The sequence below is a fragment of the Pseudomonas carassii genome (genome assembly GCF_036324045.1).
Classification (GTDB): domain Bacteria; phylum Pseudomonadota; class Gammaproteobacteria; order Pseudomonadales; family Pseudomonadaceae; genus Aquipseudomonas; species Aquipseudomonas peradeniyensis.
The window spans coordinates 1-48,203 of sequence record NZ_JAZDCT010000043.1 but is presented as its reverse complement, the minus strand read 5'-3'; the positions used below and the strand labels follow the sequence as shown (position 1 = coordinate 48,203).

Annotated in this window: 30 protein-coding genes; 20 read left to right on the top strand and 10 right to left on the bottom strand. The window is 67.3% G+C overall.

What is annotated here, in order from left to right; genetic code table 11:
- Positions 1-130 precede the first annotated feature (130 nt).
- The 4 genes from V0R62_RS23865 to V0R62_RS23850 all read right to left on the bottom strand — a co-directional run bounded on the left by V0R62_RS23865 (position 131) and on the right by V0R62_RS23850 (position 5,463).
- A complete protein-coding gene (locus tag V0R62_RS23865) occupies positions 131-1,102 on the bottom strand; it encodes a PDR/VanB family oxidoreductase (protein ID WP_330105477.1) in 972 nt (323 codons plus the stop codon).
- A gap of 57 nt (positions 1,103-1,159) precedes the next feature.
- Entirely contained in the window at positions 1,160-2,281 is a 1,122-nt protein-coding gene (locus V0R62_RS23860; protein WP_186715392.1) for an aromatic ring-hydroxylating oxygenase subunit alpha, read from the bottom strand.
- Between the two features lie 209 nt (positions 2,282-2,490).
- Positions 2,491-4,089: a BCCT family transporter gene (locus V0R62_RS23855; RefSeq protein ID WP_330105476.1), complete on the bottom strand. Its 1,599-nt coding sequence runs from the start codon at positions 4,087-4,089 to the stop codon at positions 2,491-2,493.
- Positions 4,090-4,371: 282 nt separating this feature from the next.
- Complete coding sequence (locus tag V0R62_RS23850; RefSeq protein WP_330105475.1) at positions 4,372-5,463, bottom strand: tartrate dehydrogenase; 1,092 nt, start codon at positions 5,461-5,463, stop codon at positions 4,372-4,374.
- A gap of 94 nt (positions 5,464-5,557) precedes the next feature.
- Here V0R62_RS23850 and V0R62_RS23845 point away from each other — a divergent pair, with 94 nt between their 5' ends.
- On the top strand, positions 5,558-6,469 hold the full coding sequence (locus V0R62_RS23845; protein WP_330105474.1) for a LysR substrate-binding domain-containing protein: 912 nt from the start codon (positions 5,558-5,560) through the stop codon (positions 6,467-6,469).
- On the opposite strand, the gene V0R62_RS23840 is transcribed toward V0R62_RS23845, so the two are convergent.
- Positions 6,466-7,839: an MFS transporter gene (locus V0R62_RS23840; RefSeq protein WP_330105473.1), complete on the bottom strand. Its 1,374-nt coding sequence runs from the start codon at positions 7,837-7,839 to the stop codon at positions 6,466-6,468. The genes V0R62_RS23845 and V0R62_RS23840 overlap by 4 nt on opposite strands.
- Before the next feature lie 505 nt (positions 7,840-8,344).
- Here V0R62_RS23840 and quiC point away from each other — a divergent pair.
- Together quiC and V0R62_RS23830 are read left to right on the top strand one after the other, a co-directional pair.
- On the top strand, positions 8,345-10,252 hold the full coding sequence (gene quiC / locus V0R62_RS23835; RefSeq protein WP_330105472.1) for a 3-dehydroshikimate dehydratase QuiC: 1,908 nt from the start codon (positions 8,345-8,347) through the stop codon (positions 10,250-10,252).
- A 236-nt stretch (positions 10,253-10,488) separates the two neighbouring features.
- Positions 10,489-11,151: a TetR/AcrR family transcriptional regulator gene (locus V0R62_RS23830; protein WP_330105471.1), complete on the top strand. Its 663-nt coding sequence runs from the start codon at positions 10,489-10,491 to the stop codon at positions 11,149-11,151.
- 6 nt (positions 11,152-11,157) lie between these two features.
- Here V0R62_RS23830 and V0R62_RS23825 read toward each other — a convergent pair whose 3' ends face one another.
- Positions 11,158-11,856 carry a FadR/GntR family transcriptional regulator gene (locus V0R62_RS23825; protein ID WP_330105470.1) on the bottom strand — a complete coding sequence of 233 codons (699 nt, stop codon included), beginning with the start codon at positions 11,854-11,856 and terminating at the stop codon, positions 11,158-11,160.
- A 261-nt stretch (positions 11,857-12,117) separates the two neighbouring features.
- Here V0R62_RS23825 and V0R62_RS23820 point away from each other — a divergent pair, with 261 nt between their 5' ends.
- The 4 genes from V0R62_RS23820 to V0R62_RS23805 are packed head-to-tail and all read left to right on the top strand — an operon-like array spanning position 12,118 to position 14,949.
- A complete protein-coding gene (locus V0R62_RS23820; RefSeq protein ID WP_028688746.1) occupies positions 12,118-12,903 on the top strand; it encodes a transporter substrate-binding domain-containing protein in 786 nt (261 codons plus the stop codon).
- An 11-nt stretch (positions 12,904-12,914) separates the two neighbouring features.
- A complete protein-coding gene (locus V0R62_RS23815; RefSeq protein WP_330105469.1) occupies positions 12,915-13,580 on the top strand; it encodes an amino acid ABC transporter permease in 666 nt (221 codons plus the stop codon).
- Positions 13,581-14,228, top strand: a complete 648-nt coding sequence (locus tag V0R62_RS23810; RefSeq protein ID WP_330105468.1) for an amino acid ABC transporter permease — start codon at positions 13,581-13,583, stop codon at positions 14,226-14,228. It abuts the gene before it with no gap.
- A complete protein-coding gene (locus V0R62_RS23805; RefSeq protein ID WP_186734811.1) occupies positions 14,215-14,949 on the top strand; it encodes an amino acid ABC transporter ATP-binding protein in 735 nt (244 codons plus the stop codon). The genes V0R62_RS23810 and V0R62_RS23805 overlap by 14 nt, the downstream gene beginning before the upstream one ends.
- Positions 14,950-15,001: 52 nt before the next feature.
- Here V0R62_RS23805 and V0R62_RS23800 read toward each other — a convergent pair whose 3' ends face one another.
- Both V0R62_RS23800 and aroQ read right to left on the bottom strand, forming a co-directional pair.
- Positions 15,002-15,847, bottom strand: a complete 846-nt coding sequence (locus tag V0R62_RS23800; protein WP_330105467.1) for a shikimate dehydrogenase — start codon at positions 15,845-15,847, stop codon at positions 15,002-15,004.
- On the bottom strand, positions 15,844-16,293 hold the full coding sequence (aroQ, locus tag V0R62_RS23795) for a type II 3-dehydroquinate dehydratase (protein ID WP_330105466.1): 450 nt from the start codon (positions 16,291-16,293) through the stop codon (positions 15,844-15,846). The genes V0R62_RS23800 and aroQ overlap by 4 nt, the downstream gene beginning before the upstream one ends.
- 344 nt (positions 16,294-16,637) lie before the next feature.
- Between aroQ and mqo the strand changes: the two genes are divergently transcribed.
- The 3 genes from mqo (at position 16,638) to V0R62_RS23780 (ending at position 32,407) form a co-directional block, all read left to right on the top strand.
- Positions 16,638-18,212, top strand: coding sequence for a malate dehydrogenase (quinone) (gene mqo / locus V0R62_RS23790; protein ID WP_330105465.1), 1,575 nt, complete (start codon positions 16,638-16,640; stop codon positions 18,210-18,212).
- Positions 18,213-18,562: 350 nt separating this feature from the next.
- On the top strand, positions 18,563-19,711 hold the full coding sequence (locus tag V0R62_RS23785) for a substrate-binding domain-containing protein (protein WP_330105464.1): 1,149 nt from the start codon (positions 18,563-18,565) through the stop codon (positions 19,709-19,711).
- Positions 19,712-19,918: 207 nt separating this feature from the next.
- Positions 19,919-32,407 carry a filamentous hemagglutinin family protein gene (locus V0R62_RS23780; RefSeq protein WP_330105463.1) on the top strand — a complete coding sequence of 4,163 codons (12,489 nt, stop codon included), beginning with the start codon at positions 19,919-19,921 and terminating at the stop codon, positions 32,405-32,407.
- 61 nt (positions 32,408-32,468) lie between these two features.
- Here the strand turns inward: V0R62_RS23780 and V0R62_RS23775 are convergent, their stop codons facing one another.
- Positions 32,469-33,479 (bottom strand): TerC family protein, encoded by a 1,011-nt coding sequence (locus tag V0R62_RS23775; RefSeq protein WP_330105462.1) that lies wholly within the window; start codon positions 33,477-33,479, stop codon positions 32,469-32,471.
- 304 nt (positions 33,480-33,783) lie between these two features.
- Between V0R62_RS23775 and V0R62_RS23770 the strand changes: the two genes are divergently transcribed.
- Positions 33,784-36,018: a TonB-dependent siderophore receptor gene (locus V0R62_RS23770; protein WP_330105461.1), complete on the top strand. Its 2,235-nt coding sequence runs from the start codon at positions 33,784-33,786 to the stop codon at positions 36,016-36,018.
- Positions 36,019-36,185: 167 nt separating this feature from the next.
- On the opposite strand, the gene V0R62_RS23765 is transcribed toward V0R62_RS23770, so the two are convergent.
- A complete protein-coding gene (locus tag V0R62_RS23765; RefSeq protein ID WP_330105460.1) occupies positions 36,186-37,502 on the bottom strand; it encodes a hypothetical protein in 1,317 nt (438 codons plus the stop codon).
- Between the two features lie 208 nt (positions 37,503-37,710).
- Between V0R62_RS23765 and V0R62_RS23760 the strand changes: the two genes are divergently transcribed.
- The 9 genes from V0R62_RS23760 (at position 37,711) to V0R62_RS23720 (ending at position 48,033) form a co-directional block, all read left to right on the top strand.
- The gene (locus V0R62_RS23760) at positions 37,711-38,925 is read left to right on the top strand and encodes a sugar transporter (RefSeq protein WP_330105459.1); all 1,215 of its coding nucleotides are present in this window, start codon (positions 37,711-37,713) and stop codon (positions 38,923-38,925) included.
- Positions 38,922-39,704: an AraC family transcriptional regulator gene (locus V0R62_RS23755; protein ID WP_330105458.1), complete on the top strand. Its 783-nt coding sequence runs from the start codon at positions 38,922-38,924 to the stop codon at positions 39,702-39,704. The genes V0R62_RS23760 and V0R62_RS23755 overlap by 4 nt, the downstream gene beginning before the upstream one ends.
- A gap of 73 nt (positions 39,705-39,777) precedes the next feature.
- Positions 39,778-40,674 (top strand): alpha/beta hydrolase, encoded by an 897-nt coding sequence (locus tag V0R62_RS23750; protein WP_330105457.1) that lies wholly within the window; start codon positions 39,778-39,780, stop codon positions 40,672-40,674.
- A 180-nt stretch (positions 40,675-40,854) separates the two neighbouring features.
- Positions 40,855-41,340, top strand: a complete 486-nt coding sequence (locus tag V0R62_RS23745) for a DUF2165 family protein (protein WP_198743355.1) — start codon at positions 40,855-40,857, stop codon at positions 41,338-41,340.
- Between the two features lie 14 nt (positions 41,341-41,354).
- Positions 41,355-42,449, top strand: coding sequence for an efflux RND transporter periplasmic adaptor subunit (locus V0R62_RS23740; protein WP_330105456.1), 1,095 nt, complete (start codon positions 41,355-41,357; stop codon positions 42,447-42,449).
- 18 nt (positions 42,450-42,467) lie between these two features.
- Positions 42,468-45,551: a MexW/MexI family multidrug efflux RND transporter permease subunit gene (locus tag V0R62_RS23735; protein WP_186732266.1), complete on the top strand. Its 3,084-nt coding sequence runs from the start codon at positions 42,468-42,470 to the stop codon at positions 45,549-45,551.
- The gene (locus V0R62_RS23730) at positions 45,548-46,942 is read left to right on the top strand and encodes an efflux transporter outer membrane subunit (RefSeq protein ID WP_330105455.1); all 1,395 of its coding nucleotides are present in this window, start codon (positions 45,548-45,550) and stop codon (positions 46,940-46,942) included. The genes V0R62_RS23735 and V0R62_RS23730 overlap by 4 nt, the downstream gene beginning before the upstream one ends.
- A 145-nt stretch (positions 46,943-47,087) precedes the next feature.
- On the top strand, positions 47,088-47,309 hold the full coding sequence (locus V0R62_RS23725) for an MbtH family protein (protein ID WP_003256222.1): 222 nt from the start codon (positions 47,088-47,090) through the stop codon (positions 47,307-47,309).
- A 4-nt stretch (positions 47,310-47,313) separates the two neighbouring features.
- Positions 47,314-48,033 (top strand): thioesterase II family protein, encoded by a 720-nt coding sequence (locus V0R62_RS23720; protein ID WP_330105454.1) that lies wholly within the window; start codon positions 47,314-47,316, stop codon positions 48,031-48,033.
- Positions 48,034-48,203: the final 170 nt, after the last annotated feature.

Genomic DNA, 48,203 nt, shown 5'->3' with positions numbered 1-48,203 from the left:
CTGGGTGGTCGACAGGGCTTCCTAAATCCGCGTAGGACGTTTCTCTGATTTTCCTTTTCAGCGCTTATTGGCAGTATTCAGTTACCTTTCACCGGCGAATCCGCGCGGGCAGGTGATCCGCCGCCGAGGCTCAGAGATCCAGCACCAGGCGCGCCGAGCGCGCCCGCGAGACGCACAGCATCATGGTCTGTTGCGAGGCTTTCTCCTCGTCGCTCAGGTACTGGTCGAAATGCTCGGCCTCGCCTTCGAGGATCGCCGTCTCGCAGGTGCCACACACGCCTTCGCGGCACAGGCACTCGACCTTGGCGGCCTTGGATTTCTCGATGGCCTGGAGAATGGTCATGCCTTCCTCGACGGCCAGTTCGGTGCCGGAGCGCGCCAATACCACGGTGAACGCCGAGCCTGCAGCCGGCGCGGCGGCGAACTGTTCCCAATGCACGCGGGACTCGGCGATGCCGGCGGCGGCGGCGCTGGCGATCACCGCGTCGATCAGCGGCTTGGGTCCGCACACATAGAGATGGGCGTCATCGGTGAGCCCCGCGCACAGCGCGGCGAGGTCGAGCTTGCGCCCCAGACTGTCGATATAGAAGCGGGTGTTGCCGGCATGCGGGCCTTGCGCCAGGTCGCCCTGGAAGGCGCCGTGCTCGGGGGCGCGGAAGGCGTAGTGCAGCTCGTAGGGGGTGCTGCCGCCTTCGAGCTCGTGCAGCTGCGCCAGGAACGGGGTGATGCCGATGCCGCCGGCGATCAGCACATGGCGCCCGGCGCTTGGGTCGAGGGCGAACAGGTTGTTGGGGGTGGAAATGGTCAGCTCGCTGCCCACCTCGACCTGCTGGTGCATGAACGCCGAACCGCCCTTGGACTGCTCCTCCAGGCGCACGCCGATCTGGTAGCTGTGCAACTGGCGCGGGTCGCTCATCAGCGAGTAGGCATTGCTGAACTGGCTGCCGCAGGCCGACTGCATCTGCACGATGACGTGGCTGCCGCCGCTGAAGGCGGGCAGGGCGGCGCCGTCGGCGCGGGCCAGGGTGAAGCGCTTGATCTGCGGCGTGGATTGTTCCACGCCGGTCACGCGCACCTTGAACATTTCGTATTGCTTGGCCATGGCGTACCTCGACAACGAAGCCCCGCGCCAGGCCCTGGCGCGGGGTGGGGAGCGTGTTCAGTCGTCCAGGTGGGCGACGGCGATCAGGTTGTGGAAGTGGGCGATGCCGTGCTCGCTCACGCCGCTGCGCTGCGAATCGACCATGATCCGGCCCTGGCCACGGTAGCCGCGGGACTTCAGGCCCTTCTGCACGCTTTCGACCAGGCGCAGGTCCTCGGGGCGGAACACCTCGCGGTACCAGTCGATCAGCTTGTGCTGCTCCTCGCTGAGGTCCTTGTTGAGGAAGTAGATGTCGTAGTGCTGCAGGGTGGTTTCGGCATCGACCGGGAACTCGTAGATCACGGTCATGAAGTTGGCCCCTGGCGGTACGTTGAACATGGTGCACGGCCAGGCCCAGAAGCCGGCAAAGGACGGATCCTTGACCGTTTCATCGAACTTGAACGACTGCTCCGACGGCTTGGCCAGGCCGTACTGCAAGGTCCAGTTGCCGTGCAGGCTGTGGCTGTACTGGCCGACGTCCACCGAGTCGGAGAAGCCGGGGTGGGCCGGGGCGCAGTGGTAGCACTCGAGGTAGTTGTCGACGATCGACTTCCAGTTGGCCGGGGTGTCGCTGACGAAGCGTGCGGCCAGGTGCAGGTCGTCGATCACCGCGCAGGCCTCGCGCATGCGTTTTTGCATGCCGGGCAGCTGGTCTTCGACGGAACCGGCGTCGTTGTCCATGTTGATGAAGATGAAGCCGGCGTACTCTTCGACGCGCAACTGCACCAGGGTGGAGTTGTCCTTGTCGAAGTTGGCCACGTTCTCGCAGTTGCGCGCGTGGGCCAGTTCGCCGTCGAGCTTGAAGGTCCAGGCGTGGTACGGGCAGGTGATGACGTTCTTGGCCTTGCCGCTGCCTTCGAGCAGTTGGTGGCCGCGGTGCGGGCAGACGTTGTAGAACGCACGCAGCACGTCGTCGCGGCCACGCACGACGATGATGCTCTCACCGATCACCTGGCGGGTGATGTAGGCGTTCTTCTCGGCGACTTCGCTGCGGTGGCCGACGCAGATCCAGCTGCGGGCGAAGATCGCTTCCTTTTCGTGTTCGAACACCGCGGCCTGGGTGTAGAACGTGGCCGGAAGGGTGAAGGCCTCTTCGGGGTTGGCGCAGAAGTCGGCGGGCAGGCGTTTGAAATCGTTCATGGCTCTATCTCGGTTCTTATTGGTTAACGCGTATCTGATGGTTAACAAGCTGGACAAAATTTTTTGTACTGCTGCGTGACGCTGATTCCTGTAGGAGCGGCCTTGTGCCGCGAAAGGGCTGCGCAGCAGCCCCGGCAATATTGGCGGGATCGCTGAAGCACAGGGGCCGCGCTGCGGCCCTTTCGCGGCACAAGGCCGCTCCTACATGGTCAATGCACCACTGCCGCGCTGCGAGGCGCTTGCTCTTGGGGTTCCTCACCCGCCAGGCGGGTAGCCTCTTCCTCGATACGGTACGCCGGCACCTGGCCGTAGTCGGCCGCCAGCCACTTGAAGAAGCCGTAGATCTTCACCAGCAGGATCACCATGAACGGGATCGCGGTGAGCACCACGGCGGTCTTCATGGTCGACAGCGAAGCCTTGGCGAACAGCATGGCCAGTGGCACCAGGGTCAGCACCACGCACCAGAACAGGCGCAGGGTCGGGCTCGGGTCCTCGCCCTCGCGCAGGTTGCGGGTGCTGGTGGCGGCCACGGCGTAGGCGGCGGCGTCCATGTGCGAGGCGCAGAACACCGCCATGATGAACAGGTACGCGGCGAGGAACAGCGTGCCCCACGGCAGGGCCAGCAAGAGGTCGGTCACCGCCGCTTCGCCACCGAGGGTGCCGAGTAGCTTGGGCACGTCGATCTGGCCGTTGATGAACTGGTGCATGCTGTAGCTTTCCAGCGCGCCGAAGAAGAACCAGCAACCGAAGCTGCCGCCCAGCAACAGGGCGAACACCACTTCCTTGATCAGCCGGCCACGCGAGACGCGGGCGACGAACATGGCCACGCCCGGCGCGTAGGACACCCACCACAGCCAGTAGAACACCGTCCAGTTACGGGTGAAGGCGCCGTCGCCGGCCGGGTCGGTGAACAGGCTCATCTGCACGTAGTGCTGCAGCATCAGGCCGATGGAGTTGGCGGTGTTGTTCAGGGTGAACTGGGTCGGGCCGACCAGCAGGACGATGGCGGCAAACACCAGAGCGCCGATGCAGACCATCTTCGACAGGCGCTGCAGGCCGCCGTCGATGCCGATGTACGAACTCAGCGAGAACAGCAGCGCCACCGCACCGATCACCAGCAGTTGCACGGTGAAGGTGTTGGGGGTGCCGGCCAGGTCGGCAAGGCCACGGGTCAGGGTCGAGGCGGTGAGCGCCAGCGACACGGTCAGTGCGCCCATCATGGTCAGCAGGAAGATCAGGTCGACGGCGCGTCCGACGGGGCCGGTGGCCTTGAAGCCGGTGACCGCCTCGATGATCGAGGCCAGGTTCAGGCCGCTCTTCTTGCGCACGTGGAAGTGATAGGCCATGGCCAGGGAGGCCAGGGCGTAGATCGACCAGGCGCTGATGCCCCAGTGGAAGAACGAGTAGCTGACGCTGTACTCCAGGGCCTTGGCCGACATCGGCGCGATGTTCAGGCCCGGGGTCTGGTAGTAGTAGGCCCATTCCATCACGCCCCAGTACAGGGTCGAGGAACCCATGCCGGCGCAGATGAACATGAACACCCAGGTGGTGGTGGAATACTCCGGCTTGCCGGCGCCCAGGCGGATGTTGCCGTATTTGCTGAAGGCCAGGTACAGCACGGCCAGGGAACTGCCGAACACCAGTACCTGGACGCTGGTGCCGAAGGTGCGGGTGGCCACCTCGAACAGCTGGTTGGCCAGGCTTTCGGCCTGGGCGGGGAAGGCAGCAAGGCCGATCACGGTGAGCAGCACGGCCAACAGGCTCACGGCGATCAGGAACACGTCGATCTTTTTGTTATTGGGGGACATCAATTGTCTCCTGGAGCATTTTTTTTGTAGTAGGCGTCAGGCGTTGGGGAAGTCCGTATCGAGGCTGGGTTTTCCTTTTTGTTAACCATTAGGTAACAAGTATCTTTTGGTTTACAGATTCTGCATTGAATCGAAGTGGGTGGCAATAGGATCGTCGGACAATCCGGATGGTTGGGTGTTGTCTGGGCTGGCGCTATCGCGGGGCAAGTCCGCTCCCACGCACAGAAAGACGCATCGCTTCTTTGTGGGAGCGGGCTTGCCCCGCGATGACCTGACGCCGACTCAGGCCCCGAGCAGCTCGGCGATGGCCTTGCCCACTTCCTGGGTCGAGCGGCTGCCACCCATGTCGCGGGTGGTGTCGCCGTTGGCGATCACTGTCTCGATGGCCTTGAGGATGTCGTCATGGGCCGCCTGGTAGCGGGCGTCGTTGTCAGCCTGGCCGAGGAACTCGAGCATCAGCGCGCCGGACCAGATCATCGCGATCGGGTTGGCAATGTTCTTGCCGTAGATGTCCGGCGCCGAACCGTGCACCGGCTCGAACAGCGACGGGAACTTGCGCTCGGGGTTGAGGTTGGCCGACGGCGCGATGCCGATGGTACCGGCGCAGGCCGGGCCGAGGTCCGAGAGGATGTCGCCGAACAGGTTGGAGGCCACCACCACGTCGAAGCGTTCCGGCTGCAGCACGAAACGGGCGCAGAGGATGTCGATGTGCTGCTTGTCCCAGCTGATCTCGGGGTAGTGGGCGGCCATGGCGGCGGTGCGCTCGTCCCAGTAGGGCATGCTCACGGCCATGCCGTTGGACTTGGTTGCCGAGGTGACGTGCTTGCGCTCGCGGGTCTGCGCCACGTCGAAGGCGTACTTGAGGATGCGGTCCACGCCACGGCGGGTGAACACCGACTCCTGCAGCACGAACTCGTTGTCGGTGCCTTCGAACATGCGCCCGCCCAGGGACGAATATTCACCCTCGGTGTTCTCGCGGATCACCACGAAGTCGATGTCGCCGGGCTGCTTGTTTGCCAGCGGGCAGGGCACGCCGGGGAACAGGCGCACCGGGCGGATGTTCACGTACTGGTCGAAATCGCGGCGGAACTTGAGCAAGGATCCCCACAGCGAGATATGGTCCGGGACCTTGTCCGGCCAGCCGACGGCGCCGAAGTACAGGGCGTCGAAGGCCTTGAGCTGGTCGAACCAGTCGTCGGGCATCATCTTGCTGTGAGCCAGGTAGTAGTCGCAGCTGGCCCACTCGAAGAACTCGAACTCAAGGTTCAGGCCGTGCTTGCGGGCGGCGGCCTCGACCACGCGCAGGCCTTCGGGGAGGACTTCGTTGCCAATGCCGTCACCGGGGATGGCGGCGATCTTGAAGGTCTTGGTCATGGTGCGCCTCTCGTGTTCAGGGAAGATGCGGCCATGCTATAAGGCTGTGCTTCGGAGATAATCCGGCAATCCATCAATTCTTGGTGCACGAATCGTGAATAATCTGCCGAACCTGGACGACCTCGACATCTTCCTGCAGGTGGCCCGCCGCGCCAGCTTTGCCGCGGTGGCAGACGAGCGCGGTATGTCGGCGGCGTTCGTCAGCAAGCGCATCCGTCTGCTGGAGGACAGCCTTGGCGTGCGTCTGCTGCACCGCACCACCCGGCGGGTGACGGTGAGCGAGGAGGGCGAGCGGGTGTATCAATGGGCGCAGCAGATCTTCGAGACCCTGCAGCGCATGGACGACGACCTCAACGCCGGCCAGCGCGAGCCGGTCGGGCAGTTGCGCATCGCCAGCAGCCTGGGCCTGGGACGACGCTTCGTGGCGCCGGCGCTGTCGGAACTGGCGGCGCGCTACCCGCGCCTGGACATCCGCCTGGATGTGCACGATCGCCTGGTGGACCTGATCGCCGAAGGCGTCGACCTGGACATCCGCGTGGGCAACGTGATCGCCCCGCACCTGATCGCCAAGCCCCTGGCGCGCAACCGCCGGGTGTTGTGCGCGGCGCCTGCGTACCTGGCCGAGCATGGCACGCCGCGGGTGCTGGCGGACCTGGCCAGCCATGACTGCCTGGTGATCAAGGAGCGCGACCACCCGTTTGGGCTATGGCACCTGGAAGGACCGCAGGGCGAGGAAAGCGTGCGGGTGACCGGCGGGCTGTCGAGCAACCATGGCGAGGTGGCGCACCAGTGGTGCCTGGACGGGCGCGGCATCCTGCTGCGCTCGTGGTGGGACGTGCACGACAGCATCGCCGAGGGGCGGCTGGTGCAGGTGCTGCCGGACTACCAGCAGGCGGCGGACATCTGGGCGGTGTACACCGCGCCCTTGGCCGGCTCGGCCAAGGTGCGGGTGGCGGTGGAGTTCTTCCGGCAGTACTTCGCCGAGCGCTATAAATTGCCGTTTTAGTGACTGAAGGCTTTCGGGCTGTTCTTGCGGCTGGCCTCATACGCTTCACGCGCCATCGGCCGTGCCTGCGGGTTGCCCAGGTCTTCCATGGCCAGTCGATGGGTCTCCGGCGCCAGGTACGCGGCGAACGCACACACACAGGTGACCAGGAACGCCAGCCCGCCGACCACCAGCCAGATATGCTCCGAGCCCGGTGGCGCCACGGCGGCGAACAGCGCCGGCAGCATGGCGGTGATCATGGTGCCGATGTTCTGCGCGATGGCCATGGCCGAGACGCGATAGCGGGTGTGGAACAGCTCGGGGTAGAAGCTTGGGAACACCGCGTTGTAGCCCTGGTAGACCATGCCCCACATGAGGATCGAGGCGGCGAAGGCCAGCGGCACGTTCTGGATGCTGATCGCGTACAGGTAGGCGAAGGCCAGCAGGCCCGAGCCCAGGCAGCCGGCGATCATGGTCGGGCGGCGGCCGATCCGGTCGGACAGGTTGCCGACGAAGGGGATCACCAGCACCGCGACGATGTTGCCCACCACCGGGATCCACAGGTACACGCTCTTGTCGAAGCCGATGCCGTAGGCCGGCTGCACCGCGTAGGCCGCGCCGAAGATGGTGGCGACCACCGGGATCACGTTCATCAACGCCATGAACATCACCAGCACCATGTGCTTCCAGCTGTGGCGGAAGGCTTCGCCGATCGGCGACTTGGCGACCTTGTCCTGTTTCTCCTCCTGGACGAAGGCCGGGGTCTCGTGCACCTCCTTGCGGATGATGAAGCCGGCGATCAGCACCACCGCGCTCATCAGGAACGGGATGCGCCAGCCCCACTCGTTGAAGGCCTCGCTGGGCATGAAGTAGGCCAGCGGCAGGAACACCGCCGCCGCCATCACCTGGCCGGCCTGCACACCCTGAAGGGTGTAGCTGGCGTAGTAGCCGCGGCGGCCGAACGGTGCGTGCTCCATGATCATTGAACTGGCTCCGGAGATCTCGCCGGCCACGGCGAAGCCCTGGACCAGGCGCAGCACCACCAGCAGCGCCGGGGCCAGCAGGCCGATGTCGTGGTAGGTGGGCAGCAGGCCCACGGCCATGGTCGACAGGCCCATCAGGAACATGCACAGCAGCAGCACGTTCTTGCGACCGCGGGTGTCGCCCCAGTGGCCGAGCACGCAGGCGCCGATCGGGCGCGCCAGGTAACCCACGCCGTAGGTGGCCAGCGAGGCGATGATGGCCATCTTCGGATCGGTGGACGGGAAGAAGATCTGCGGGAAGATCAGCGCCGCAGCCTGGGCGTAGATGAAGAAGTCGTAGTACTCGAGGGCAGAGCCGATCCATCCGCTGGCGGTGGCTTTCTTGGCTTGGGAGCTTGAGCGGGCCATGTTGTCTCCGTTGTTCTTGTCAGGGGCCGGATGGTCAGCGCGCGCAGGGCGCGGCAACGGGGCTGTAGGGAGAAGACGAACGCGGCGGTGCGGATCGCAGGGCGAGCAAGGTGTGCATAGGTCGGTACCCGTTTTCTTGAACTTATTATGTGGTGACGTTGGGCGTTGCAGCACAGGGCCCGCCGAATGACCGGCGTGGCAGCGAGAAGGGCCGGCGGGGCCTGTGACTGGTGTTCATGGTTGTTCACGGGGGTGGGTGAATCAATTCGCCGGAACGGGTTTTGTTCGGTAATCGAACAAAAACTAACTGTTTCGTACAAAGTGCATTGCCGGGGCGACTTTACCTGCGAATAATCGATCGTGCCAGACAGATGCTGTCGGGGCTGGCCCTTTCGCGGGGCAAGCCCGCTCCTACAAGGGACAACGCAACACCTGTGGGAGCGGGCTTGCCCCGCGATAGGGCCGGACCTGCCTCGGTCTCCTTCAATAACAAGGAATACCCGCCATGCACCGTTCGATCGCCACCGTTTCCTTGAGCGGCACCCTGCCGGAAAAACTCGAAGCCATCGCCGCCGCGGGTTTCGACGGCGTCGAGATCTTCGAGAACGACCTGCTGTACTACGCCGGCAGCCCCCGCGAGATCCGCCAGTTGTGCGCGGACCTGGGATTGGCGATCACCCTGTTCCAGCCGTTTCGCGATTTCGAGGGCTGCCGCCGTGACCGGCTGCACAAGAACCTCGACCGCGCCGAGCGCAAGTTTGACCTGATGCAGGAGCTGGGCACCGACCTGGTGCTGGTGTGCAGCAACGTCCAGCCCGATGCCTTGGGCGATGAGCAACTGCTGGTGGACGACCTGCGTCTGCTCGCCGAGCACGCCGGTGACCGTGGCCTGCGCATTGGATATGAGGCCCTGGCCTGGGGTCGTCACGTCAACACCTGGCAGCAGGTATGGAACCTGGTGCGCCAGGCCGACCACCCGGCGCTGGGGGTGATTCTCGACAGCTTCCACACCTTGTCGATCAAGGGCGACCCCAGCGGTATCCGCGATATTCCCGGCGAGAAGATCTTCTTCGTGCAGATGGCCGACGCACCGATCCTGGCCATGGACGTGCTGGAGTGGAGCCGGCATTTCCGCTGCTTCCCGGGGCAGGGCGAGATGGACCTGGCGGGTTTCCTCGCGCCGATCCTGGCCACCGGTTATCGCGGTCCGCTGTCGCTGGAGATCTTCAACGACGGCTTCCGTGCGGCACCGCCCCGGCAGAATGCCGCCGACGGCTTGCGTTCACTGCTGTACCTGGAGGAGAAGACGCGCCTTCAGTTGGAGCGTGAGGCGCGGGCCGCCGAGCCTGGCGTGCTGTTCGCGCCGCCGCCCGCGAGCGGCTACGACGGCGTGGAGTTTCTCGAGTTCGCCGTCGACGAGTCGGTCGGTGCGCGCCTGGGCGTGTGGCTCAAGCGCCTGGGCTTCGCCGAGGCCGGCGAACACCGCAGCAAGGCGGTGCGCCTGCTGCGCCAGGGCGATATCAGCATCGTGCTCAACGCCGAGCCTTACTCGTTCGCCCACAACTTCTTCGAGGCTCATGGCCCGTCCTTGTGCGCCACGGCGCTGCGGGTGAATGACGGCCAGGCCGCGTTGCGGCGCGCCACCGCCTACCGTGGCCAGCCGTTCCGTGGCCTGGTCGGCCCCAACGAACGCGAGATCCCGGCGGTGCGCGCCCCCGACGGCAGCCTGCTGTACCTGGTGGAGCCGGACGCCGACGGCCCGAGCCTCTACGACACCGACTTCCACCTGGACCAGAACGCCCGGGCCAGCGGCGGGCTCAAGCGCATCGACCACATGGCCCTGGCGCTGCCGGCCGAGGCGCTGGACAGCTGGGTGCTGTTCTACAAGAGCCTGTTCGATTTCACCGCCGACGACGAGGTGGTGCTGCCCGACCCCTATGGCCTGGTCAAGAGCCGTGCCCTGCGCAGCCAGTGCGGCAGCCTGCGTCTGCCGTTGAACATCTCGGAGAACCGCAACACCGCCATCGCCCATGCCCTGGACAGCTATCGCGGCTCGGGCGTGCACCATGTCGCCTTCGACTGCGACGATATCTTCCGCGAGGTGGCCCGGGCCAAGGAGGCCGGCGTGCCGTTGCTGGAGATCCCGCTGAACTACTACGACGACCTGGCGGCGCGGTTCGACTTCGATGACGAGTTCCTCAGCGAGCTGGCGTACTACAACGTGCTGTATGACCGCGATGGCCAGGGTGGCGAGCTGTTCCATGTGTACACCGAGTCGTTCGAGGGGCGCTTCTTCTTCGAGATCCTGCAGCGCAAGGGCGGTTACGCCGGCTATGGCGCGGCCAACGTGGCGGTGCGCCTGGCGGCGATGGCCAAGGCGCGCAGCGGGGCGGGGCGCACGGCGGTGTTGTAGGAGCGGCCTTGCCGAGGCGTCGGACCGGCCGGAAAGGGCTGCGTAGCAGCCCCAGGATTTTAGTTTGGAGCACATATCGCCGGGGCCGCTTTGCGGCCCTTTCGCGGCACAAGGCCGCTCCTACAGGGATCGTGCACGGCCTCTGGATCCTGACCTTTCGACCAACACCGCGCTTCCCTGCACCGCCCGGCTCACGGATAATCGCCCGGATTCCTATAACGAGCCTGTGAGTCGGTATGAGTGATTCGGTAGCCAAGCCTGAAGTCGAAGGGCTGCGCAGATCGCGCAAGAACAACCCGGAAAAGACCCGCGAGAACATTCTCCAGGCCGCCATCACCGAGTTCGTCCAGCAGGGCCTGGCCGGCGCCCGGGTCGACGCCATCGCCGAGCGCACCGCCACCTCCAAGCGCATGATCTACTACTATTTCGGCAGCAAGGAGCAGCTCTACGTCGAATGCCTGGTCAAGCTCTACGGCGACATCCGCAAGACCGAGCACAGCCTTGACCTCGACTCGCTGCCGCCCGAGCAGGCGATCCAGCGCCTGGTGGAGTTCACCTTCGACCACCACGCCAACAACGTCGACTTCGTGCGCATCGTCTGCACCGAGAACATCCACTACGGTGAATACGTCAAGCAGTCGCCGGTGATCCGCGAGATGAGCAGCATGGTGCTCGACGCGCTGGGCAAGATTCTCGCCCGAGGCGTGGAGCAGGGCGTGTTTCGCCCGGGGATCGAGGTGATCGACCTGCACATGCTGATGAGCTCGTTCTGCTTCTACCGGGTGTCGAACCGCCACACTTTCGGCGACATCTTCCAGATCGACCTGGCCGACGAGCAGGTCAAGCAGCGTCACAAACAGGTGATCTGCGAGGCGGTGATGCGCTACATCAAGGCCTGACCCCGCTCAACCGGCGAACACCACCCCGGTGCGCGCCGCGGCGTTGCGGATATGCTCCTGCATCGCCCGTTGTGCGCCGGCCTGGGAGCGGCGGGCGAGGGCGCGGAGGATCTTGCGGTGCTCCTGCCAGGTTTCCATGGCCCGCTCGGGGCGAATGAACGGCAGCTTCTGGCTCTCCAGGAAAATGTCCTGGCTGGCGGTGATCACCTGAAGCATCGCGCGGTTGCCACTGGCCTGCAGCAGCCGCTGGTGGAAGGCGAAGTCCAGGCGTGCGGCGGCCTCGAAGCGCCCGGCGCGCAACTCCACGGCCATTGCCTCGACATTGGCCTGCAACGCGTCCAGGTCATCGGCGGTCAACGCCAGGGCCGCCTGGCCGGCGGCGAAGCCTTCCAGGGCGTAGCGCAGCTGGAAGGTGTCGGCGGCTGAAACCTGTTCGGCATAGGGCCAGGCGAAGCCGCCGGGCGATGGCTTGCCGGTGGCCGGAGCCTGGACGAACACCCCCTTGCCCGGTTGCACGCTGACCAGTCCCAGGGCGCTGAGCGACGACAACGCCTCGCGCAGCGACGCCCGGCTCACGCCCAGGCGTTCGGCCAGGTCGCGCTGCGAAGGCAGGGCATCGCCGGGCTGGTAGCCGTCCTGTTCGATCAGTTGGCGGATGGCCTGCAGGGCGATTTCCGGGACGGGGCGCGTGGCGGTGGCGAGCATGCTGTTCAGACCGGTCTGAGGGCGATGGCCTCCCTTTTACGGGCAATCGGCACGGCGTGGCAAGCCTTGCCTCGTCCTGGCGCAGGCCCTGCAGTCGTTGCGCGAAAGCGGGGCACGGGATATTTCGAAGACACAACTGTTCAGACCAGTAAGACCTGATCGGCGCCTTGCGGCACGCCGCTCGCAGGTGTTTTGCCCAAGGCTGGCATGGCCCGTGCACTGGCATCGCAGCCCTTTTCCGGACTCCTGCGAGGCCTTTCGATGAAGACGTTCCGCTCCCTGTTCCTGGCCACCCTGTTCTGCGCCACCCCCCTGGCAATGCCCCTGGCCCAGGCCGACGCGCTGGCCGACATCACCGCCCGCGGCGTGCTCAAGGTCGCGGTGCCCCAGGACTTCCCGCCGTTCGGCTCGGTCGGCCCGGACCTCAAGCCCCGCGGCCTGGACATCGACACCGCGCAACTGCTGGCCGACAAGCTCGGCGTCAAGCTGGCCCTGACCCCGGTCAACAGCACCAACCGCATCCCGTTCCTCACCACCGGCAAGGTCGACCTGGTGATCTCGAGCTTGGGCAAGAACCCCGAGCGCGCCGCAGTGATCGACTTCTCGCGCCCCTATGCGCCGTTCTACCTGGCGGTGTTCGGCCCGGCCGAGGCCCCGGTCGACGCTATCGAAGCCCTTGCCGGCAAGACCATCAGCGTCACCCGCGGCGCCATCGAGGACATGGAACTCAGCGCCGTGGCGCCCAAGGGCGCGATCATCAAGCGCTTCGAGGACAACAACTCGACCATTGCCGCCTACCTGTCCGGCCAGGTCGAGCTGATCGCCAGCGGCAGCGTGGTGATGGCCGCCATCGCCGCGAAGAATCCGGCCAAGGTGCCGGTGCTCAAGGTCAAGCTCAAGGACTCGCCGGTGTACGTGGGCCTGGCCAAGAACGAGCCGGCGCTTTTGCAGAAGGTCAACGCCACCCTCGACGCCGCCAGGACCGACGGCAGCCTGAACCGCAACGCCGAGAAGTGGCTCAAGCAGCCGCTGCCGGCCGACCTCTGAGCACTTGAGCGATGGCCTATCAATTCGACTTCGCCCCGGTGCTGGCGCAGGGCGACCTGTTGCTGCGGGGCATGCTGTTCACCCTGGAGCTGACCCTGGTAGGCACCGTGCTCGGGGTCGCCATCGGCGTGCTCGGTGCTGTGACCCGGGCCTGGCGCCTGCGGCCGTTCGACGCGCTGTTCGGGCTGTACGTCGAACTGATCCGCAACACGCCGTTCATCGTCCAGCTGTTCTTCATCTTCTTCGGCCTGCCGGCGCTGGGCGTGCGCCTGAGCGAATGGCAGGCGGCGGTGCTGGCAATGGTGATCAACCTGGGCGCCTATTCGACCGAGATCATCCGCGCCGGTATCCAGGCGATCCCCAAGGGTCAGCTCGAAGCCGCGGCCGCGCTGGCGTTGAGCCGCTTCGAGGCGTTTCGCCACGTGGTAGTGCAACCGGCCCTGGCCAAGGTGTGGCCGGCGCTGTCGAGCCAGATCGTGATTGTCATGCTCGGCTCGGCGGTGTGTTCACAGATCGCCACCGAAGAGCTGTCGTTCGCCGCCAACTTCATCCAGTCGCGCAATTTTCGCGCCTTCGAGACCTACCTGTTGACCACGCTGCTGTACCTGCTGATGGCCATCGTCGTGCGCCAGCTGCTGGCCTGGATCGGCCAGCGCCTGCTGATGGGGAGACGCTGAATGGACTTCACCTTATGGGATATCGTGCGCAACCTCATGACCGGGTTGCAGTGGACCTTGCTGCTGTCGCTGGTGGCGTTCGCCTGCGGCAGCGTCGGCGGGCTGATGCTGCTGGTGGCGCGGATCAGTGACCGGCCACTGCTGCGCGGCGCGGCGCGAGCGTTCATCGAGCTGTTCCAGGGCACGCCGCTGCTGATGCAGCTGTTCATGGTGTTCTTCGGCATCGCCCTGTTCGGCATCGATGTGTCGGCGTGGATGGCCGCGGCCATCGCCCTGACCTTGTTCACCAGCGCCTTTCTCGCCGAGATCTGGCGTGGCTGCGTGGAGGCGATCCCACGGGGCCAGTGGGAGGCCGCCGGCAGCTTGGCCATGAGCCGCCTGGAGCAGTTGCGCCATGTGATCCTGCCCCAGGCCCTGCGCATTGCCATCGCCCCGACCGTGGGCTTCTCGGTGCAGGTGGTCAAAGGCACCGCGGTCACCTCGATCATCGGTTTCACCGAGCTGACCAAGACCGGCGGCATGCTGGCCAACGCCACCTTCGAGCCATTCCTGATCTACGGCCTGGTGGCCGTGGGCTACTTCATCCTCTGCTACCCGCTCTCGCTGAGCGCCCGTTACCTGGAAAGGAGGCTGCATGCCCCTGCTTAGAGTGTCCGCGCTGCACAAGTACTACGGCGACAACCACGTGCTCAAGGGGGTCGACCTGAGCATCGAGGAGGGCGAGGTGGTGGCCATCATCGGCCGCAGCGGCTCGGGCAAGAGCACCTTCCTGCGCACCCTCAACGGCCTGGAGTCGATCAGCGACGGGGTGATCGAGGTGGATGGCGAGTACCTCGACGCCGGCCGTGCCGACCTGCGCGCGCTGCGCCAGAAGGTCGGCATGGTGTTCCAGCAGTTCAACCTGTTCCCGCACCTGACCGTGGGCGAGAACGTGATGCTCGCGCCCCAGGTGGTGAAGAAGGCCGGCAGGGCCGAGGCACGTCAGCTGGCTGAGCGGATGCTGGAGCGGGTAGGGCTGGGCGACAAGATCGACGCCTACCCCGACCGCCTTTCCGGCGGGCAGCAGCAGCGGGTGGCCATCGCCCGGGCGCTGGCCATGTCACCCAAGGTGCTGCTGTGCGACGAGATCACCTCGGCGCTGGACCCGGAGCTGGTCAACGAGGTGCTGGGCGTGGTGCGCCAGCTGGCGAAGGAGGGCATGACCCTGGTCATGGTCACCCACGAGATGCGCTTCGCCCGCGAGGTGGGCGACAAGCTGGTGTTCATGCACCAGGGCAAGGTACACGAGACCGGCCACCCGCGCGAAGTGTTCGCCGCGCCGCGCACGGCGGAACTGGCCAACTTCATCGGTGCGGTGGCGGGGACCTGAGGGCTGCATCGCTTCATCGCGGAGCAGCCCAGATTGCGCAAGCACGGCCTTGCTAGAAACTGGCGAAGTGCGCCTGCATGCGCTCGGCATCGGCCGGACGCCCGCTGAACAGCTCGAAGGCCTTGACCGCCTGGAACACCGCCATGGTGCCGCCATCCAGGGTGCGGCAGCCCAGTGCCCGGGCATGACGCAGCAGCTCGGTCTCCAGGGGGAAGTAGATGATCTCCGCCACCCACAGCCGCGGGTGCAGCAGCGCGGGTGGCAAGGGCGTGCCGGGCAGCTTGGCCATGCCCACGGGCGTGGTGTTGACCAGGCCATCGGCGTCGGCCACCGCGCCGGCCAGGTCCTCGCCGAGCACGGCGCGACCGACGCCGAAACGCTGGGTGAGATTGTCCACCAGTGCCTGGGCGCGGGTCTGGTCCACTTCGAACAACTGCAAGCGCTCGACGCCCTCGGCCAGCAGCGCATGGGCCACCGCCGCGCCAGCACCACCCGCGCCCAACTGCACCACCTGACGCCTGGCGACCCCGGGTAGGCCCCGTCGCAAGCCTTCGGCGAAGCCCAGGCAGTCGGTGTTGTGGCCCACCCGCCGGCCCTCGCGCAGCACCACGGTGTTCACCGCGCCAATGCCACGGGCTTCGTCCGACAGCTCGTCGAGCAGCGGCAGGATCGCCTGCTTGAACGGGAAGGTGATGTTGAGCCCGGTGAACCCGGTGTGCTCGGCGGCATCGAGCAGGGCGGGCAGGGCGCTGTCGTCCAGGCCCAGCTGGTCGGCGTCGATCAGCCGGTACAGGTAGCGCAGCGCTTGGGCGTCGCCTTCATGCTCGTGCAGCGCCGGGGTGCGCGAGGCCTGGATGCCACGGCCGATGAGGCCGGCGAGGATGCCCGGGCCGTTCATGCCGCGTGCTCGCGCAGGTGTTCGCTGAAGTAGCTCAGGGCCATGCGGTAGCCCTGGCTGCCGAGGCCGCAGATCACCCCCACGGCGATGCTTGAGACAAACGACAGGTGGCGGAACGGCTCGCGCCTGTGCACGTTGGACAGGTGTACCTCGATCACCGGCAGCTCGCTGGCCACCAGGGCGTCGCGGATGGCCACCGAGGTGTGGGTCCAGGCGGCGGGGTTGATCAGGATGCCGTGGCAGCGGCCACGGGCAGCATGGATCCAGTCGAGCAGCTCGCCTTCGTGGTTGGTCTGGCGGAACTCCAGTTCCAGGCCCAGCTCGGCGGCGCTGGCGGCGCACAGGCGGGCCAGGTCGGCAAGGGTTTCATGGCCGTATTGGGCGGGTTCGCGGGTGCCCAGCAGGTTGAGGTTGGGGCCGTTGAGCACGAGGATTCGGGGTGTCATGACGGGGTATCGCTTTGTTGTTTTTGGATATCTCGATAATTGTACTATCTGGTTAGTTTGGTCAAATGATGGGCTGTATAAAGCGGGCGATTATCGGCTGCCTGTACCGGCCCTATCGCGGCACAAGGCCGCTCCTACAGGCGACCGCGCCCCCTTGTAGGAGCGGCCTTGTGCCGCGAAAGGGTCGCAAAGCGACCCCAGCAGGTCCAAGCCGGACGCCAATTATCATCACCTTGAAAGTGTTGGGTTTAAAGGCGTTAACAAGCATCCCGACCATGCCCGAGCAAATCAGTCGGCTAAGCTTGATCCCGCAGGCGCACGCAATGACCAATACGGGAGAGCACATGAACATCAGCAAAACGCCCAGGTGGGCAGTCGCGGCACTGGTCCTGGCCCTGGGCCTTAACGCCCACGCCGCCGAGAGCAAGCGGGTCGATGTGCTGCTGGTGGGCGGCGGCATCATGAGTTCAACGCTGGCGGTCTGGCTCAACGAGCTGGAGCCGGGCTGGTCGATGGAGATGGTCGAGCGCCTGGACAAGGTCGCCGAGGAAAGCTCCAACGGCTGGAACAACGCCGGCACCGGCCACTCGGCGCTGGCCGAGCTTAACTACACCCCGGAGAAGGACGGCAAGATCGACATCAGCAAGGCGGTGGAGATCAACGAGTCGTTCCAGATCACCCGTCAGTTCCTCGCCTGGCAGGTCAAGCAGGGCGTGCTGAAGAACCCGCGCTCGTTCATCAATACCACGCCGCACATGAGCTTCGTCTGGGGGGACGACAACATCCGCTTCCTCAGGAAGCGCTACGAGGCGCTGCAGGCCAGTCCGTTGTTCAAGCCCATGCAGTACTCAGAGGACCACGCGCAGATCGCCAAGTGGGTGCCGCTGATGATGGAAGGGCGCGACCCCAACCAGAAGCTCGCCGTCACCTGGACGCCGATTGGCACCGACGTCAACTTCGGCGAGATCACCCGCCAGTACGTGGGCTACCTGCAGACCCGGCCCAACTTCGACCTCAAGCTGTCCAGCGAGGTGGAGAACATCACCCGCAACGACGACGGCAGCTGGCACGTCGAGTACAAGAACCTCAAGGACGGCAGCACTTCGACCACCGACGCCAAGTTCCTGTTCATCGGCGCCGGCGGCGCGGCGTTGCCGTTGCTGCAGAAGTCCGGCATCGACGAGGCCAAGGACTATGCCGGCTTCCCGGTGGGCGGCTCGTTCCTGGTCACCGACAACCCGGCCATCGCCCAGCGCCACATGGCCAAGGCCTACGGCATCGCCGCCACCGGCGCGCCGCCGATGTCGGTGCCGCACCTGGATACCCGGGTGCTCGACGGCAAGCGCATGATCCTGTTCGGACCGTTCGCGACCTTCTCCACCAAGTTCCTCAAGGAAGGTTCGCTGCTCGACCTGTTCGCCAGCATGTCGTTGCACAACACCTGGCCGATGGTGCGGGTCGGGGTGCGCGAGTTCGACCTGGTGCAGTACCTGATCGGCCAGCTGATGCAGTCCGACGATGACCGTTTCGCCGCGCTGCAGACCTACTTCCCCGAGGCCAAGAAGGAAGATTGGCGCCTGTGGCAGGCCGGCCAGCGGGTGCAGATCATCAAGAAGGACGAAAACCAGGGCGGGGTGCTGAAGCTGGGCACCGAAGTGGTGACGTCCAAGGATGGCAGCATCGCCGGGCTGCTCGGCGCCTCGCCGGGCGCTTCGACCGCGCCGCCGATCATGCTCGACCTGCTGAACAAGGTGTTCAAGGACAAGGTGGCCACGCCCGAGTGGCAGGCGAAGATCAAGCAGATCATTCCGTCCTATGGCATCCGCCTGAACGAGCACCCGGACAAGGTCCAGGAAGAGTGGGCCTACACCAGCGAAGTCCTGCAACTGGCGACGCCCAGCGAGGTCGCTGCACCCTGAAGACCCGCCCATGACCAACCGGCCACTGTGAAGTGGCCGGCACTGGCGCAATGTTTTTTTCTCCCCAGGCCAAGCTCCCGAGTGCCTGATCCGCCATCCTCCGGATCGAACCCTCCCGTACTGCCTGCCCCGGCCCCTGGCCAGCCCGCCGCAAGCCCGCAAACCGCCCTCCGACACCCGAGCTTTTCCCCGCCGAACTCCCGATGTTTTTTCCTTTGCCTGTCACCACAAGCTGCGAATGTTGCCTCCGTGGACAGGCCGCCAGCCCCTCTGGATCAGGGTATGCAGCCTGTGCTCAAAGCAATGCGCGACCCACTCAACGTACGAACACGACGATAGGAGATTGCTTCATGTTTAAGCGTACTGTGATCGCCGCCTCCCTGGTGGCTGCTACCCTGGCTTCGGCCCAATCCATGGCTGCTGTTGTCGGTGGCGGCGCCACCCTGCCGGAAAACCTCTACAACGGCACTTCGACCCTGCCACGTCTGCTGCCGGCCGATTTCAGCTACACCGGCGTGGGCAGCGGCGGTGGCAAGACGGCGTTCCTGACCAACGCACCGGCCTCGATCAACCAGCCGGCCGGCACCAACGTCGACTTCGCCGGCAGCGACTCGGTGCTGAGCGCTTCCGAGCTGTCGACCTATAACAGCAGCAAGGCCGCCACCTGGGGCAAACTGGTACAGGTCCCGTCCGTGGGCACTTCTGTCGCCATCCCTTACAAGAAGTCGGGTGTGACCAACCTGCAACTGACCGGCGCCCAGCTGTGCGCCGTGTTCTCCGGCACCACCACCACCTGGGGCCAGCTGCTGGGCAGCGCCGACACCACCCCGATCAAGGTGATCTACCGTTCCGGCAGCAGCGGCACCACCGAGTTGCTGTCGCGCTTCCTGGCTGATTCCTGCCCATCGTCCTTCGTGGTCAGCAGCACCTTCACCACCGCCAACGTCGGCAGCGAGCCGGCCACCTGGCAAGCCGTCGCCGGCAGCGCCGATGTCGTCAACGCGGTCAACGCCACCGATGGCACCATCGGCTACGTCAGCCCTGACTATGTCGCCACCAACAACAACGCCGTGGTCGCCCGTGTCAGCAAGAACGCCATGGCCGCCGGCACCGCGCCGCTGCCGACCGCCGCCAACGCCCGTACCGCTCTCGGCACCGCCGTCGCCCCGAGCACCGCGGCCGACCGCGCCAACCCAAGCAAGTGGGTGCCGATCTTCAACGCTGGCGGCATCGTTCCGACCTCGGGCTACCCGATCGTCGGCTACACCAACCTGCTGGTCGGCCAGTGCTACCAGACCGCTGCTGACGCCACTGCCGTGCGCAGCTTCCTGAACGACCTGTACTCCGGCACCAAGGCCGCCACCATCGCCCAGCACTCCTTCGTCAGCCTGCCGGCCGCCTACGCCGCCGAGATCAAGAAGGTGTTCCTGGACAACGGCTATAACGAAGGCACCGACATCGCCAACGCTTCGGTCTGCAACGGCATCGGCCGTCTGTAAGCGACACGCGAAAGCCCAAGCCCGCAACGGGCGGACAACCGACGGTGGCCGGCACGGCACCGTCGGTTTTCGCGTGTGCGCGTAACCCAGGCAGATGAACTTTGCATGACAAAACTTCGGTCCGGGCTCGGGCCGACTGCCTTATGGCAAAGCGGCATCACGGCCGCACAGACCTGCCTTCCATGACCCAGCACAAGGAACCCTGCGATGTCGCGCGGCCAGCACCAGCCAGACCTTCCAGCCACCGTCGTCCAGCGCCGCCGCCAGACTGCGGGCCATGAGCCGATGCTGCTCAAGCCCCTGGCCCAGGCTATCGCGCTGCTGATGCTGGCGGGCACGGCCCAGGCCGCGCAGCCGTTTAGCTCGGCCTGGTTCGCGGCCAAGGGCGCCGCGCCCGCGGCGGGGGGCGGCGCGGGCGGCGGCAGCGTGCAACTGCCCGGCGCGCCACCGCCGCTGGCACAGCAGCAGCGTCTGAACCAGCAGTTTCAGCGTTCGGTGGGCAACCTCAACAATACCGTGGCCGCCATCGCCGCGCAGCAGGCCGCCCAGGCCGCCGGGCGCACCCTGGCCAGGGTGCAGCCGCAGACGGTGCCCAACGGCCTGGGCGAGGGCGGCCTGAAGGTCGACGAGAACCCGCTGACCAAGGGTTGGCAGAACGCCAAGGCACCGCAGCAGAGCCAGGTCGGCGGCAGGACGCAGGTGCTGATCGAGCAGACCGCCGACAAGGCGATCCTCAACTGGGAGACCTTCAACGTTGGCCGCGACACCACGGTCAAGTTTGACCAGCAGGCGCAGTGGGCGGTGCTCAACCGGGTCAACGATCCCAATGCCCGGCCGAGCCAGATCCAGGGCCAGATCGAGGCCCAGGGCACGGTGATGCTGGTCAACCGCAACGGTGTGGTATTCAACGGCAGCAGCCAGGTCAACGTGCGCAACCTGGTGGCGGCGGCGGCGCAGGTCAGCGACGAGCAGTTCCGCGAGCGTGGGCTGTATGTCGACAACAACGCCAGCCAGGCCACCTTCACCGAGGCCGCCGGCAAGCTCCAGGTCGAGCGCGGCGCGCAGCTGCAGACCCGCGCGCCGGCCACCTCCACCGAGGGGGGCGGCTACGTGCTGTTGCTGGGCAGCGAGGTGAGCAACGAAGGCCAGATCATCACGCCCCAGGGCCAGGCCACGCTTGCCGCCGGTGACGCCTTCTACATCCGTCGGGGCAAGGGCACCCAGGCCAACGCCTTCTCCACCACCCGCGGCAACGAGGTCGCCAGCAGCCTGAAGGTCGGCAGCAGCGCCGGCAGCGTGGTCAACGGCGGCTTGATCCAGGCGACGGGTGGCGACATCACCCTGACCGGCCATGCCGTGCGCCAGGACGGCGTGGCCCTGGCCAGCACCGCGGTGGACCGGCGCGGCAGCATCCACCTGCTCAATTCGGCCAGTGACGCCAGCGGCACGGTCAGTTTCGGCAAGGGCAGCGTCACCGCCGTACTGCTCGATGACAGCCAGGCCCTCGACAGCCAGCGGGAGGCTTCGCGGCAGGTGATCGATGGCGTCAGTGGTAACAATGCCACGGGCCGCTTCGACAACCTGAGCAAGGTCATCGACCGCCCCGAACAGTCGCGGGTGGAGGTGGTCAGTGGCGGCACCGTGCACTTCCAGGAAGGCGCCCTGACCCTGGCCACCGGTGGCCAGGTGGCGGTCAGCGCCGGGCTGCGCAGTCTGGTGGACGATGGCGCGCGCATCGACGTGGCCGGGGCCCTCGGGGTCAAGGTGGCCATGGAAAGCAACGTGATCAAGATCAACGTGCAGGGCAACGAGCAGCGCGACGCGGCCGGCAACCGCGACAAGGGCGGCCTGATCAACAGCGATGTGTGGGTCGATGTGCGGGAGCTGGTGCATGTCGGGAAGGGCGTCAACGGCTACGCCGGTGATCGCTGGTACACCGCCGGTGGCCTGCTCGAGGTCGGCGGCTACCTCGGCACCCGCAACCACAGTGTCGGTGAGTGGATGGCCCAGGGCGGCACGGTGACCTTCACCGGTCAGGACCTGGTGACCCGTGCCGGCGCCGAGATCAACCTGTCTGGTGGCACCCTGGCGGTGCAGGACGGCTACGTCCGACAGAGCTGGCTGCGCGGCGAGGACGGACGCCTGTACGAACTGTCGCGGGCCCCGGGCGACCTGCTCTACACCGGCTTGTACAAAGGCTACGAGGCGCATAGCGCGCGCTGGGACCAGACCCGCACCTTCTACAACCCGCTGATCGCCCCCGGCCAGCGCTTCGAGCAGGGCTACACCGTGGGGCGCGATGCCGGCAGCCTGGTGGTGGCGACCCACAGCGCGGTGCTTGATGGTCAACTGATCGGCCAGACCTGGCAGGACGAGCGCCAGGTCCAGGCGCCGGTGCGCGGACGCGACGGCTATAGCCAGGTCCACAGCGCCCAGGCCCAGGGCGCGCAGCTGGTGATCGGCCAGCAGGTGCCCGGCTATCTCTCCGATGCCAAGGCGCTGGGCTTCAGCCTGACGCCGGTCATGCAGCAGGTGCTGGTGCGTCAAGGGGCAGGCGGGCAGAGCGCCGACGTCGGCCTGCAGGCGCCGCTCGACGACAAACGTCGCGGGCAACTGCTGCTCGACAGTGACTGGCTCAACGGCTTGGCCCTGGGCGGCCTGACGGTCGCCGCCCAGCAGCGTATCCAGGTCGATGATGCCCTGCGTCTGGCCGACGGTGGCAGCCTGACGCTTTATGCCCCGCAGGTGCAGGTCAATGCCGACCTGACCGCCAGGGGCGGGCAGATGGTCCTGGGCGATGTGCTCAGGCAGCGGGTCCTCGCCAGCCTGCAGGACCTGCCGCTTGTTACTCCGACAGGGCTGCGCGCGCAGGTCGGCGTGGCCGCCGCCGTACGCCTGGATGTCAGCGGCTTGCGCAGCGAGGAGGCGAATCCCGGCGACCGAGCCTGGCGCAACGGCGGCATCCTGAGCCTGCGCAGCAGCGGCGATGTGCTGCTGGACAGCGGCAGCGTGCTGGACGTGTCCGGCGGTGTGGTGCGCCGCGAAGCCAACCGCCTGCTCGGCGGTAGTGGCGGCAACCTGACCTTGCAGAGCAGCGCGCTGAACAGCGCCGGGACCGGCCGGATGCGCCTCGACGGTGAGCTGCGCGGCTACGGCAGCAGCGGTGCGGGCACCCTGACCGTGGCCGCCGACCGGGTGAGCATTGGCGGCGCCGCGGATGGCAAGGCCAGCGTGCATCTGGCCGAGGACTTCTTCAGCCGCGGCTTCGCCCATTACGCCATCACCGGCAATCACAGTTTGAGCGTGGCCGCTGGCAGCCGTATCGACGTCACCCGGCCCGTGGAGCAGCTCGACGCCAGCCAGCCGGTCAGCGGCCAGGCACAGATCTGGCTGGCGCCGTCGCTCGTGCAGAACGCCGTGGCCGGCACCCTGGAATCGCGTCCCGGCGCCAGCCTGGCCCTGGCGGCGGGCGATACCCGTTTCACCCAGACCGTCCGCGAAGCAGCATTGCTCGAGGTCGGGCGCGGCGCGACGATCAGTGTCGACCCGTTGCAGTCCATCAGCCTGAGCAGCACCGCGCAATTGACCCTGGACGGCACCCTCAATGCCTGGGGCGGCAGCGTCAGCCTGCAGCAGCAGTGGCTGCCGGTGATGGACTCCGGCGTTTCCGAAGGCGCGCATCAGCGTTCCATCCGCCTGGGCGACCAGGCCCTGATCGACGTGTCCGGTCGGGCGGTCACGGCCGTTGACCTGCAGGGGCGCCGCTATGGCCGGGTCGATGACGGCGGCAGCATCGTCATCGGCGGGCAGATCAATCACAACCTGGGCACCAGTAATGGCGCCTACCTGTTCCTGGATATGGCCGAGGGCGCCCGCCTGCGCGCCGATGGTACCCAGGCCACGCTGGATATCCGTGGCCAGGGGCCGTTGGCCGTAGCCAGCAATGGCGGGCGCATCAGCCTGGCGTCGAGCCACGGGCTGCGCCTGAACGGCAGCTTCAGCGCCGCTTCCGGTGGTCTTGGCGCTGCGGGCGGCAGCCTGGAGGTCGCGCTGGATACCGGTCTTTACGTCAACGGCAGTCTGGTCGATGGGGTCAAGGCCCCCCGCGAGCTGGTCCTTGCCCAGGGCGCGACCAGTGTCGAGAACGGCCCGCTGCGCTATGGCCAGGGGCGGCTCGATGTCGCCCGGATCGCCCAGGGGGGCTTCGACAGCCTGTCGCTGCTCAGCGACGGCGTGGTGGCGTTCGATGGCGACCTCGATCTGCGGATGGCCCGCAGCCTGCAGCTGTACACCGGCTCGCTGGTGCTGGCCCAGGGGAGCGCAGGCGACGCCCGTGTTCACCTGCAGGCGCCCTATGTGCGGCTCGCGGGCAGCAACCACCGCAGCGGTGAGCAGGCGACCCGACCGACCCTCAAGGGCGGCCTGTCGACCCAGGACAGCACGGCGCTGTTGCAGGTCGACGCGCAGTTGCTGGACCTGCGCGATGCGCTGACCCTGGGTGCCCATGGCAGCCTTGCCTTGGCTACAGGCGGCACGCTGGATTTCGATCGGCGTGGCTTTGCCCTGGGCAGCCTGCGCAGCCAGGGTGACCTGCGCGTGCTGGGCAAGGTCGGCGAGGGCACCGACCGCACCTTGCTGCGCGGCAATGCCGACCTGGAGCTGCTCGCCGCGCAGGTCTACCCGACCACCGGTGCCTTCGGCCAGATCGAGACGGGCGCCAACGCTACCCTGCGCCTTGGCAGGACCGGCCAGGGCACGCCCGAGCAACCGTTCTCGGTATTCGGCCGACTGGCGCTGATCGCTGGCAAGGTGGAGCAGGGCGGCGTGCTGCGGGCGCCGCTGGGCGGGTTGTCGCTGGGGCAGGAAACGGGGGGCACCCAGTCCGTGACCCTGCTGCCGGGCAGCATCACCTCGGTCAGCGCGGCCGGGCTGGTCATGCCCTATGGCGCAACGGTGGACGGCTTGAGCTACCTGTTCGGTGGCGAGGCGGTGAAGCTGGTGGGGGCGGCAGGCGACAGCCTTTATGGGGTGTCGCTCAACGGCAAATCGATCGATGTCCGCCAGGACGCCTTGATCGACCTGGCCGGGGGCGGCATGTTGACCGGGGCCGGATTCGTCTCCGGACGTGGCGGCTCCACCGATGCCCGCTACCACCCTCTGATGCAGCTCGATGGCGAGGGTCGTCTGGTCCTGCCCACGCTGGACAGCAACCCGGTCTATGCCATCGTGCCGAGCTTCACCGGCCCCTACGCTCCGGTAACCGGCGAGGCCGGCGTGACGGCGCCGGGGATCGGCCAGCAGATCACCCTGGATGGCAGCATCCCAGGCCTGGCGGCAGGCACCTACACCTTGCTGCCGGCCAGCTACGCCCTGCTGCCGGGCGCGTTCAGGGTCGAGCTCAATGGCCTGGCCATGGCCGGAGCAGGCACTGGCAGCCAGGCGATGCGCAACGGTTCCTGGACCACCACGGGCAGCCTGTCGGTGGCCAACACCGGTATCCGCCAGGCGCTGCCGAGCCAGGTAATCCTGACCTCAGCTGACGTGCTGCGGCGCTATTCGCAGTACAACGAAATGTCCTATGCCGACTTCGCCCGCGCCGATGCCGTGGCCAAGGGCGTGCCGCGCGCGGCGATCGAGGCCGATGGCAAGTGGCTGAACCTGCGGGTGAATACCAACAATGACGCCGCCAGTACCTTGCGTGTCGCCGGCCGGGTGAACTTCGCCGCCGCCCAGGGTGGCCATGCCGGCAGCGCGGCGGTGTTCGGCGCCCGGGGCCTGGAGATCGTCGCCGACGGCGGCAGCGGCCAGGCCATCGGCGAAAACATCGCGGTGCTGTCGGCACGCGAGCTCAATGCCCTGCAGGCACCCCGGCTGACCTTGGGCGGGCGGGCCAATGTGCTCTACGGCCAGGGCGGCAACCAGATGACCTTCCTCGAAGGCACCAGCGATATCTGGGTGCGTTCGGGGGCCGAGCTGCGGGCCGGCGAGGTGTTCCTGACCAGCAACGATCCGCGTGGCGGCATCGTCGTCGAGCAGGGGGCCGGTATCGTCACCCTTGGCCGTGGCGCGGTGCCCTTCGGCGCCGATGACGGCTACTTCATCAACAGCAATGGCCGCGCCTTGCTGGCGGTGTCCAATGGCCGGCTGGAAGTGGTGTCCTCGCCGCTCACCACCAGCGGGGCGCCGGGCTCCATTGTCATTGGCGGCTGCAGCGCCGGCGGTTGCCAGGGCAATACCCGGCTGTACTCGGAAGGCTCGTTGTTCGCCGCCACCGACAAGACCTTCAGTCTCGATGATGGCGTGGCCTTCGGCACCCGTCACCTGGGCCTGTCGGTCGGGCGGATCAACGTCGGCAGCGCCGAGGCGCTGGCCCAGGCCCTGGCCAATGGTGTCCTGGGTCAGGGCCTGACCCTCAACCAGCAGGTGCTCGACCGCCTGCTGCAGGGCAGCCCGGCCGATGGCGTGCCCGCGCTGGAGACCTTGACGCTGGCGGCGTCCGACTCGCTGAACTTCTTCGGCACCACGGCGCTCGACACCTACGATCCGCTCACCGGAAAGAACCGCCTGCAGGCCCTGGTCCTCGGTGTGCCGGCCATCCATGGCAGTGGCCTGGCCGGCGACCAGGCGACCATCCGCACCGAACGCCTGATCTGGAGCGGTGCCCGTAATGTCGCGGGCGCGCCGATCGCGGGTGGAGCCGGCAGTGGCGATGGTGTGCTGGCCATCCGCGTCAAGGACCTGGAATTCGGCTATGGCGCCAACAGCCAGCCCGACGGCAGTACCGAGATGGCGCGCCAGACTCTGGGTTTCAGCCGTGTGGAACTGCACGCCAGTCACCAGGTGACGGCCAACCACAAGGGCAGCCTGCTGGTTCATCACCGCCGCGGCGACTACCAGGCCGACGGCGGCTTTGCCTACAGCGGTGGCGACCTGCTGGTGGACACGCCGTTGTGGACCGGCACCGCCGGTTCGCTGAACCGCATCGAGGCCGGTGGCACCTTGCGTGTGCAGGGTAGTGCGGGCACGCTGGCCAACGGCCGTGAGGCACTGGGCGCCGAGTTGAGTCTCAAGGCGCGGCAACTGCTGGTCGACGGCACCTTCAGCCTGCCCAGCGGCCGCCTGACCCTGCAGGCCGTGGACGACCTGCGCCTGGGCGACGCCGCGCGGGTGGACCTGGCCGGGCGCACCCTGACCTTCAATGATGTGACCCAGTACAGCTGGGGTGGCGAGCTGGTGCTCGGCAGCCAGTTCGGCAACATTCACCAGGCCGCCGGCGCGCTGATCGACCTCAGTGCCCGCAACAACCGCGCCGGCCGTCTGAGCGCCATCGCCCTGGGCGAGCAGGGCGGGGGCATCGAGCTGCTCGGCCGGATTCTTGGTGCGGCCAGCGGCCAGTATGATGCCGCCGGCACGCTGGTTCCCTACGCGGGCGGGGCAGTCGATATCCGTGCCCGGCGCCTGGACGACTTCACCGGCTTGAACCAGCGCCTGAACCGTGACCAGGTGTTCGGCGCGCGCAGCTTCCAGATCAAGCAGGGCGACCTGGTGATCGGCGATGAGCTCAAGGCACGGCAGATCAACGTGTCGCTGGACAACGGCCAGCTCAGGGTCGATGGCCATGTCGATGCCAGCGGCGAACAGGTCGGCAGCATCCGCCTGGCCGCCGGACGTGGCCTTACCCTCGGCGCCGGGGCGTTGCTCGATGCCCACGGCAGTGTGCTGCGGGTCGACAGCTACGGTGCGATCATCGACGCGCCGAACCGCGCCGTGGTCGAACTCAACAGCGGCCAGGGCCAGCTGACCCTGGCCAGCGGCGCGCGCATCGACCTGCGCCACGGCACCGCCTCCGGGCAGGGCGATGGTCGCCCACGGGGTACCCTGGAGCTGATCGCCCCGCGCCTGGGCAGCGATACCGCGGGCGATATCGCCATCGACGTGCGCGGCCCAGTGGACATCCTCGGCGCCCGCTCCATCGCGGTGGTCGGCAACCAGCGCTACACCGACGCGGCGCCAGGCGGCACCTCGGCCAGCGGCCGGCCGGTCCAGGTCATCGACCAGGACTACCTGAACCGCAAGCACGACCTGAGCGTGCAGTTCATCAACCACTTGCTGGGCAACCGCGACCTGCTCGACGTGCGCCTGGCCGGGCTCAACAACTCCCGCTACGCCCAGGCCCTGCACCTGCGGCCGGGCGTGGAGATCGCCACGGTCGATGCCCGTACCGACCTGGTGGTGCAGGGCGACCTGGACCTGTCCGGCCATCGCTACGCCAGCCTCAATCCGTTGACCCCGCAGACCTCGGTCTACGGTTCAGGCGAGGTGGGCAACCTGGTGCTGCGCGCCGGGGGCAACCTGGAGGTGTACGGCAGCATCAGCGACGGTTTCATGCCGGTGGACCTGGCCACCGACGACACACGCACGGACGGCAAGGGCTGGTTGCTGGTGCCCGGCAAGCAGCCCTTCGACAGCGACCTGGTGATCCCGCGCAGCGGCGTCGAACTGGCCGAGGGCACGCTGTTCCCCGAAGGCAGCCTGCTCAACTTCGACCTGCCGTTCGCCGCCACCACCTTGCCAGCCAACCAGCGCCTGCCCAGTGCCATGAGCCTGTCGACGCCCTTGACCCTGCCTGCGGGCACGGTGCTCGAGGCCGCGGTGCGCGATGCCGGCGGCAACCTGTTGTATGCCGCCGGCACGCTGCTGCGCGAACCGGTCACCCTGGCCTTTGGCACGCGCCTGGACGCCGGCAGCCGTCTGCCGGTCAGCGTGGCGGTGCAGGGCGGCACCTGGAGCAAGGGTGTTGCCCTGCCCAGCGGCGGCCTGAGCCAGCGCGGCGTGCTGGGCCTGGCCGTGGGCTCGCGGTTGCCGGCCGGCACCGACGTCAAGCTGGCCGAGGGCGTCGACCTGATCGAGCTGCGGCCCGCGGTCAATGGCCAACAGGGGCGCAACTGGGCGCTGGCGCAGATGCTGGCGCAAGGTTCGCAGTCCTGGTCGATGCGCCTGGTGGCCGGCGCCGACCTGGACGCCGCCGACAGTCGCATCACGCGTCCCGACACCGATGCCGGCGTGCTGCGCCTGGCCGACCTGCACTACATCGCTCAGCAGAAACGCACGGGGGGCGACGGTTCGGGGACCGGCCTGGTATGGGGGGAGCGCAACACCTTCGGCATGGAGCCGGGCAGCCCCGTGGCACCGGAGGACCTGGTGATGTGCGAGAACGAAGGCTGGTGCGAGCCTGCGGTCAAGGTCATCAAGGTCTGGGGCCCCGCCAACACCTTCGGCATGGAGCCGGGAACGCCGGTGGCGCCGGAAGACCTGGCGATGTGCGAGATCGACGGCTGGTGCATGGACAAGGTGCTGGGCGGCAAGAAGATCTGGGTCTGGGGGCCGGACAACACCTTCGGCATGGAGCCCGGCACCCCCGTGGCCGAGGCCGACATGGAGTTCTGCAGCATCCCCGGCTGGTGCCTGGAGATCGATGCGCCCACCGAGCCCGAGCGAATAGAGGTCACGCCGCAGACCTTGATGTTCAGCGTGCTGCGTACCGGCACCGGCGATCTGGACCTGCTCAGCGCCGGCGACTGGCGCATGGACTCGCTGTTCGGCGTCTACACCGCCGGCACCCAGGCGCCGTCGTTGCTGCGTGACGGCAGCGACCCGCACCAGGCCGCCCGTGGTCGGCTGGCCGACGGCAGCCTGCTCGGCGGCGCCGGCACGGCCTATGAAGCGTTGACCAACAGCCTGTATCGCGCCTGGTATCCGGAGCAGGGCGGTAACCTGCGCATCGCCGCCGGCGGCGACCTGACGGGCAACCTGGTGGCGACCAGGACCGGCAGCGCCCTCGCCAGGCCGCAAGCGGCGTCGGCCGCGGTGGGCAACTGGTTGTGGCGCCAGGGGCAGCCCAGCGCCGATACCCCGGCGGCCTGGTGGGTCAACTTCGGCACCTTCGCCCAACAGCCCCAGGCCACGCTGGCCGAGCCCTGGCTGGTGGGCTTCACCGGCATCGGTACCCTGGGTGGCGGCAACCTGGATGTCGGCGTGGGCGGCTCGGCGGGCCTGTTGCAGTCGAGCAACACCGCCGGCGTCGAGGCCGAGCGCAGCCAGGGCTTGAACCTGGTGGTCGGCGGCAGTGGCCGGATGACCGAGGATGGCCGTCTGCTACAGACCGGTGGCGGCGACCTCGACCTGCGCGTGGCCGGCGCCATCAACCCGGGCTCCAGTGCCCTGGAAATGGCGCGCGTCACCCCCGACCTGGGCGGCACGCTGGTCAACCTGCGCGGCGCCCTGAATGTGCAGGCGGGCAGCGTCGGCGTGGTCAGGCAGGTCTATGGCAGCAGTTTCGCCTTCAACGACAGCAGCGAGTCGCGTGCCTACGACCCCTTCACCTCGACCAAGGCGGCGGCGCTGGGCGGCCTGACACTGATGCCGGGCGATGCCGCCGTGCGCCTGGACAGCCGCGGCGACCTGGTCGTGCAAGGCGTGGGCGACCCGGGCCGGGTGCCGCAGTTCAACATGACCGGCTTCCTCGGCGACAACGGTGTGCGCTATGCCGGGCAGGGCAGCAGCTGGTTCTCGTTGTGGCGCGAGACCACCGCCGTGGACCTGCTGGCCCTGGGCGGCAATGTCACGCCGGTCAACATCGACGACGCCCGCCCCGGGCGCAACCTGCCGCTCTACGGGGGGCGGCTGTTCTATCCGACGGCCCTGCGCGTGTCGGCGGCCAACGGCAGCTTGTACTACGGCAGTTCGGCCAGCGAGCGGGGCGTCGCGACGTCCGCGTACTCGCTGATGACCGCGCCGTCTGCGCGCAGCGCCCTGCAATTGATCGCGGGCGAGTCGATCTATGCCGGTGGCTACGTGATCAGCCAGGCAGGCACCGACACGTCAGCCATCGCCACACCGCAGCGACCCGCCATGCTGGGCCAGGACTTCTCGTTCGTATACCGGGCCGGCAACCTGAGCGGGGACGTTGCCGGTAGCTTGGATACGGCGCCGTTGTTCACCTATGGACTCAACACCTACAGGGCCGGGCAGCGGCCGCAGGCGCCTGCGCGTTTCTATGCCTTGACGGGGGACATCCTCGGCTTGAACACCGGCGAGATCATCGAATACCAGCAGACCGGGCTGAAGCTGTACCAGGGCGCAGGGCCGGTGCGGGTGATGGCCGGGCGCGATATCGTCAATGCTGGCAAGGCGTTGGGGACCGAGCGCTTCGGGGCGACGGGCATGGTGGCGGGGGATCAGGGCAACATCCATTCCTCGGGCAACCTGATCATCCATGGTGACGCCCTGGATGTCTCGTTGATCAGCGCCGGCCGCGACATTCGCCTGAGCACCTTCAATGTCGCCGGTCCCGGTCAGCTGGAGGTGGTCGCCGGAGGCAACCTGTTCCAGTCCGGCCAGGGCGTGGGCTCGGCTTACCAGGAGGCGGCGATCAACAGCATTGGCCGGGTCGATGGTGGCGGTGGCGGTAACGACGGCGCGGCCATCGCCATCGTCGTCGGCGCCGGCAAAGCCGGTCCGGACTATACCCGCCTGCTCGAGCGTTACCTGGGCACGGAGCAGGGCCAGCCGGAGCAGCCGTTCAAGGTCTACGGCCAGGAGCTGCAGGCCTGGCTGCGCGAACGCTTCGACTTCACTGGCGACAACGCCGCAAGCCGCGCCTATTTCGCTGCCTTGCCCGTCGAGCAGCAGCGTATCTTCGCCCGGCAGGTGTACTTCAGCGAACTGCGCGAGGGCGGGCGCGAGTACAACGACGTCAACGGCCCGCGCACCGGCAGCTACCTGCGCGGTCGCCAGGCGATCGCCGCGCTGTTCCCGGAGCGCGATGTGGCCGGCAACCCGATCAGCTATGGCGGCAGCGCCACGTTCTATGGCGGCGCGGGCATTCACACCGACTTCGGTGGCGGCATCCAGGTGCTGACACCCGGTGGCCAGCAGGTGTTCGGCATCGAGGGCGAGGCGCCACCGTCCACCGCCGGGGTGATCACCCAGGGCAGCGGCGATATCCAGCTGTATTCGCAAGGCAGCATCCTGCTTGGCCAGAGCCGGATCATGACCACCTTCGGTGGCTCGATCCTCGGCTGGTCGACCCAGGGCGACATCAACGCCGGTCGCGGTTCGAAGACCACCGTGGTCTACACCCCGCCCAAGCGCACCTACGACCGCTGGGGCAACGTCGGCCTGGCGCCGAGCGTGCCGAGCACCGGCGCCGGCATCGCCACGCTCAATCCGATCGCCGAGGTGCCTCCGGGGGATATCGACCTGATCGCGCCGCTGGGCACCATCGATGCCGGCGAGGCCGGGATCCGGGTGTCCGGCAACGTCAACATCGCCGCGCTGCAGGTGGTCAACGCCGCCAACATCCAGGTCCAGGGCGATGCCAAGGGTATGCCGGTGGTGGCCTCGGTGAACACTGGGGCAATCGCCTCGGCCAGTGCCGCGGCATCGTCGGCCAGCCAGGCTGCCGAAGAGGCGGGCCGCCAGCAGCAGGCCGCGTCCAGGCAGCGCCAGCCGTCGGTGATCACCGTGCAGGTGCTGGGCTTCGGCGGCGAGCGGCTGGTGCCGGGGCAGGACGGGGCGAGCCTCAACCCCCAGTACAACCGCCAGAGCCCGGTACAGGTGCTCGGGGCCGGGGCGCTGGATGAGCGGGCGAAGGCGCAGTTGACCGAGGAGGAGCGGGGCAACCTGTTGCTATGAGCCGGGGACGGGCAGCGGCGATCAGCCAGTGGCACTGGCTTTCGCTGCTGCCGTCAGCCCGTTATCGCCTGGCTTCATCGACCTCTGACGGATCCGCTTTCTTGTCGCGGGTGCGCAGCAGTGACAGCAGCACGCCACCGAGCAGCAGGCCGAAGGTCACCCCCAGCGACACCCCGGCCGGCACCTTGCCCACCAGCCCGTGCCAGAAGATCTTGCAGCCGATGAAGATCAACACCATCGCCAGCGCGTACTTGAGGTAGACGAAGCGGTGCATCAGCGCCGCCAGGGCGAAGTACAGCGAGCGCAGGCCGAGGATGGCGAAGATGTTCGAGGTGTAGACGATGAACGGATCCTGGGTGATGGCGAAGATCGCCGGCACGCTGTCGACGGCGAACACCAGGTCGGCCAGTTCGATCAATACCAGGGCCAGGAACAACGGCGTGGCATAGCGGATCGCCCGCGTCGCCCCGGGCGGGGTGAGCTGGACGAAGAAGTGCCGGCCATGCAACTGGTCGGTGACGCGCATGTGCCGGCGCACGAAGCGCAGTACCGGGTTGTTGGCCAGGTCCGGGTGGGCGTCGTCCTTGGATAGCGCCATCTTCACCCCGGTGAACAGCAGGAAGGCGCCGAACAGGTACAGCACCCAGGCGAAGTGCTGCACCAGCGCGGCACCGACGCCGATCATGATGGCTCGCAGCACCACCACTCCGAGGATGCCCCAGAACAGCACGCGATGCTGGTAGCGGCGGGGGATGGCGAAGAAGCTGAAGATCATCGCCATGACGAACACGTTGTCCATCGACAGCGACTGCTCGACCAGAAAACCCGTGTAGAACTCCAGCGCCGGTTGCGCGCCCAGCTCATGCCAGACCCACACGCCGAACAGCACGCCGACGCTGAAGTAGCCCGAGTACAGCAGCAGGCTTTCGCGCATTTCGATCTCGCGGTCCTGGCGGTGCAGCACACCCAGGTCGAGGACCAGCAAGGCGATGACGATGGTGATGAAGACCAGCCACAACCAGGCGCTGGTGCCGAGAAAAGGCGTGAAGAGGAAATGCTGCAGAGCCGTCATGAGCCCCTCCTTGATTGTCGACGTTGCATGGCAACAGTGATTCCGACATGGCGGCGCAAACCGTCAGAGGGGCCCGGCATCACATGATTTTGAGCCTAGTCGTGATCGCCGGGCTTGCCGAATGGCAGGCTGTTACATTTCTTTGCCTGGATCCAATTATTGCGAAATATTCTCAATTGTAAAAAATTCGTAAAAACCCTAGGATGCGCCACAGCCGTCGCAGAACGGGCACATAACCACAACAACTGCCAGTGATTAGCCCCCACTCGTATCGAGCAGACACAACAAGTAGGGGTCGACAAGCGTGCAACGACAGCACTCTCTGAACACGGTTCAAGGGGCAGGGAACGCCACCACCGTCCGCCAGCGTCATCCGCTGGCACTGGCCATCCTCGCGGCGAGCCTTGCCGCATCGGCCGGCCAGGCCTGGGCCGACACGGCCAGCGGCAAGGGCACCCTGGAGCTGGGCGCCACCGCCATCACCGACACCGCGCTGGGCGAGACCACCGAAGGCAGTGGTTCCTACACCACCGGCGCCAGCCGCACCGCCACGCGCATGGCCCTGTCGCCCCGGGAAACGCCGCAATCGGTCACGGTCATCACCCGCCAGCAGATGGACGACCAGAACCTCACCAGCATCAGCGACGCGCTGGCCAAGACCCCGGGCGTCACCGTCACCAAGCTCGACAGCAGCCGTGCCGCCTTCAAGGCCCGGGGTTTCGACATCGACAACTTCCAGATCGATGGCATCCCGGCGGCTTTCCGCTTCGGCAACGGCATCGACCAGACCGACCTGGTGATCTACGACCGGGTCGAGGTGCTGCGTGGCGCCACCGGCCTGCTCAGCGGCTTCGGCAGCCCGTCGGCGACCGTCAACCTGGTGCGCAAGCGGCCGACCCGCGAGCTGTCCGGCTATGTGTCGCTGGGCGCCGGCAGCTGGGACACCTACCGGGGCGAGTTCGACATCGGCGGCGCGCTGACGCCTGAAGGCAACGTGCGCGGGCGCCTGGTCACGGCCTACGAGGACGGCCAGTCGTTCATGGACAACCTGTCCGAAAAGAAGCAGGTGATGTACGGCATCGTCGAGGCCGACCTGACCGACGACACCCTGCTCAGCGTCGGCCTCAGCCGCCAGAGCAACCGCCCCGAAGGCTCGTCCTGGGGGCCGTCGACGCCGTTGCTGGACAACCAGGGCAACCGTTTCGGCATGCCGCGCTCGTTCAACCCCGGCGCCAAGTGGAGCGCCTGGGACAACACCGCCGACAACCTGTTCGTCACCCTCGAGCAGCGCCTGGCCAACGACTGGACAATCAAGGCCTCGGCCAGCCGCAGCGAGACCGACGCGCCGACGCGCCTGGGTTCGGCGGCCAACGGCTACCCCGATGCGGCCAGCGGGGACGGCATGGGCGTGTGGCTGGGCCGCTACCGTTACCAGACCGACCAGAACGCCTACGACCTCTTTGCCAGCGGCCCGTTCCAGTTGCTCGGACGCGAGCACGAACTGGTGGCGGGCATTTCCCACCGCGATGTGCGCGCCCATGAAAGCAACTGGCCGTTCCTGTTCGGCAGCGCCAACATCTACCAGTGGCGCGGCGAGTATCCCGAGCCCGACTGGGGGCGGCCACTGTCGAAGGTCGACACCCGCGTGCAGGAAGATGCCGCCTACCTGACAGGTCGCTTCAAGCCCACCGACAGGCTGTCGATCATCCTTGGCGGTCGCCTGTCCAACTGGCAGCTCGACAGCACCAGCCTGGACACCACCACCGGCCAGCGCAGCAAGACCCAGGACGTGCAAGAGAACGGCGTGGTCGTGCCCTACGCCGGGGTGGTCTACGACCTGGACGACAGCTGGTCGGTGTACGGCAGCTACACCAGCATCTTCAAGCCTCACGAGAGCGAGCAGGATGCCAGCGGCAAGATGATCGAACCGGAGGAGGGCGATGCCTACGAGCTGGGCCTGAAGGGCGAGTTCTTCGACGGTCGCCTGAACGCCAGCCTGGCGCTGTTCGAGGTGCGCCAGGACAACCTGGCCGAGTTCGACCGCACCGATCCGGCCACCAACCGTGGCGTCTACCGGGCGATCCAGGGCGCCAAGACCCGTGGTTTCGAGCTGGAAGTGGCGGGTGAGCTGACCCCGGACTGGCATGTGCAGGGTGGTTTTACCCACCGCATCACCCGCGATGGCGAGGGCGACAAGATTTCCACCATCGAGCCGGAGAACCTGCTGCGCCTGTCCACCACCTACCGTTTGCCAGGGGTCTGGAACAAGCTCACCGTGGGCGGTTCGGCCAACTGGCAGAGCAAGGTGTGGAAGGACCTGGACAGCCCGGTCACGGCGGGCGAGACCATTCGCTACACCCAGGCCGATTACCTGACCCTGGACGCGATGGCGAGGTACCAGGTGACCGAGCAGCTGTCGGTGACCCTCAACGGCAACAACCTCACCGACAGGAAGTACTTCAACAACCTGGGCTTCTACAGCGGGGGCTACTATGGGGATCCGCGCAACTTCATGCTGACCACGCGCTACGCGTTCTGACCGGCCTTGCAGCGCACCCGTTGTAGGAGCGGCCTCGTGCCGCGAAAGGGCTGCGAAGCGGCCCCAGGGTTTCAGCTACGCAGCCGAAATTGCCGGGGCCGCTCTGCGGCCCTTTCGCGACACAAGGCCGCTCCTACAGGGGAACGTATACCCCCGGCGCCGCCGGCCTACCAGGCCAGCGGCTGCTCGAATCCCTTCCAGCACACCCAGCGCCGTATCTCGCCATGCGCCCCGGTGCCGATCTGCCATTGCGGCCGGCCGCTGTCCAGGGCAATCAGTGAAATGAAGCCGGCATGGCTGGCCACCGCCAGGGTGCGGCCGTCGGCGCTGATGTCCATGGCGCTGATGGTCGAGCCGAGGTAGTGCTGCCAGTGCTCGCTGCCGTCCTCGCCGAAGGCGCGCAGATAGCCATGGGCGTCACCGACGATGTACTCGCCTTCACGGGCCACTCCGGCGTAGATCCGTGCGCCATCCTGCAACAGCGGCGTGCGCGGGTCCTCGCTGTAGAACCCGGTGTCCAGCCCAGGCAGGTCGGCCACCCGCACGCCGACGGTGCCGCCGCGGTAGAAATGGCAGGCGTTGAGGATCAGCTGGTCGCCACGCCGGTTGAACAGGGCGAAGTGCGGGTACTCGCTGGCCGGGCCGACTTCGGCGACGGGCCTGAACTGCTCGTCAAGCACCAGGTGCCGGCCGCACTGCTCGCCCAGGGCGATCAGCCGGCCATCCGGTGACAGCGCGGCGTGTTCCATGGCCAGGCCCAGGACGATGTCGTCCGGATCGGTGCCCTCGCGCAGTTCATCGAGAATGTCTTCCTGGCGCGGCAGCAGGCGCGTGGCGCCGTTGGCGGCGAGCACGAAGATGCCGTCGCTGCTGACCAGCAGGACCCGCTGGCCATCGGGGAAGGGCAGCAGCGCGGTGGGTATCGGCGGCAGGTCGAGGGGGTCGAACGGGTAGCCGGCCGGCAACCCTTCCAGGCCATGGGGCCAGGCCAGCCTGGCCACCAGCGGGCCGCCCCAGCCATCGGTCACGCGTACCCCTTCGGCATTGGCCAGGGCATAGTAGCGCCGCTGCGGGCAACGGCCGAAGTGCTCGACGCCGATCACCGGAGTGATGCCTTGGTCATCGATGCGCAGCACCTGCCCTCGGTCGAACGGCATGCCGATACGCGCCAGCAGGCTGCCGTCGTCGAGCAGCAGCAGGTTGCCGATGCCCTGGGCCTGTTCCTCGAACAAGGGCACCAGTGGCAGGTGCGCCGGCGGCCAGGCCTCACGGAACAGCTGGCGCTGCGCCGGCTCGACGCCGGGCCGGTTGATAGCCCGCAGCGCCGCCAGCCAGGCGTCGAGCAGGTGTTCGGTGGCCGCTGCCTGCGGCTCCTCCAGATCGTCCCAGCCTTGCGCACGGCCCTGCGCGACATAGCGGTTGATGGCCTCGGCGTAGGCGATGACCGCCTCGCGCCACTGCTGCTGGGGGTGCTGCTTGTCCATGGGCGGATCGAACTCCTTGTTCCGCAGGGTGGGTGGCGATGCAACAAAAGGGTGCATGGTACTCCGTCCGCACCCGAGGTTGTGAGGTCCGGGCTTGATGCGTACCATGCTGGGCATCCTTCCAATAATCAAACGTGCGTCACCGGCCTGGAACCTGGGCAGGCGATGCGCGTCCTGTTGCCTTGCCCGCGGAGAAAAACGTCTTCACATGAATGGACCCGTACCCACCTCCATGCCCCCCACGGCCGGCAACGGCAGCTGGCTGAGCGTCATCGCCCTGGCGTTGGCGGCGTTCATCTTCAACACCACCGAGTTCGTCCCGGTGGCGCTGCTCAGCGATATCGGCCGCAGCTTCGAGATGAGCACCGCGCAGGTCGGCCTGATGCTGACCATCTATGCCTGGGTGGTGGCGCTGGCGTCACTGCCGATGATGTTGATGACCCGCAACATCGAGCGCCGACGCCTGCTGCTGCTGGTGTTCCTGGTGTTCATCGCCAGCCACCTGCTGTCGTGGTTGTCGCAGAGTTTCGCCATGCTGCTGGTCAGCCGCATCGGCATCGCCCTGGCCCACGCCGTGTTCTGGGCCATCACCGCGTCGCTGGCGGTGCGCGTGGCGCCGCCCGGCCAGCAGGCCAAGGCGCTGGGCCTTTTGGCCACCGGCACCACCTTGGCGATGGTCATGGGCATTCCGCTGGGGCGGGTGGTGGGCGAGGCGCTGGGCTGGCGCATCACCTTCCTGTGCATTGCCGGGGTGGCGTTGGCGACCATGCTGTGCCTGATGAAGTCGCTGCCGCTGCTGCCGAGCCAGAACTCCGGCTCGTTGCGCAGCCTGCCGATCCTGTTCCGCCGCCCGGCGCTGGTGATTACCTACCTGCTGGTGACGCTGGTGATCACCGCGCAGTTCACCGCCTACAGCTACATCGAGCCGTTCGCCCTGCACGTGGCGCAGATCGGCGGCGAGCGCACCACGCTGCTGCTGTTGCTGTTCGGTGGCGCCGGGGTGTTTGGTTCGGTGCTGTTCAGCCGCTACAGCGAGCGTTTCCCCCATGGCTTCCTGGTGGGGGCCATCGGGGCCCTGGCGGCGTGCCTGTTGCTGTTGCTGCCGCTGTCGGGCAATTTCCCGGTGTTCGCCGGGCTGAGCATGGTCTGGGGCGTGGCGATCCTGAGCTTCAGCCTGGCGCTGCAGTCCAAGACGCTGAAGCTCGCCTCGGACGCCACCGACGTGGCCATGGCGCTGTTCTCGGGGATCTACAACATCGGCATCGGCGGCGGCGCGCTGTTGGGCAGCATCGTCAGCAGCCAGCTGGGCGTGGCGCATATCGGCCTGGTCGGTGGCGGCGTGGCGGTGCTGGGCCTGGTACTGGCGCTGGCCAGTACCCAGCGCTTTCGCGAAGCCCTGACACGCGTGCCGGGCCAGGCGTGAAGCAGCACCTGCCGGTGTTCGAGCACCCGGGCCAGCGGTGCCGCCCGGTGTGCCGCGAGTATGCCGATGGCCAGCGCCTGAGCCCGCACTGGCACGAGGCGGGGCAACTGGTGTTCGCCACCCGCGGGATCATGGAGCTGCGCTGCGCCCAGGGGTTCTGGGTGCTGTCGCCGCAACAGGGCCTGTGGGTACCGGCGGGGCTCGAGCACAGCCTGCGCGCCCGTGGCCAGGTGAGTCTGCGCACGCTTTACCTGCACCCGCAGACCTGCGAGCTTGCCGATCAGCCCTATAGCCTGTTGGTGACGCCGCTGCTGCGCGAGCTGCTGCTGAGTGCCCGCGCCATCGACCAGAGCACGCTGCCCGACAGCCGCGAGGCGCACCTGATGGCCTTGTTGCTGGACGAGCTGCGCTGGGTCCGCGATGTGCCGTTGCGCCTGGCGATGCCCGCCGAGCCACGTCTGCAGAAACTCTGCGCGGCCTTGCTGGAGGACCCGGCGAATGGGCGCGCCCTGGAGGACTGGGGGCATGAGGTGGGCGCGTCGGTGCGCACCCTGGCGCGGCTGTTCCAGGCCGAGCTGGGCTGCACCTTCCAGCATTGGCGCCAGCAAGCCCGTGTGTTCGCCGCCATCGCCCGGTTGCACAAGGGCGAACCGGTGGGGCGCATCGCCCAGGAGCTGGGCTACGAGTCGCCGGCAGCGTTCGCCAAGGTGTTCCGCCGGCTGATGGGCTGCGCGCCCAGCGTCTTCAGCGCAAGTTGGCCGATACGCACGCATGCCTGACCGCCGCGCGCCAGCGCCGTGCCTGGCCCGACCCTAAGCTGACGCGTATCCGATCCGCCACAGGAGCCGCGTCATGCCCGTCACATTCAACCGCGAGAACCTTGCCATCGCCGTCAATGGCATCACCCTCGATGCCTGGCTCTATCTTCCCGAGGCCCCGGGGCCGCTGCCACTGGTGTTGATGAGCCCGGGCTTCGCCGCGCTCAAGGGGCAGGCCCTGGACCGCTTCGCCGAACATTTCGCCGCCACGGGCCTGGCGGTGGTGCTGTTCGACCAGCGCAACTTCGGCCACAGCGGGGGCGAGCCGCGAGGCGAGATCGACCCTCGCCAGCAACTCGATGACCTGCGCGAGGTGCTGACCTGGGCTTGTGCGCAGCCGCGCTTCGATGCCCGGCGCATCGGCGTCTGGGGCTCGAGCTACAGCGGCGGCCACGCCCTGCAACTGGCGGCCTGGGACCGCCGGGTGCGCTGCGTGGTGGCCCAGGTGCCGACCATCAGTGGTCACCAGAGCTTCCTGCGCCGGGCGGGCGAGCATGTGTACGCGATGCGCGAGGCTTTCGCCCGCGACCGCGCGGCTCGCCATGCCGGCGGTGCGCCGGGGTATCGACGGGTGATCGCCGAGGCGGGGGAGGCCGGCATCTATGCCGGGGCAGACGCCGAAGCGTTCTACGGCACGGCACGGGCACTGCAGGCGGGTTGGGACAACCGTGTGACCCTGCGTTCCAGTGAACTGGCCAGCGAGTACGAACCGGGCCTGACCATCGAGCGCATCAGCCCGACGCCACTGCTGATGCTGGTGGCCGAACGCGACACCGTCACCCCCGCGGACCTGGCCCTCGCCGCGTACAACCGCGCCGGGGAGCCCAAGCGCCTGGTGGTGCTGCCCGATGGGCACTTCGATCCGTACCAGCGGCACTTCCAGGCTGCGGCGCAGGCGGCGGGGCAGTGGTTCCTGCGTCACCTGGGCTGAGCGGTGGCCGGGGCAGGTTCAACCCCGTATTGCCGCCCGACTGATCCGCATCAATCCTCCTTGCACCACGCGCCCCTGTAATAGGGGCGCTTGTGCATCGGCAAGGCTGCCACTAATATCCAAGCGTTTTCTTGTGTAATTGCCTGTTCCCCTGGCCAGGCCATCAATACGGACGTTGATATGGATTTGCACACCTCCCTGTGGCTGTTCCAGGCCATCCAGGCCGTGGGCTTGGCGTTGTGGCTGAGCATCGCGGTGTTGAACAACCTGCAGGCTTTCGCCAGCTCCGTCGGTGCCATCGGCGCCACGCTGGCCATGGCGCCGCTGCGCCAGCCGCCGGCCATCGACTTCCCCCTGCTGCGCCGGGCCTGCCAGTCGGCCGGCCTGGCCCGCGCCGCGCTGCTGGTGATCCTGCTGCTGCAGGTGGTCGCCAGCGTGGCGGCCTGGATCGGTTGCTACGGGCTGATCGTCGCCCAGGACCCGCTCATGGCCCGCGCCTGGCTGAACCTGGCGCTTGCTGCGTTCCTCGCCTTCACCTTCGCCATGCTGCTCGGTGGCCTGTGGTTCGGCTACTGGATTCGCCAGGAAGGCCTGCAGCTCACCCACCTGGTGCTGGTGCTGTGGGCGATCCTGGCGTTCTTCCTGTTCAACCTGAATTGGGCCTGAGGCGAGGACGGACGATGAAAAGCAAGGCGATACTCGGCAGCGCCCTGGTACTGGCGCTGGTCACCGCCGGCGGACTGGCCTGGCGCCACACCGGCCAGGCCCAGGCCACTGCGACGGCGCCGCGGTACCTGGTCAAGGTGGCTTTGGCCACGGTGCAGAAGGCACCACAGAAACGCGCCTTCGCCGGTGTTGGCGAGCTGGAGGCGGTGCACCAGGTGCTGGTGTCGGCCGAGATCGGCGGGCGGGTGACGGCGATCAACTTCACATCCGGCCAGCAGGTGCGCAAAGGCGATGTGCTGGTCACCCTCAACGATGCCCCGGAGCAGGCCGAGCGCCTGCGCCTGAAGGCCCAGCTGGACAATGCGCGGACCAATCACCGGCGGGTCAAGGACCTGCTGCGCGAGAACGCCGCTACCCAGGAACAACTGGACAATGCCCTGGCGGCTCGCGACATGGCCCAGGGCGAACTGGCCCGTACCGAGGCGGTGATTGCCCAGAAGGCGGTGCGCGCGCCCTTCGACGGGCGCCTGGGCATCCGCCGGGTGAACCAGGGGCAGTACCTCAATGTCGGCGACCCGGTGGTCAGCCTGATCGATACCCGCAGCCTGTACGTCAACTTCTCCCTCGAGGAGCAACTGAGCGCCCAGCTGCGCCCCGGCCAGCCGGTCGAGGTGCGCCTGGACGCCTTCCCCGACACCCCGTTCACTGCCCATATCACCGCCATCGATCCGTTGATTGGCCGTTCGCGCACGGTGCAGGTCCAGGCCACCCTGGCCAAGCCCGATGCGCGCCTTTCCGCTGGCATGTACGCCAGCGTGCAGGTGGCCAGCCCCGATGACGGCCAGGTGCTGACCGTGCCGGAAACCGCGGTGGCCTACACCGCCTACGGCGATACGGTGTTCGTCGCTCGCCGTGATGACGCCGCCGATGCCCTGGTGGTGCAGCGGGTGGCGGTGCGCACCGGCGAGCGCCAGGCCGGTCGGGTAGTGATCGAACAGGGCCTGAACGAGGACGACCAGGTGGTGGTGTCGGGGCAGTTGCGCCTGAGCGACGGCACCGCCGTGCAAGCCACCGAAGACACCCTGCAGGCCCCGGCCAGCGGCGCCTGACCCCAGCGAGAACACGCCATGACATTCACCGACCTGTTCGTTCGCCGGCCTGTGCTGGCGCTGGTGGTCAGCACCCTGATCCTGCTGCTCGGGCTGCTGTCGCTGCTGCAGTTGCCGATCCGCCAGTACCCGCTGCTGGAAAGCTCGACCATCACCGTGACCACCGAGTACCCCGGCGCCCCGGCCGAACTGATGCAGGGCTTCGTCACCCAGCCGATCGCCCAGGCGGTGTCGTCGGTGGAAGGCATCGACTACCTGTCGTCCTCATCGGTACAAGGCCGTAGCCTGGTGACCGTGCGCATGGAGCTCAACCGCGACTCCACCCAGGCGCTGACCGAGGTGATGGCCAAGGTCAACCAGGTGCGTTACCGCCTGCCGGAGCGCGCCTACGATCCGGTGATCGAGCGCTCGGCCGGCGAGTCGACGGCGGTGGCCTATATCGGCTTCGCCAGCCCGAGCCTGCCGATCCCGGCCATGACCGACTACCTCACACGGGTGGTCGAGCCGTTGCTCAGCACCATCGAGGGCGTGGCCAAGGTCCAGGTGTTCGGCGGCCAGACCTTGTCGATGCGCCTGTGGATCGACCCGGCGCGCCTGGCCGCCCGGGGCCTGACCGCGGCCGACGTGGCCGAGGCGGTGCGGCGCAACAACTACCAGGCGGCGCCCGGCAAGGTGAAGGGGCAGTACGTGATCGCCAATATCCGTGTCGACACCGACCTGACCTCGGTCGGCGACTTCCGCGAGCTGGTGATCCGCAACGACGGCAATGGCCTGGTGCGCATCCGCGACATCGGCACCGTCGAGCTCGGCGCCGCCTCGGCCGAGACCAGCGCCAGCATGGACGGCGTGCCGGCGGTGCACCTGGGTCTGTTCGCCACCCCGGGCGGCAACCCGCTGGTGATCGTCGAGGGCATCCGCCAGCTGCTGCCGCAGATCCGCCAGACCCTGCCGCCGGACGTCAAGGCCGAGCTTGCCTTCGAGACGGCGCGGTTCATCCAGGCCTCCATCGACGAGGTGACCAAGACCTTGCTCGAAGCCCTGGCAATCGTGGTGGTGGTTATCTACCTGTGCCTGGGTTCGCTGCGCACGGTACTGATCCCGGTGGTGACCATCCCGCTGTCGATGCTCGGCGCGGCGGCGCTGATGCTGGCGTTCGGTTTCAGCATCAACCTGCTCACTTTGCTGGCCATGGTGCTGGCGGTGGGGCTGGTGGTGGACGATGCCATCGTCGTGGTGGAGAACGTCCACCGCCATATCGAGGAGGGGCGCACACCGGTGGCGGCGGCATTGATCGGCGCCCGCGAGGTGGCCGGGCCGGTGATCGCGATGACCATCACCCTGGCCGCGGTGTACGCGCCGATCGGCATGATGGGCGGGCTGACCGGCGCGCTGTTCCGTGAGTTCGCCCTGACCCTGGCCGGCGCGGTGGTGGTTTCCGGCGTGGTGGCGCTGACCCTGTCGCCGGTGATGAGCTCGTTCCTGCTCGATGCGCGCCAGTCCGAAGGGCGCATGGCCCATGCCGCCAACCGCTTCTTCGACTGGCTGGCCGAGCGCTACGCCCAGGTACTGGGGTTCTCGCTGAAGCACCGCTGGATCAGTGTCGGCTTCGCCTTGCTGGTGCTGGTCAGCCTGCCGCTGCTGTACAGCCTGCCGCAGCGCGAGCTGGCGCCGACCGAGGACCAGGCCGGACTGCTTACCGCGATCAAGGCGCCGCAGCATGCCAACCTGGCCTATGTCGAACGTTTCGCCGACAAGCTCGACGCGGTCTACCGCACCCTGCCGGAGACCGTCAGCACCTGGATCATCAACGGCAGCGACGGCATTGCTTCGGGCATCGGCGGCATCAACCTGCAACCGTGGGACGAGCGCGCGCGCAACGCCTCGCAGATCCAGCTCGACCTGCAGGCGGCGGTGAACGATGTCGAAGGCACCAGCATCTTCGCCTTCCAGCTGCCGGCGCTGCCGGGCTCGACGGGCGGCCTGCCGGTGCAGATGGTGCTGCGCAGCTCCCAGGACTACCGGGTGCTGTTCGACACCATGGAGCAGGTCAAGGCCAAGGCCCGGCAGAGCGGCCTGTTCGCCGTGGTCGACAGCGACCTGGACTACAACAACCCGGTGGTGCAGGTGCGGGTCGACCGGGCCAAGGCCAACAGCATGGGCATCCGCATGCAGGACATCGGCGAGTCGCTGGCGGTGCTGGTGGGGGAGAACTACCTCAACCGCTTCGGCCTCGACGGCCGCTCCTACGACGTCATCGCCCAGAGCCCGCGCGACCAGCGCCTGACCCCGCAGGCCCTGACCCGCCAGTACGTGCGCAGCGAAGAGGGCCGGCTGGTGCCGCTGTCCACCGTGGTGCAGGTCAGCGAGCAGGTCGAGCCCAACCGCCTGACCCAGTTCAACCAACAGAACGCGGCGACCTTCCAGGGCATCCCGGCGGCCGGGGTCACCCTGGGCGACACCGTGGCCTTCCTCGAGCAGGTCGCGGCTGAACTGCCCGCTGGCTTCAGCATCGACTGGCAGTCCGACGCCCGCCAGTACCAGCAGGAGGGCAACGCCCTGATGCTGGCGTTCCTCGCCGCCGTGGTGGTGATCTATCTGGTGCTGGCGGCGCAGTACGAGAGCCTGGTCGATCCGCTGATCATCCTGATCACCGTGCCGCTGTCGATCAGCGGCGCGCTGCTGCCCCTGGCGCTGGGGGTGGCCACGGTGAACATCTACACGCAGATCGGCCTGGTGACGCTGATCGGGTTGATCAGCAAGCACGGCATCCTCATGGTCGAGTTTGCCAACACTTTGCAGGCCGAGCAGCACCTGGACCGGCGCACGGCGATCGGCAAGGCGGCGCAGATCCGCCTGCGGCCGATCCTGATGACCACGGCGGCCATGGTGGTGGGGCTGATCCCGCTGCTGTTCGCCTCGGGCGCCGGCGCCGCCAGCCGTTTCGGGCTGGGCGTGGTGATCGTCACCGGGATGCTGGTGGGGACTTTGTTCACCCTGTTCGTGCTGCCGACCATCTACAGCCTGCTGGCCCGTGACCATGCCAGCACCGCGCGTTCGGCGCGGGCGCGGTCGTTGGCCGAAACCCTGGAGGGCCAGCCATGAAGCCTGTATTCGTCGTCTCCCTGATGGCCCTGGCCTTGACTGCGTGCAGCGTCGGCCCCGATTACCAGAAGGCCGAGATCCCGGCCACTGGCGTGCACAGCCCGCAGCGTGCCGCCTTCGCCGCCCGTGGTGAGTTGCCGGCGCAGTGGTGGCGGTTCTTCGACGATCCGCAGCTGGTGCGCCTGGTCGACCAGGCCCTGGCCAACAACCACGACGTCCGCCAGGCCCACGCCAACCTGCTGGCGGCGCGGGCGCTGTTCGACGACCGCAGCCTCGACCGCTATCCCTGGATCACCGCCCGCGCCGGCTACAACCAGAGCCTGGAGCAGCAGCAACCGGCCGATGGCGGCGACCCGCGGCGCATGCGCACCGAGCAGTACCGCGCCGGTTTCGACGTGCAGTGGGAGATCGACCTGTTCGGTCGCCTGCAGCGCCTGACCGACGCCGCCGAGGCCCGCGCCGACGCGGCGGCGGCGGACCTGCGCCAGGCGCGCCTGAGCATCGCCGCGGAGGTGGCCCGCAACTATTACCTGCAGCTCGGGCTCAAGCGCAGCCTGGCCGTGGCCGAGGACCAGGTCGAGGCCTGGCGCGAGACCCTGCAGCTGACCAGCGCCCAGGTGCGTGCCGGCAGTGGCCAGTACGAGGACCAGCAGAACGCCCACGCCAACCTGTTGCTCAGCGAGGCGGCGGTGCCGCCGTTGCAGGCGGCGATCCAGCAGGCCAGCTACCGCCTCGACGTGCTGACCGGGCAGGTGCCGGGCAGCCAGGAGCAGGGCGCCGCGCCGTTCCTGCCACCGCTGGCGCGCCAGTTGCCGCTGGGCGATGTCGATGCGCTGATCGGCCAGCGCCCCGATGTGGTCAGCGCCGAGCGTGAGCTGGCGGCCAGCACCGAGGATGTCGGCGCGGCCACCGCCGAGTTGTACCCGCGCCTGGACTTGGGCGGTTTCATCGGTTTCTTCGCCCTGCGCAGCGGCGACCTGGGCAGTGCCGCCCGTGCCTACGAGCTGGCGCCGGTTGTGACCTGGCCGGCGCTGCGCCTGGGCAACGCCCGTGCCCGCCTGCGCGTACGCGAGGCGCTGGCCGAGGGCAGTCAGGCGCGCTACCAGCAGGCCGTGCTGCTGGCCCGCGAAGAAGTGGAGAACGCGGTGACGCAACTGGTGCGCAACCAGGCGCGGCTGCAAAGCCTGGTGGCCTCCGCCGGCCACGGCAGCGAGGCCATCGACATTGCCAACAAGCGCTATCGGCGTGGAGCGGGGACCTACCTGGCGGTGCTGGAGAACCAGCGTGCGCTGTTCTCGATCAAGCGCGAGGTGGCCGAGGCAGAGACAGCGTCGTACCTGGATGCGATTGCGCTGTACAAGGCGTTGGGGTGGGGGAGTGCGGCACAGTAGCCCCCATTGCCTGTTACCCTGTGGGCGCCATGGGCGGCGAGCAAGAGTTCCAGGATGGGCCTAATTTTCCCTGTGCGGTCTTCGTTTTCATGGAAGCCGCCCTGCGCCCGGCGCGTTCGGCACTCATCATTCAAGGAGACAGGCAATGACTTCCGTTTTCGACCGCGACGATATCCAGTTCCAGGTAGTGGTCAACCACGAAGAGCAGTATTCCATCTGGCCCGACTACAAGGCGATCCCCAACGGCTGGCGCGCGGTGGGCAAGAGCGGCCTGAAGAAGGACTGCCTGGCCTACATCGATGAGGTCTGGACTGACATGCGCCCACTGAGCCTGCGCCAGAAGATGGCCGAAGCCGCGGCGCAGTAAGGCGGTGTCGAACCTGAACCTGCTGTGCCTGCCGTACTCCGGTGCCAGCGCCATGGTCTACAGCCGCTGGCGGCGCAAGCTGCCGGCCTGGCTGCAGGTGCGTCCGGTGGAGTTGCCCGGGCGTGGCGCGCGCATGGGCGATCCGCTGCACACCGATCTGCGGGGGCTGGCCCGGCAGCTGGCCCATGAGCAGCGGGGGGCCACCCAGGCGCCCTACGCGCTGCTCGGGCACAGCCTGGGGGCGCTGGTCGCCTTCGAGCTGGCCCACGAACTGCGGGCGCTGGGGTGTCCGCCGCCGGTGGCGTTGTTCGCCAGTGGGACGGCGGCGCCGACCCGGCGGGAGGACTATGCCGGTGGCAAATGGACCGAGCCTCGTGGGGATGCCGAACTGATCGCCGAACTGCGCAAGCTTGGGGGGACACCTGAAGAGGTGCTGGCCAACCAGGAGCTGATGAGCCTGACCTTGCCGATCGTGCAGGCGGACTTTTTGCTTTGTGGGCGGTATGAGTATGAGGCGCGACAATTGTTGCAATGTCCGTTGCATGTGTTGGGCGGTGAGGATGACCGGGCCAGTGATGAGCAGTTGCAGGCTTGGGGGCGGGAGACTGGCGGGGGGTACTCGCTGACGAAGTTTCCGGGTGGGCATTTCTTTATTCATGAGCATGAAGAGCGGGTGCTTGATGTGCTTTGCCGGACGTTGGAGCCTTTGAGGCTTTGTGCTTGATGGGTGGTATTGGGGTGTTTTGCAATAGCTGATATCTGACCTGTTGTTGTTGTTGTTGTTGTTGTTGTTGTTGTTGTTGTTGTTGTTGTTGTTGGGTGGTTTTGGAAGTTGTATGCGCATTCATTTGTGATGTCGACGCTTATTCACCTTTCCGCCCTTACGGCGGGTAA

Excerpts from the sequence above, each read along its gene's own strand:
- V0R62_RS23865 (WP_330105477.1), bottom strand. The coding sequence starts at position 1,102 with ATGGCCAAGCAATACGAAATGTTCAAGGTGCGCGTGACCGGCGTGGAA.
- V0R62_RS23860 (WP_186715392.1), bottom strand. The coding sequence starts at position 2,281 with ATGAACGATTTCAAACGCCTGCCCGCCGACTTCTGCGCCAACCCCGAA.
- V0R62_RS23855 (WP_330105476.1), bottom strand. The coding sequence starts at position 4,089 with ATGTCCCCCAATAACAAAAAGATCGACGTGTTCCTGATCGCCGTGAGC.
- V0R62_RS23850 (WP_330105475.1), bottom strand. The coding sequence starts at position 5,463 with ATGACCAAGACCTTCAAGATCGCCGCCATCCCCGGTGACGGCATTGGC.
- V0R62_RS23840 (WP_330105473.1), bottom strand. The coding sequence starts at position 7,839 with ATGGCCCGCTCAAGCTCCCAAGCCAAGAAAGCCACCGCCAGCGGATGG.
- quiC (WP_330105472.1), top strand. The coding sequence starts at position 8,345 with ATGCACCGTTCGATCGCCACCGTTTCCTTGAGCGGCACCCTGCCGGAA.
- V0R62_RS23830 (WP_330105471.1), top strand. The coding sequence starts at position 10,489 with ATGAGTGATTCGGTAGCCAAGCCTGAAGTCGAAGGGCTGCGCAGATCG.
- V0R62_RS23825 (WP_330105470.1), bottom strand. The coding sequence starts at position 11,856 with ATGCTCGCCACCGCCACGCGCCCCGTCCCGGAAATCGCCCTGCAGGCC.
- V0R62_RS23820 (WP_028688746.1), top strand. The coding sequence starts at position 12,118 with ATGAAGACGTTCCGCTCCCTGTTCCTGGCCACCCTGTTCTGCGCCACC.
- V0R62_RS23815 (WP_330105469.1), top strand. The coding sequence starts at position 12,915 with ATGGCCTATCAATTCGACTTCGCCCCGGTGCTGGCGCAGGGCGACCTG.
- V0R62_RS23810 (WP_330105468.1), top strand. The coding sequence starts at position 13,581 with ATGGACTTCACCTTATGGGATATCGTGCGCAACCTCATGACCGGGTTG.
- V0R62_RS23805 (WP_186734811.1), top strand. The coding sequence starts at position 14,215 with ATGCCCCTGCTTAGAGTGTCCGCGCTGCACAAGTACTACGGCGACAAC.
- V0R62_RS23800 (WP_330105467.1), bottom strand. The coding sequence starts at position 15,847 with ATGAACGGCCCGGGCATCCTCGCCGGCCTCATCGGCCGTGGCATCCAG.
- aroQ (WP_330105466.1), bottom strand. The coding sequence starts at position 16,293 with ATGACACCCCGAATCCTCGTGCTCAACGGCCCCAACCTCAACCTGCTG.
- mqo (WP_330105465.1), top strand. The coding sequence starts at position 16,638 with ATGAACATCAGCAAAACGCCCAGGTGGGCAGTCGCGGCACTGGTCCTG.
- V0R62_RS23785 (WP_330105464.1), top strand. The coding sequence starts at position 18,563 with ATGTTTAAGCGTACTGTGATCGCCGCCTCCCTGGTGGCTGCTACCCTG.
- V0R62_RS23780 (WP_330105463.1), top strand. The coding sequence starts at position 19,919 with ATGTCGCGCGGCCAGCACCAGCCAGACCTTCCAGCCACCGTCGTCCAG.
- V0R62_RS23775 (WP_330105462.1), bottom strand. The coding sequence starts at position 33,479 with ATGACGGCTCTGCAGCATTTCCTCTTCACGCCTTTTCTCGGCACCAGC.
- V0R62_RS23765 (WP_330105460.1), bottom strand. The coding sequence starts at position 37,502 with ATGGACAAGCAGCACCCCCAGCAGCAGTGGCGCGAGGCGGTCATCGCC.
- V0R62_RS23760 (WP_330105459.1), top strand. The coding sequence starts at position 37,711 with ATGAATGGACCCGTACCCACCTCCATGCCCCCCACGGCCGGCAACGGC.
- V0R62_RS23750 (WP_330105457.1), top strand. The coding sequence starts at position 39,778 with ATGCCCGTCACATTCAACCGCGAGAACCTTGCCATCGCCGTCAATGGC.
- V0R62_RS23745 (WP_198743355.1), top strand. The coding sequence starts at position 40,855 with ATGGATTTGCACACCTCCCTGTGGCTGTTCCAGGCCATCCAGGCCGTG.
- V0R62_RS23740 (WP_330105456.1), top strand. The coding sequence starts at position 41,355 with ATGAAAAGCAAGGCGATACTCGGCAGCGCCCTGGTACTGGCGCTGGTC.
- V0R62_RS23735 (WP_186732266.1), top strand. The coding sequence starts at position 42,468 with ATGACATTCACCGACCTGTTCGTTCGCCGGCCTGTGCTGGCGCTGGTG.
- V0R62_RS23730 (WP_330105455.1), top strand. The coding sequence starts at position 45,548 with ATGAAGCCTGTATTCGTCGTCTCCCTGATGGCCCTGGCCTTGACTGCG.
- V0R62_RS23725 (WP_003256222.1), top strand. The coding sequence starts at position 47,088 with ATGACTTCCGTTTTCGACCGCGACGATATCCAGTTCCAGGTAGTGGTC.